At 63.3% G+C, this 57,671-nt stretch carries 45 protein-coding genes, 1 tRNA gene and 1 pseudogene (2 of these 47 cut by a window edge); 16 read left to right on the top strand and 31 right to left on the bottom strand.

Features of this window, described 5'->3' with window-relative positions; genetic code table 11:
* Positions 1-399, top strand: partial view of a nicotinate phosphoribosyltransferase gene (locus A9D12_RS07595; RefSeq protein WP_068350741.1) — the 3' portion only. 984 nt of this gene lie to the left of the window's left edge; only the last 399 of its 1,383 coding nucleotides appear in the window; its start codon lies off the left edge, out of view; the stop codon is at positions 397-399.
* 24 nt (positions 400-423) lie between these two features.
* Here the strand turns inward: A9D12_RS07595 and A9D12_RS07590 are convergent, their stop codons facing one another.
* Positions 424-1,701: a multidrug effflux MFS transporter gene (locus A9D12_RS07590; protein ID WP_068353990.1), complete on the bottom strand. Its 1,278-nt coding sequence runs from the start codon at positions 1,699-1,701 to the stop codon at positions 424-426.
* A 127-nt stretch (positions 1,702-1,828) separates the two neighbouring features.
* On the opposite strand from A9D12_RS07590, the gene dinB reads away from it, so the two are divergent.
* Positions 1,829-2,959, top strand: coding sequence for a DNA polymerase IV (gene dinB / locus A9D12_RS07585; protein WP_068350740.1), 1,131 nt, complete (start codon positions 1,829-1,831; stop codon positions 2,957-2,959).
* Positions 2,960-2,970: 11 nt separating this feature from the next.
* On the opposite strand, the gene A9D12_RS07580 is transcribed toward dinB, so the two are convergent.
* The 6 genes from A9D12_RS07580 to A9D12_RS07555 form a co-directional block, all read right to left on the bottom strand.
* Entirely contained in the window at positions 2,971-3,444 is a 474-nt protein-coding gene (locus A9D12_RS07580) for an NUDIX hydrolase (protein WP_068350739.1), read from the bottom strand.
* A gap of 4 nt (positions 3,445-3,448) precedes the next feature.
* A complete protein-coding gene (locus A9D12_RS07575; RefSeq protein WP_068350738.1) occupies positions 3,449-4,063 on the bottom strand; it encodes a 6-phosphogluconolactonase in 615 nt (204 codons plus the stop codon).
* Between the two features lie 75 nt (positions 4,064-4,138).
* On the bottom strand, positions 4,139-4,615 hold the full coding sequence (locus tag A9D12_RS07570; protein ID WP_068350737.1) for a Dps family protein: 477 nt from the start codon (positions 4,613-4,615) through the stop codon (positions 4,139-4,141).
* Between the two features lie 121 nt (positions 4,616-4,736).
* Positions 4,737-5,300, bottom strand: coding sequence for a hypothetical protein (locus tag A9D12_RS07565; RefSeq protein ID WP_068350736.1), 564 nt, complete (start codon positions 5,298-5,300; stop codon positions 4,737-4,739).
* 10 nt (positions 5,301-5,310) lie between these two features.
* Positions 5,311-6,699: an alkaline phosphatase PhoX gene (locus A9D12_RS07560; protein ID WP_068350735.1), complete on the bottom strand. Its 1,389-nt coding sequence runs from the start codon at positions 6,697-6,699 to the stop codon at positions 5,311-5,313.
* An 11-nt stretch (positions 6,700-6,710) separates the two neighbouring features.
* Positions 6,711-7,751: a phytase gene (locus A9D12_RS07555; protein WP_068350734.1), complete on the bottom strand. Its 1,041-nt coding sequence runs from the start codon at positions 7,749-7,751 to the stop codon at positions 6,711-6,713.
* A 149-nt stretch (positions 7,752-7,900) separates the two neighbouring features.
* Between A9D12_RS07555 and A9D12_RS07550 the strand changes: the two genes are divergently transcribed.
* From A9D12_RS07550 to A9D12_RS14665, 6 genes are all read left to right on the top strand, one after another.
* Positions 7,901-8,695, top strand: coding sequence for an SDR family oxidoreductase (locus A9D12_RS07550; protein ID WP_068350733.1), 795 nt, complete (start codon positions 7,901-7,903; stop codon positions 8,693-8,695).
* 117 nt (positions 8,696-8,812) lie between these two features.
* Positions 8,813-9,883, top strand: coding sequence for an NAD(P)-dependent alcohol dehydrogenase (locus A9D12_RS07545; RefSeq protein ID WP_068350732.1), 1,071 nt, complete (start codon positions 8,813-8,815; stop codon positions 9,881-9,883).
* Positions 9,884-10,095: 212 nt separating this feature from the next.
* Positions 10,096-11,049, top strand: a complete 954-nt coding sequence (locus A9D12_RS07540) for a TorF family putative porin (protein WP_068350731.1) — start codon at positions 10,096-10,098, stop codon at positions 11,047-11,049.
* Positions 11,050-11,182: 133 nt separating this feature from the next.
* Positions 11,183-13,483, top strand: a complete 2,301-nt coding sequence (locus tag A9D12_RS07535) for a penicillin acylase family protein (protein WP_068353984.1) — start codon at positions 11,183-11,185, stop codon at positions 13,481-13,483.
* Positions 13,483-14,208 carry a haloacid dehalogenase type II gene (locus A9D12_RS07530; RefSeq protein WP_068350730.1) on the top strand — a complete coding sequence of 242 codons (726 nt, stop codon included), beginning with the start codon at positions 13,483-13,485 and terminating at the stop codon, positions 14,206-14,208. The genes A9D12_RS07535 and A9D12_RS07530 overlap by 1 nt, the downstream gene beginning before the upstream one ends.
* An 809-nt stretch (positions 14,209-15,017) precedes the next feature.
* Positions 15,018-15,257, top strand: coding sequence for a hypothetical protein (locus A9D12_RS14665; RefSeq protein WP_156522828.1), 240 nt, complete (start codon positions 15,018-15,020; stop codon positions 15,255-15,257).
* A 636-nt stretch (positions 15,258-15,893) separates the two neighbouring features.
* On the opposite strand, the gene A9D12_RS07525 is transcribed toward A9D12_RS14665, so the two are convergent.
* The 3 genes from A9D12_RS07525 to A9D12_RS07515 all read right to left on the bottom strand — a co-directional run bounded on the left by A9D12_RS07525 (position 15,894) and on the right by A9D12_RS07515 (position 18,652).
* Complete coding sequence (locus A9D12_RS07525; RefSeq protein ID WP_068350729.1) at positions 15,894-16,829, bottom strand: hypothetical protein; 936 nt, start codon at positions 16,827-16,829, stop codon at positions 15,894-15,896.
* Entirely contained in the window at positions 16,820-18,184 is a 1,365-nt protein-coding gene (locus A9D12_RS07520) for a glycosyltransferase family 2 protein (RefSeq protein WP_197489790.1), read from the bottom strand. Before A9D12_RS07520 ends, A9D12_RS07525 begins: the two co-directional genes overlap by 10 nt.
* Positions 18,185-18,421: 237 nt before the next feature.
* Complete coding sequence (locus A9D12_RS07515; RefSeq protein ID WP_156522827.1) at positions 18,422-18,652, bottom strand: hypothetical protein; 231 nt, start codon at positions 18,650-18,652, stop codon at positions 18,422-18,424.
* Between the two features lie 654 nt (positions 18,653-19,306).
* Between A9D12_RS07515 and A9D12_RS14500 the strand changes: the two genes are divergently transcribed.
* Positions 19,307-19,939, top strand: coding sequence for a tyrosine-type recombinase/integrase (locus A9D12_RS14500; RefSeq protein WP_082925456.1), 633 nt, complete (start codon positions 19,307-19,309; stop codon positions 19,937-19,939).
* Here the strand turns inward: A9D12_RS14500 and A9D12_RS07505 are convergent.
* The 5 genes from A9D12_RS07505 to A9D12_RS07485 all read right to left on the bottom strand — a co-directional run bounded on the left by A9D12_RS07505 (position 19,886) and on the right by A9D12_RS07485 (position 27,625).
* A complete protein-coding gene (locus A9D12_RS07505) occupies positions 19,886-21,649 on the bottom strand; it encodes a PepSY domain-containing protein (RefSeq protein ID WP_068350726.1) in 1,764 nt (587 codons plus the stop codon). The two genes, A9D12_RS14500 and A9D12_RS07505, sit on opposite strands and share 54 nt — an antisense overlap.
* An 11-nt stretch (positions 21,650-21,660) precedes the next feature.
* Positions 21,661-23,592 carry a TonB-dependent receptor family protein gene (locus A9D12_RS07500; RefSeq protein WP_068350725.1) on the bottom strand — a complete coding sequence of 644 codons (1,932 nt, stop codon included), beginning with the start codon at positions 23,590-23,592 and terminating at the stop codon, positions 21,661-21,663.
* Positions 23,592-24,320, bottom strand: a complete 729-nt coding sequence (locus tag A9D12_RS14495) for a tyrosine-type recombinase/integrase (protein ID WP_231889568.1) — start codon at positions 24,318-24,320, stop codon at positions 23,592-23,594. Before A9D12_RS14495 ends, A9D12_RS07500 begins: the two co-directional genes overlap by 1 nt.
* Positions 24,321-24,422: 102 nt before the next feature.
* Entirely contained in the window at positions 24,423-24,707 is a 285-nt protein-coding gene (locus tag A9D12_RS15025; protein ID WP_231889567.1) for an Arm DNA-binding domain-containing protein, read from the bottom strand.
* Between the two features lie 716 nt (positions 24,708-25,423).
* Positions 25,424-27,625: a hypothetical protein gene (locus A9D12_RS07485; RefSeq protein WP_068350723.1), complete on the bottom strand. Its 2,202-nt coding sequence runs from the start codon at positions 27,623-27,625 to the stop codon at positions 25,424-25,426.
* A gap of 141 nt (positions 27,626-27,766) precedes the next feature.
* On the opposite strand from A9D12_RS07485, the gene A9D12_RS07480 reads away from it, so the two are divergent.
* Positions 27,767-28,852, top strand: a complete 1,086-nt coding sequence (locus A9D12_RS07480) for a DUF3800 domain-containing protein (protein ID WP_197489789.1) — start codon at positions 27,767-27,769, stop codon at positions 28,850-28,852.
* Positions 28,853-29,158: 306 nt separating this feature from the next.
* On the opposite strand, the gene rtcR is transcribed toward A9D12_RS07480, so the two are convergent.
* Positions 29,159-30,769, bottom strand: coding sequence for an RNA repair transcriptional activator RtcR (rtcR, locus tag A9D12_RS07475; protein ID WP_068350721.1), 1,611 nt, complete (start codon positions 30,767-30,769; stop codon positions 29,159-29,161).
* A gap of 255 nt (positions 30,770-31,024) precedes the next feature.
* Between rtcR and A9D12_RS07470 the strand changes: the two genes are divergently transcribed.
* Positions 31,025-32,245: an RtcB family protein gene (locus A9D12_RS07470; protein ID WP_068350720.1), complete on the top strand. Its 1,221-nt coding sequence runs from the start codon at positions 31,025-31,027 to the stop codon at positions 32,243-32,245.
* A gap of 37 nt (positions 32,246-32,282) precedes the next feature.
* Complete coding sequence (gene rtcA / locus A9D12_RS07465; RefSeq protein ID WP_068350719.1) at positions 32,283-33,299, top strand: RNA 3'-terminal phosphate cyclase; 1,017 nt, start codon at positions 32,283-32,285, stop codon at positions 33,297-33,299.
* A gap of 230 nt (positions 33,300-33,529) precedes the next feature.
* Here rtcA and A9D12_RS07460 read toward each other — a convergent pair whose 3' ends face one another.
* On the bottom strand, positions 33,530-35,284 hold the full coding sequence (locus tag A9D12_RS07460; protein WP_156522826.1) for a hypothetical protein: 1,755 nt from the start codon (positions 35,282-35,284) through the stop codon (positions 33,530-33,532).
* Positions 35,285-35,818: 534 nt separating this feature from the next.
* Between A9D12_RS07460 and A9D12_RS14875 the strand changes: the two genes are divergently transcribed.
* The 4 genes from A9D12_RS14875 (at position 35,819) to A9D12_RS07445 (ending at position 38,346) form a co-directional block, all read left to right on the top strand.
* Complete coding sequence (locus A9D12_RS14875; protein WP_197489788.1) at positions 35,819-35,974, top strand: hypothetical protein; 156 nt, start codon at positions 35,819-35,821, stop codon at positions 35,972-35,974.
* A 474-nt stretch (positions 35,975-36,448) separates the two neighbouring features.
* On the top strand, positions 36,449-36,847 hold the full coding sequence (locus A9D12_RS07455; protein ID WP_068350717.1) for a hypothetical protein: 399 nt from the start codon (positions 36,449-36,451) through the stop codon (positions 36,845-36,847).
* A 72-nt stretch (positions 36,848-36,919) separates the two neighbouring features.
* Positions 36,920-37,519 (top strand): hypothetical protein, encoded by a 600-nt coding sequence (locus A9D12_RS07450; RefSeq protein WP_068350716.1) that lies wholly within the window; start codon positions 36,920-36,922, stop codon positions 37,517-37,519.
* A gap of 86 nt (positions 37,520-37,605) precedes the next feature.
* Positions 37,606-38,346 carry a 3'-5' exonuclease family protein gene (locus tag A9D12_RS07445; RefSeq protein WP_197489787.1) on the top strand — a complete coding sequence of 247 codons (741 nt, stop codon included), beginning with the start codon at positions 37,606-37,608 and terminating at the stop codon, positions 38,344-38,346.
* A 403-nt stretch (positions 38,347-38,749) separates the two neighbouring features.
* On the opposite strand, the gene A9D12_RS07440 is transcribed toward A9D12_RS07445, so the two are convergent.
* The 14 genes and pseudogenes from A9D12_RS07440 to kdpB form a co-directional block, all read right to left on the bottom strand.
* Positions 38,750-41,752 carry a type III restriction-modification system endonuclease gene (locus A9D12_RS07440; protein WP_068350714.1) on the bottom strand — a complete coding sequence of 1,001 codons (3,003 nt, stop codon included), beginning with the start codon at positions 41,750-41,752 and terminating at the stop codon, positions 38,750-38,752.
* A gap of 15 nt (positions 41,753-41,767) precedes the next feature.
* Positions 41,768-42,373: a hypothetical protein gene (locus A9D12_RS14490; RefSeq protein ID WP_082925452.1), complete on the bottom strand. Its 606-nt coding sequence runs from the start codon at positions 42,371-42,373 to the stop codon at positions 41,768-41,770.
* Between the two features lie 108 nt (positions 42,374-42,481).
* Positions 42,482-43,717, bottom strand: coding sequence for a site-specific DNA-methyltransferase (locus A9D12_RS14485; protein ID WP_197489786.1), 1,236 nt, complete (start codon positions 43,715-43,717; stop codon positions 42,482-42,484).
* Between the two features lie 11 nt (positions 43,718-43,728).
* Positions 43,729-44,136 (bottom strand): hypothetical protein, encoded by a 408-nt coding sequence (locus A9D12_RS07430; protein WP_068350713.1) that lies wholly within the window; start codon positions 44,134-44,136, stop codon positions 43,729-43,731.
* Entirely contained in the window at positions 44,136-44,900 is a 765-nt protein-coding gene (locus A9D12_RS07425; RefSeq protein WP_068350712.1) for a DUF4391 domain-containing protein, read from the bottom strand. Before A9D12_RS07425 ends, A9D12_RS07430 begins: the two co-directional genes overlap by 1 nt.
* Before the next feature lie 5 nt (positions 44,901-44,905).
* Positions 44,906-48,049 carry a helicase-related protein gene (locus tag A9D12_RS07420; protein WP_068350711.1) on the bottom strand — a complete coding sequence of 1,048 codons (3,144 nt, stop codon included), beginning with the start codon at positions 48,047-48,049 and terminating at the stop codon, positions 44,906-44,908.
* A 133-nt stretch (positions 48,050-48,182) separates the two neighbouring features.
* The gene (locus tag A9D12_RS07415) at positions 48,183-50,105 is read right to left on the bottom strand and encodes a site-specific integrase (protein WP_156522823.1); all 1,923 of its coding nucleotides are present in this window, start codon (positions 50,103-50,105) and stop codon (positions 48,183-48,185) included.
* A gap of 45 nt (positions 50,106-50,150) precedes the next feature.
* Positions 50,151-50,255: pseudogene (locus tag A9D12_RS15195) on the bottom strand (hypothetical protein); the annotation flags it as partial.
* A gap of 141 nt (positions 50,256-50,396) precedes the next feature.
* Positions 50,397-50,470: transfer RNA gene (locus A9D12_RS07410), tRNA-Gly, on the bottom strand.
* Between the two features lie 184 nt (positions 50,471-50,654).
* Entirely contained in the window at positions 50,655-51,341 is a 687-nt protein-coding gene (locus A9D12_RS07405; RefSeq protein ID WP_068350709.1) for a response regulator transcription factor, read from the bottom strand.
* Entirely contained in the window at positions 51,334-53,973 is a 2,640-nt protein-coding gene (locus tag A9D12_RS07400) for a sensor histidine kinase (protein WP_068350708.1), read from the bottom strand. The genes A9D12_RS07405 and A9D12_RS07400 overlap by 8 nt, the downstream gene beginning before the upstream one ends.
* Before the next feature lie 8 nt (positions 53,974-53,981).
* Complete coding sequence (kdpC, locus tag A9D12_RS07395; RefSeq protein WP_068350707.1) at positions 53,982-54,539, bottom strand: potassium-transporting ATPase subunit KdpC; 558 nt, start codon at positions 54,537-54,539, stop codon at positions 53,982-53,984.
* A gap of 15 nt (positions 54,540-54,554) precedes the next feature.
* Positions 54,555-56,213 carry a potassium-transporting ATPase subunit KdpA gene (gene kdpA, locus A9D12_RS07390; RefSeq protein WP_197489785.1) on the bottom strand — a complete coding sequence of 553 codons (1,659 nt, stop codon included), beginning with the start codon at positions 56,211-56,213 and terminating at the stop codon, positions 54,555-54,557.
* Positions 56,214-56,234: 21 nt separating this feature from the next.
* Positions 56,235-57,671, bottom strand: the 3' portion of a protein-coding gene (gene kdpB / locus A9D12_RS07385; RefSeq protein ID WP_068350706.1) for a potassium-transporting ATPase subunit KdpB. The gene runs 573 nt beyond the window's last position; only the last 1,437 of its 2,010 coding nucleotides appear in the window; its start codon lies beyond the right edge, outside the window; its stop codon occupies positions 56,235-56,237.

Here is a 57,671-nt window from a genome sequence, read left to right as displayed (position 1 = left end):
CATGTCCGCGTGATCCAAGGCGACGGCATGACGCCGGCCACCATCGCACGGCTGGTCGAACGGATGATCGCGGAAGGCTTTGCGATCGACAACATCGCCTTCGGGATGGGCGGCGGGCTATTGCAGCAGGTCAACCGCGATACGTTGCGCTTCGCGATGAAAGCCAATGCGATGCGCGACGACAAAGGCGTGTGGCACGACGTGTCGAAAGCGCCGCTGACCGATCCCGGCAAGGCAAGCAAGGCCGGGCGCCAAGCGGTGGTGCGCGAAGCCGGGCGGCTGGTGGCACGGCGGCGCGATGCGGTCGCGGACGGCGAGGATCTGCTCGTGCCGGTGTGGCGAAACGGAGAATTGCTGGTGCGCCGCACCTTCGATGAGATCAGGGCACGAGCTGCCTAGGCAATCACCGGGGGCGGCTGGGGTTCAGTCGCTCCCGGTGCCGAGCCGTTCGTCCGCATCCGACGGGCCGAACAGCTTGCCCTTCTCGCTCCACAGCACCAGCGCCAGACAGACAAGCCCGCTGGCCAGCAGGGCAAGCGCCAGCGGACGCGCGGTGCCATCATAGGCATAGCCGATTGCTCCGCCCAGCAGCGCGGCGGTGGTCATCCGCACGAAGCCGTGCGCCGAACTTGCCGCACCCGCGATGGCGAAGAACGGGTTCATCGCGATTGCGCCGAAATTGCTGCCGATGAAGCCCAGGAGCGCCATGTTGATCGCCATCAGCGGGACGAAGTGCCACAGCTTTTCCTCGCCCTGAAACGCGAACATCACTTGCAATGCCGCGACCACGATGAAGGCGAACAGGGCGGTGTGGCTTACCCGGCGCGCGCCGAAGCGTTCGACGATGCGCGAATTCGACCAGCTGGCGATTGCCATCGATCCGGCACAGATCCCGAACACCAGCGGGAAGATATCGCCCGCGCCAAAGGTCTGCGTGATCAGCTGCTGCGAGGAATTGATGAAGCCGAACAGGGCGCCGAACACCAGTGCCGAGCCGATGACATAGCCCGATACGCTCGGCAGCGTCAGTGCGCGCAGCATGTTGCCCGCGATCGCACGGGGCACGATCGGCTGGCGGTTTTCTTCCGTGAGGCTTTCGGGCAGGCGGACGAAGACCCAGGCCCCCATCACCACGCCCAGCACCGCCATCACGCCGAAGATCGCGCGCCAGCTGCCGAAAGTTTGCAGGATGCCTTCCCCGATGGTGGGCGCAACCGCAGGCACCATCAGGAAGATCACGAAGATCAGGCTCATCATCCGCGCCATCTTGTCGCCGCCCACGCGGTCGCGGATGATCGCCGGCGGAAGCGCGACAATCCCTGCGGCGAAGAAGCCCTGCGCCGCGCGGACCGCGATCAGCGCGTTGTAGGTGGGTGCCAGCGCGGAAAGCACAGAGAGCACGATATAAACGGCCACCGCGCCCAGCAGGATCGGCCGTCGCCCGAACCGGTCGGCCAGCGCGCCGGGCGTCAATGATCCGAGGCCGCCGGCGAGCAGATAGACGCCGATCACGAATTGCCGGTCGTTGCCGGGAACAGAAAGGTCGGCGGCAAGCGCATCGAGCGCGGGCAGGATCGCGTCGATCCCGAAGGCGTTCAGCGCCATCAGCATCGCCATCATCCACATCAGCTCGCGCTCGCCCAGCGCCTTGCGGGCGGGCGATGCGGCGACGGGAGAAGATGATGCGGGAGAGGTAGCCATCGCGGGGCCCTTGCCTCCTGCCTCACCCGATGACCACTGTTCATTTCGCATGTGCACAAAATGGCAGCGGGCGTGAAATGTTCCAGCAACAGTTCCTTCGGGCGCTGCAAACAACTATTTGCCGGACATGACCCGAACGGATGCGCCAGACGATCATGCCCCGCCCGGCGCGGACGAGCCTGGCCTGCGCAAGATCATCCATGTCGACATGGACGCCTTCTTCGCCAGCGTCGAACAACGCGACAATCCCGATCTCAAGGGCAAGCCGGTTGCAGTCGGCGGATCGGGCGGGCGCGGCGTGGTCGCGGCGGCGAGCTACGAAGCGCGGGTGTTCGGGGTGCGCAGCGCAATGCCGTCGGTCACCGCCAGCAGGTTGTGCCCCGACCTTATCTTCGTGCGCCCGCGGTTCGATGCCTACAAGGAAGCCAGCCGCCAGATCCGGCGGGTGTTCGAACACTATACGCCTGTCATCGAACCCTTGAGCCTCGATGAAGCCTATCTCGATGTCACCGAGGACCGTCTGGGGATCGGCAGCGCGACCCGCATCGCCACGCTGATCCGGCAGGAAATCCGCGCCAAGACCCGGCTGACCGCGAGCGCGGGGGTCAGCTACAACAAGTTCTTGGCCAAGCTGGCAAGCGACCAGAACAAGCCCGACGGGCTGTGCGTGATCCGTCCGGGGCAAGGCGCGCAGTTCGTTGCAGGCCTGCCGATCCGGCGGTTCCACGGGGTCGGCCCCAAGGCGGAAAGCCGGATGCAGGCCCTCGGCATTGCCACCGGCGCGGACCTTGCGGCAAAGGACATCGCCTTTTTGCGCCAGCATTTCGGCAGCATGGCCGATTACCTGTTTCGTGCCGCGCGCGGGATCGACCTGCGCCCTGTCGCCGCGCATCGCGTGCGCAAGTCGGTCGGCGGCGAGAGAACGTTCTCCGAAGACATCGGCAGCGGCGCCGCCTTGCGCGAAACGCTGGGGAATATCGTCGATATCGTCTGGGACCGGATCGAGGCCGCGGGCGCACGCGGTCGGACGGTGACGCTGAAGCTGAAATTCACCGATTTCCAGATCATCACCCGCGCAGCGTCATCGCCCGACGTCGTTGCCTCGAAGGAGGCTTTCGCGAGGATCGCGCGCGCGCTGCTAGAAGCCGAATTGCCCTTGCGCGGCCCGATCAGGCTGATGGGATTGACGCTGTCCGCGCTTGAAGGGGCAGAAAGCGCGAAGCCCGCACGCGATACGGCGCAGTTGCGGCTGCTTTAGACCGCCCCGCCCTATTCCATCCCGCGCGCGCGCCAGGCAGCGATCCGCGCGCGCGTGGTGCGCCCGAGCGGTTCGGGCAGCGAATGCGAGGGAAAGAAGCGCGCCTCGATCACTTCGCGCCGGTCGGGTGCGGGCTGGCGGTCGCACACCGCGGCAAAGACATGCGCGGTGTGCGGCGATCCTGACAGGACCTCGTCCAGCCGCGCAACGGGGTCGATCCTCGCAAGCTCGACGCCAATCTCCTCGAACACCTCGCGGCGCGCCGCCGCGACCGGATCTTCGCCGCGCGCGAGCCCGCCGCCCGGCAGGCTCCAGACATCGGGGCCATAGGAATGCTTGAGCAGCAGAACGTCGCCCGTCAGGTTGGTGACGATCACGCTCACCCCCGCGATCGGGCGTTTGCGCCAGCGCCGCCAGCGATGGCGCAGCGCATGGGCCAGCGGCATCAGCGCGCGGTGAACGGGAGCGGGAATAAGCCCGAGCATCGCGTCAGGCAAAGACGGTCACGGGAACACCGCGTGCGCGCGCTGCGCGGAGCAGACGCGCCACGGGCAGATCGTTTTGCCCGGCCATCGCGGCCTCGAACACCGCGCGCTTGTCGTCTGCGCCGCCCATCGTGAAGACCAGTGCATCGGTGTTGACCAATGCAGGGATCGTCAGCGTGATGCGGTCGAACGGGGCGTGCGCGGGCAGCGGGTCGGGGGTCAGCCTGCGCACCGACTGCGGATCATTGGCCGAAGGATCGGTGTTGGGAAACAGCGAGGCGATATGGCCATCGGGCCCCATCCCGAGCCACGCTACCGCAAAATGCGGCACGTCCGCGTGCTCGGCCAGCGTCACGATCCGCGCGCCTGCCGGTTCGAGCAGCGCGCGGATCTTGCCGGTGTTCGAGGCGTCGTGGTCTTCGGGAACGATCCGGTCGTCGTTGGGCCAGATTTCGCGATCCCGCCAGTCGACAGCACCTTCGTCGATCAGCGCCGACAGGATCGGGAACGGGGTCGACCCGCCGGGTATCGTGATGGCGCCGGGTGCGGCAAGCAGACCGCGCAACGCGGCCACAATCGCACCGCGGTCGGCGCCTTCGATCATCGTGATTTGCGACATGCCCCCTTTATAGCGAGAGCGCCGCCCCCCGCAAAGGAGGGCGGCGCTCGATTGGGCGCAAATCGCTAGGATAAATCAGGCCTTGACCTGTTCGCCCAGGATCGAGGTCAGGAACCACACGCGCTCTTCGGCGGCATCGGTCCAGTCGTCGACGAGGCCGTCGGTGGCGTTGTCGCCGGCATTTTCGGTCAGTTCCTTCATCGCCTTCAGACGGTCGACCATCTTCTGGTTATCGTCGCGCAGTTCGGTGACCATCTCGTCGGGAGAGAGATCGGTCTTGTCCTGATCCTTGATCTGCGTGTGCTTGGCGATCGCGCCGGTCGAAGTGAGCGTCTTGCCGCCCTGCTTGCGCACGCGTTCGCCGATCACGTCGATCTGGGTGCGGATTTCGGTGGCCTGATCGTCGAACAAGAGGTGCAGATCGCGGAAACGCGGCCCGGTGATGTGCCAGTGGAAGCTCTTGGTCTTGGTGTAGAGCGCGAAGTGATCGGCCAGCAGACCGTTCAGTTCGTCGATCAGCGCGGCTTTGGCGTTGGCTTTCTTGTCGGCCATGAAACATCTCCTTGTGGGGGCGGCGCGGGGATACGCGCCTGCCTTGCGGTGTCGCCGATACAACTGGCGAGCGTCAGGTTTGTTTCATCGGATTTGCGCGCGCGGTGATCGGCGCAGGCGATCAGCCGATGGCGAAGCGTGCGCCAAGCCCGACGAACAGTGCAGCCGTGCCGAGACATACGGCAAGCCCGATCCGAACGGTTCGCAACGGCAGACGCGCCAGCCGCGCCGCGCCCGCACCCCATCCCATCCCCAACGCTGCCGCGCCGCCCAAGGCGCCGCCAAGCCCGGCCATCGCCGGCCACAGGCTCCATGCGGCGAGTGCGAACACCGCAAATCGCGCGCCGTCACTCAGCTGCCGCGCCAGCAGCACCGCGCCCAATGCGCCGATCGAACGGGTCGGCTCGTGCAAGGGCTTGGCCCGCACGGGCAGCGCCAATTCCACCGCGGCCACCGCCAGCGCAAAGGCGACCAGCATCTGGCCTGCGCGGCGCGGCAGCAGGGCGGCAAATTCCGCGCCGATCCACGCCATTGCCCCGGCGCTGAGCGCGGCGCACAGCACCGCGATCGCCAGCAATTGCGCGCTTGCGCCGAGAACGCTGGACCATTGCGCCACCAGCATCTGATCGCGCCCGCCCATCGCCAGCGCGAACACCAGCATCAATGCCAGAAGAAACCCGTCCACGCTTAACGCGTCACGCGGCCCACGGCCCGGTGATCGCCAGCGTCGCCGCCGGACTGTAGGCGTTGACGAACAGCGTTCTGCCATCGGGCGAGAAACACCCGCCCGCCAGTTCGGTCTGCGCTTTCAGCCGCGCCAGCGTATAGGCCTCGCCCGCAGGCGTGATCCCGCGAATATGGTTGTCGACCAGCAGCGTGTACTGGTCCTCGCAGACGATCAAATGGCCATTGGGCGCGACGGTGAGATTGTCGCCGTAATCGAACTGGTCCTTGCTTTCGCTCTCGAAGAACAGCGCAAGCGTGTCGGGCTGGCCGTTCTGGCCGATGGTCAGCCGCATGATCTGGCCCAGCTGCCTGGCTCCGCCGCTGGTGCAACAGGCAAAGACCTCGGATTGCCCGCGATCCCGGCCCATGTGCAGCCCCTCGCCGCGCGCGATCAGCGTCGCCCCCTTGGCCGCAGCGCGAAGTCGCAGATCGTCCTTGGGTGCCTCGGGCTGATCGAGGTCGATCCAGGTCACGGGATAGGTCTTGCGCAGCGACATCGCACTGCCGTTCCAGTTGCGCGAATCCGGCAGGCCTTCGATCATCAGCGCCTGCAACCGCCCGCCTTCGGCAAGTCTGCCCGGAACGCGCGGCACGAACCGGTAAAGCACGCCGTCGTCGCGGTCTTCGGTCATGTAGACGATCCCGGTCGCCGGATCGACCGCGGCGGCCTCGTGGTTGAACCGGCCCATCGCCGTCAAGGGCACGGGATCGATCAGCCCGCGCGCGGCGGCGGGCACTTCGAACACCCAGCCGTGATCGCGTTCGAGCCCGTCGCCATAGGGCTGCCCCGGGCCGGTGGGGGCCTCTTCGCAGGTCAGCCAGCTGCCCCACGGGGTTACCCCGCCCGAACAATTGCGGATCGTCCCGCCAAGGCTGCGGAACTGGCGCTTGACGCCAAGCGTGGCGGCATCGAGCACGATCGTGGTGGTCCCACCGGGGACGAATTGCCCGTCGCGCTTGCCGAAGCCCTTGGCGATCGGGCCGCCGGCATCGTGGCGCGGTTGCAGTTCGTGGTTGCGCACCAGCGCGATTTCACCGTTGCCGAGATCGAAGCAGCCCATCCCGTCCGCGCGGTCGGGCACGGTGCCGCCATCGTCCATCGCATCGCCGCGGCGCGAAATCACGCGGTAGGAAAAGCCCGTAGGCAGATCGAGCAGGCCCGCCGGATCGCTCTGCAGCGCGCCATACCCGGCAAAGCCGCCTGTTGCCGCCGTGCCGCCCGTGGGTGCCTGCGCTCTTCGGCTTGTGCGGCTGCTCATGCACCCGCTCGCTGCCAGCGCGGCAAAGGCGGTGGCAGTGGCGGCGGCGCCTGCGCCAAGGAAGCGGCGGCGGTCGGGGGTCAGGATCGGCTGGCTCATTGCTCAGCGGATTACTGGCCCTCCCCCAATGCGGCAAGGATTTCGTCCCAGCGGACGTATTTGAAATTCTGCGCGCGCGGCGCGTTCACGCCGTCCTGCGCGATGAACAGCCCGCCCGCGAAGTCGGGGCCGAAATTGCGGTGGTCGAGCGCGATCCCGTCGGTTTCCTCGACGCTGCCGAATGCGCCTTGAGCAATGCGGAAACGGCCCACCGGGGTCACGCCCGGCAGCCGGAACACGGCATAGGCATTGTCGCCTTGGCTGGAGGCGACAAGATAACCGCCGTCCTTGCCTTGCGGCGCGATGGCGAGGCCCTCGACATCGGCGACCAGCGCGCGGTTGTCGATCGTTGCCACAAGCCTCTTGGCCCCGGTCGCGATGTCGATCGCCCAGATCCCGGCGTCTTCCTCGCCGATATAGAGCGTGCCGGTGCGCGGGTCGGCGATGCAGCCTTCGGTCTGGGTCGGGATCTGTGCCAGCGTGGTCGTGCTGCCGGTGAACCTGCCGCCTGCCGCGGTGATGACAGTGCGGTAGATCGTGCCTTCCTTGGGCGCGCTGAAAGCAACGATCTCGCCCGCGCGCGGCCCCGCGATCATGCAGATGCCGTATCCTTCGCCCGGCCCCGCCACGATCTTACCCGCGGGCGTGAGCGTTCCGGTGTCGGTGTCGAGCAGCGCGAGGAACAGTTGCACCTTCGTCAGATCGCTGCGGTCGCTCGCCGCGACCAGCACGCGGCCATCCGGCAGATCGATCAGATCGACATTGTTAAGCCCCGGTGCGGCAAGGAAATGCCTTTGCGCACCTTTCAGATCATAGACGTAAAGCCCGCCCTTCTTGTCGGTGCCGACGACAAGGCTTGCGGCCGGATCGGCAGGATTGCGCCAGATTGCCGGATCGTCCGCCGCATCCTCGCGCGCGGTGCCCACCGGCGGGGTTTCGGCGCGTGCGCTGACAGTGACTGCGGGGTCACCTGTGATCGCAGGCACGGTGGCGCAGGCCGCGGCGAGCATCAGCGGCGCGATTGCGGCTGCGGTGCGGGAAAATCGGATCATGGCTCGGCCCCCTTGGGATGAATAGGCGCCGCCCCTAGGACCCGCGCATGACAATCGCGCGACCAAACATTGCTGCATTTTCGCCATCTGGCGCAGCGCTTCCGAAAGGCTTAGCCTCGGCCCGAAAACACGACAGGAGAGAGACGCGCATGAAACTGGAAAGCGGCATGGCCGTTGTGGTGACCGGCGGGGCCAGCGGACTGGGCAAGGCAAGCGCGCGGGCCTTTGCCGATGCGGGTCTGAAGGTTGCGATCTTCGATATCAACGACGAGGCTGGCGAAGCCCACGCAAAGGCGATCGGCGGCACCTTCCACCATGTCGACATCATGGACGAGGCATCCGTCGAGGCCGGCTTTGCCGCGGCGCGCGCCGCGCACGGGCAGGAACGCGTGACGCTGCACTGCGCGATGGCGAGCCGGCGCGGAAAGACGCTGGGCTGGGACAAGGAGAGCGGGCAATACAAGCGCCTCCCGACCGAGGATTATGCGTTCGGTGCAAACGGCATTCTCGTCGCTAGCTACCGCGTCGCCAGCATCTCCGCGCTGGGGATGGCCAATGCCGATCCGGTCAACGCCGATGGCGAGCGCGGCTGCATCATCCTCACCGCCAGTGTCGCCGCGCAGGACGGGCAGATCGGCCAAGTGATCTATGGCAGCTGCAAGGCCGGAGTGAACGGCCTCGTCCTGCCGATGGCGCGCGATCTGATGGATCTGGGCATTCGCGTCAATTCGGTGATGCCGGGCATTTTCGCGACCCCGCTGATGCTGGGGATGAAGGATCGCAACCCGCCGATGTGGGCGCAATTGAACGCCAGCGTGCCCTTCCCCAAACGCCTCGGTGAGCCGGAGGAATTCGCTTCGCTGGTGCTGGAGATCGCGCGCAATTCCTATATCAACGGCCACCAGTTCCGGCTGGACGGAGCCATTCGCATGCCGCCTAAATGATCGCTCGCGGCCAGTTGGCTGCGCCAACGCCCCCGCGGGGGCGGCCTACCGGCCGGCGCGCGGTCGCGCTTGCGAACCTTTCAGGTTCGATCAGCGCACCAAGGAAAGGAATGCCCGATGACCAGTTCCACCAACGAATACCCCACCAAAGCCTATGGTGCGACCGCGCCCGACAGCGGCGTCGGCCCGATGGAGATCACGCGGCGGGGGCTGCGCCACGATGATGTGCTGATCGAGATCAGCCATTGCGGCATCTGCCATTCTGACCTCCACTCGGCGAGGAACGACTGGGGCTTCACCACCTATCCGATCGTGCCGGGTCACGAGATCGTCGGCACCGTGGCAGCGGTGGGCGAGAGCGTTACCCGGCACAAGATCGGCGACCGCGTGGCGATCGGCTGCATGGTCGATTCCTGCCTCGAATGCGCGCATTGCGAGGCGGATCTCGAACAATATTGCCTCGAAGGAAACACCGGCACCTATAACGGCAAGGACCGCCGCGATGGCAGCCTGACCTTCGGCGGCTATTCGACACGGATCGTCTGCCGCGAGGAATTCGTGCTCAAGGTGCCCGAAGGGATGCCAATGGCCGAAGCCGCGCCGCTGCTCTGCGCCGGGATCACCACCTACAGCCCGCTGCGCACCTGGAAGGTCGGACCGGGCAGCAAGGTCGCAGTCGCAGGGCTCGGGGGCCTCGGTCACATGGGGGTGAAACTCGCCGCGGCGATGGGCGCCGAGGTTACCGTGCTGTCACGCAGCGAAAGCAAGCGCGGCGACGCCGAAAAACTGGGCGCGCACGCCTTTCTCAACACGTCGGACAAGGCGGCAATGAAAGCAAAGCGCGGCTATTTCGACCTGGTGCTGAACACGATCCCGGTGCGACACGACGTCGTGCCCTATCTCCATCTGCTCAGGATCGACGGGGTGCAGGTGCTGGTGGGCCTGATCGGGCCGATGCCCGAGATTCACACCGGGGTCTTGCTGGGCCGCAAGATCCTGACCGGCAGCGGGATCGGCGGGCTCGCCGAAACGCAGGAAATGCTCGACTTCTGCGCGGCGAACACCATCCTCCCCGAAATCGAGATGATCGCGATGCAGGACATCGAGACCGCCTATGAACGGATGGAGGCGAGCGACATCAAGTATCGTTTCGTGATCGACATGGAGAGCCTGCGCGCGGCGCCGTAATCGCGGGCAGCAGGCAATGCGCAATGTTACGTGGGTGTTGCCCGAAAGCAACGCAACAACCGAATACGAAAAAGGCGCATCACATAGTCTTTGTGCGCCGCAATATCTTTTGAGACTATGACAACGGCATGACGGGAACCCGATTCGTCGGATAAAACATCCTGCATGCCGCGCAGGTGGAACGATCCAAACCTCTTCATGGAGCGTTCCTTATGTTCATCCGTTTCGCATCAGCCGCCTCGGCTGTCGCCCTGTCCGCCTGTTTTGCCGCTCCCGCACTTGCCGGGGAAGCAGATGCCGCAATCGTCGGGCCGGCCGCTGAAACCGAAATCATGATTTCCGAAACCGCTGCCGATACCGCTGCGGGCACCCCGGCCCGCGCACCGATCAACCTCGACGAAGCCACCGGCCAGGATGATGCTGCACCGGCGCTGACCGTGTCGGGTTCGGCCACGCTTGCCTCCGATTACCGTTTCCGCGGCGTTTCGCAGACCGACGAAGGCATGGCCGTGCAGGGCGGCGTCACGCTGTCGCATTCAAGCGGCTTTTACTTCGGTGCATGGGGCTCCAACCTTGCCGGATGGGGCACCTTTGGCGGGGCCAACATGGAACTCGACCTGTTTGCCGGTTTCAAGGTCCCGGTGGGCGAAGGCACGCTCGATCTGGGCGGCACCTGGTACATGTATCCCAGCGGCGCGGACGAAACCGACTTCGCCGAACTGTACGCCAAGCTTTCGGGCACCGCCGGCCCGCTCGGGCTGACCGCCACGGTCGCCTATGCGCCCAAGCAGGAAGCGCTCGGCAATGCCTTCCCCGTCGGTCTTCCGGCCGATCCGGGCGACAAGGAAGACAACCTCTATCTCGCCGGTGATGCGGTCTATGCCGTGGGCGACAGCCCGGTCAGCCTGAAGGCGCATATCGGCTATTCGGACGGCAACCCCGGCCTTGGCCCCAACGGCACCAGCATCGCCCCCACGGGCACCTATTTCGACTGGCTGGTCGGGATCGATTTCGTCGCCACCCCCGGCCTCACCTTCTCGGCCGCCTATGTCGATACCGACATTTCGGAAGCCGAAGCCAACCGTATCCGCCCCAACTTCGCCACGCTCGACGGAAATTCGATTTCGGATGCCACCGTGGTGCTGTCGGTCACCGCATCGTTCTGATGCGCGCCTGACCCGAACAAGCGGGCGTCCTGCCAAACGGCGGGGCGCCCCTTTTGTTTTGCCGGTTTCCTTTTGGCAGGCAGACCGATAGGTTTCTCCTGAAAACCCGAAACGGGTTGCAGGGAGAGCGATGATGACCCGGATTTCGGTTCTGGCGGCGGCAGCTGCCATTCTGGCGACGACTGCGCCGATAAGCGCGGCGCAGGCCGCAAAGCGCCTGTCGGCAAGCATCACCCGCACCACCTACGGCATCCCGCATATCACCGCGCGCGACTGGCGCAGCGTGGGGTACGGGGTCGCCTATGCCTATGCGCAGGACAATCTGTGCCTGCTGGCCGAAGAGTTCGCCACCGTGGCGGGCGAACGCTCGCTCCATTTCGGCGCGGATGGCAAGGCGACGCTGGGCTTCGAGGATGTCGACAATCTCTCCTCGGACGTGTTTTTCCGCACGGTGATCGATGTGCCGATGCTGCGCGCCGGCGCGGCCACCGCGCTCTCGCCGCGCGCGCGCGATCTGATGACGGGCTATGTCGCGGGCTATAACCGCTTTCTGAAGGATGCGGGCCCCGATGGCATCCCCGCCGAATGCCGCGACAAGCCGTGGGTGCGCCCGATCACCGCCGACGATATGCTGCGGCTCAACGAAAAGCAGATGCTGCTGGCAAGCTCGCTCAACCTTGCCGCGGCGATTGCCAACGCCGCCCCGCCGGGCGTGCCCGCCTCCGCGCCCAAGGTCGCGATCTCCATGCCCGATCCGAAGAACCTCGGCATCGGCAGCAACGGCTGGGCGTTCGGCAGCGATGTGACCGCCGATGGATCGGGCATGGTGATCGGCAATCCGCACTTCCCGTGGAAAGGCCCCAATCGGTTCTGGCAGATGCATGTGAAGGGTCCGGGCGGCTACGAGGTGATGGGCGTGGGCCTTGCCGGAACGCCGATGCCGACGCTGGGCTTCAACAAGGATGTCGCCTGGACGCACACCGTCACCGAGGCGCGGCATTTCACGCTCTATCAACTCGCGCTCGATCCTGCCGATCCCACGCGCTATCTGGTCGACGGGCAGAGCGAGCCGATGACCAAGCGCACCGTCAGCGTGCCGATGCCCGGCGGCGCCGCGCCTGTCACGCGCACGATGTATTCCACCCGCTGGGGCCCGGTCTTCGTCATCCCCTCACGCGGCATCACGTGGACCGGCGCGAGCGCGTTTGCCGTCAAGGACGCGAACCGCGGCAACCAGCGCGGGATCGAGACCTGGTTGCGGATCGGCGAGGCAAAGACCGTGGCCGAAGTGCAGGCCGCGGTCAGCGAGACACTGGGCATTCCGTGGGTCAACACCATCGCTGCCGATCGCTATGGCAATGCACTCCACGCCGATGTCACCGCGGTGCCCAACGTGTCGGCGGACAAGGCGCGCAACTGCGCCACGCCGATCGCGCCGCTGTTTGCCGAACTGGCGATCCTGCTCGATGGCAGCAAGGCGGCGTGCGACTGGGATGTGGCTGCCGGCACGCCCGTTCCCGGCCTGATGCCCGCGCGCGATCAGGCCGCGACCACGGTAAAAACGTGGCTCACCAATTCGAACGATAGCTACTGGATCAGCAATCCGGCACTGCCGCACCGCGAATTGTCGCCGGTGCTGGGCAAATATGCGACCGCGCGGTCGCTGCGGACGCGTTCGAACTTTATCGAAACCGCCGCGCTGGTGGCCGGCGGCAAGGTCGACCATCCGCGCGCCATGGCACATGCCTTTGCCAACAAGAGCCTCGCCGCCGACATGGCGATGGACGAGATCGCGGTGCTGTGCGGCAGCAGCGCGGCGATGGCCGAGGGTGCCAAGCGCGGCTGCACGGCTCTTGGCCATTGGGATCGACGCTTCGAGGCGACGAGCCGCGGCGCAGCGCTGTTCCGCGCCTTCTGGCCCAGGGCCGCGCGCCTGCCGGGCCTGTGGGCAGTACCGTTCAATGCGAACGACCCGGTCGGCACCCCGCGCGATCTGGCGACCGAGGGGGCAAAGGGCGAAAAACTGCTCGCCGCTCTGGCCGAAGCCGTGGCGGAACTCGACAGCGCCGGCATCGCGCTCGATGCGCCGTGGGGCGATGTCCAGCAGGTGATCGCGGATGGCGGCGTGATCCCGATCCACGGCGGTCCGGGAACGCTGGGCATCCTCAACATGCAGGAATCCGTGCCCACCCCCACCGGCCTCACCCCGCGGCACGGGACGAGCTACATCCAGATCGTCAGCTTCGACAAAACCGGCCCGGTCGCCGATGCGATCCTGAGCTATTCGCAGTCGACCAACCCCGCATCCCCCCACGCCGCCGACCAGACCCGCGCCTACGCCGAAAAACGCTGGCACCGGCTGCCCTTCGGCAAGAAGGCCATCGCCGCAGAGACGATCGGCAAGACGATCCGCATTTCGGAAAGCACCCGCTGATGGGGTCGCCGGTTCTGCCCAAGGCGCTCGCCTTCGACGTGTTCGGCACCGTGGTCGACTGGCGCACCAGCATAGCGCGCGAATCGGCGGTATTTCTCGCCGAGATCGGCATGGGGGAGCGCGATCCCGCCGCCTTCGCCGATGCGTGGCGCGCGCAATATATCGCGGCGATGCAGGGGATGAAGGCATCGGGCCGCGATTTCGTGCCGCTCGACATTCTCCACCGCGAGATGCTCGAAAACACCCTGCGCGACTGGGGCGCGGACGTGGCGACGCTGGACGCAGCGATGCTCGCCGACTGGAACCATGCGTGGCACCGGCTCGATCCGTGGCCCGATGCGGTCGAGGGACTGACGCGGCTCAAGGCGCGGTTTCCGGTTGTCACCTTGTCCAACGGCAACGTCGCGCTGCTGCTCGACATGGCACGGGCTGCGGGCCTGCCGTGGGACGCGATCCTCGGCGCGGAGGTCAGCGGGTTCTACAAGCCCGACCGGCGCGCCTATCTGCGCACCGCCGAACTGCTCGCAATTGCACCGCACGACTTATGCCTCGTCGCCGCGCACCACGGCGATCTCGCCGCCGCGCGTGCTACCGGTCTGCAATGCGCCTATGTCGACCGCCCGCAGGAATACGGCGGCGCCCCCGCCCCCGACGCGCACCACGAACAGGCATGGGAATGGCGCGCGGACAGCATTATCGAACTGGCAGATCGGCTGGGCTGCTGATCACCACGACAAAAGCGCGGCGACTGGAGGGGGTTAAGGGAAGCCAAACATTGGCTTATTGAATTGAGATCAAAGCGTAATATTGGCTCTCCAGTTTTCTCTGGCCCCCAACCGACACCCCAAAATCGCTGAATGCATGTGGAAAACTTGGGACAGTCCGGATCGGATTCAAAGTTGGGAATCGTCGATCAGATTCGGATGGCTGAACTTGACAGAGTTGTTAAGCCTTTTCAGTGGTTTAGCGCCAAATTCGTCGAATCTTATTGGGCGGTCGGATTTGATTAAGAAGCTACCACACCCATTTTCGCCGTTTTCGGGTCTCAAATCAGAATGATATCATTGCGACCTGTCGCGTTCGGTGTGCCTATGTTTCGGACTTTTCAGCTAGAGCCCAGCCCCCAACTCGACGAGGAAATCGCAGCTTGGAAACTTGGACCCCGGAATCGCGCTGCGCAGTAGACCAGCAAGTCTGAATGGCAGGATATGAGACTAAGCTGTCGTTAACCGGCGCAAGGTGAGCGACTGCTGCTGACATTTGGTGTCGTTCGCGGAGCATGGCACACATGGCTCGAACAGGTCCGAGAGTTGGGGGAGACAGATTAGTCGTTTTTTGGCGGGGAATGCGCGATGACTGGCAGGCCAAAACATGTGCGCCCTTGCGTGAAGGATGACATCTACGCCCTTGACGACTGCCCATCACTCATCCGAACTCATCCCTTGCTGGGGATAGGTGATGTTGTTGCCCCTTTAATGGCAGCAGGGCATCGGAAGCGAGATTAAGCAGGAATGATCCGTCGAAAGAGACCGTCATGATAGGACTGCTTCCTGGCATTGTCAGTGGTTTCGTGGGCTTTGCTATAGGCCGCGGGTTAGGCTTCTTGTTGTCGTGCATATTTACCACGATTGCTGCAGCAATTCTGATATATGTTCCTTGGGGAATATGGATTGCAGAGTTCTGGCTTGAGGCAGCGCGCGAAGAAAAGGAAGTACCCGTGCTTGTGATGCTGGAGGACAGCTTAGACAACGTCTCAAAGGCGGAAAGAAGTTAAACTTCGCTACAGTTTCGCTGTTAATCTCGCCCGATTTGTAGGTGCCCATCGCCCCAAATACTGACTTATCCATCAGCGGCAGGTTTGGGGTAAAGCATGTATTCCAGTGCCATATGTGTGAAATCATCTGACTTCGTCGCCTGTTGCCGAAGTGAACGCCGCGTGGTGGGACCGAGCCGCCATTCCCCAAGTCCAATCCAAACGGCTGCTTTTAGCGAAATCGGCAAATCAAAAATTGCTCAGGCACGGAAGAATTGCGACCGAAAGCAAGGTGTTGGCGGATTGGTCGCCTCTTTCCAGCGTCGATAGCTTAAACGATCCAGGTCTGCTCGCCAAGTTCGCTCGTTATGGTTGCACAATTCGCCCTTCAGGCTGGCAACCATGGGCAATTCGATATCCCCGCAGAAGTCCACCTTTGCGGCGCGGCCCTTTGTGCACCAAAAACTCATCATGACGACTTCGAGCCTTTCCAGCGACCAGCGACCTGTCCGCTGGGCTGGACCCGCGCGCGCTCATCGTCTCTTTCCAAGTCTGCCTATCCGGCTCGATCAGCGGTGCCGCGCGTACGCTGGGCGTGTCAGCTCTCCGCTAGCTTTGCGTCTGCGTAAGCGGATCCTAAAAAGTTGAGTCCGCAAATCAGAAGGTTCGGCTTAAGGTGACGCGTCCCTGAATGTAAGTGTAGTCGGTGCTCTGCAAGGCGTTGTTGCCCGGGGTGTTGCTGTAGACCAGCTGTGCTCCGGCCCTCCAGGGGCCGCGCTGCGGGCTTCTTGCAGACAATTCGGCATAGTTCGCCTGCTGCCATGGCGATGCGGTGAAGCGCTGTGCACCGATTCCGCCGACCGCCAGCAGTTGCCATCCGCTCACGAAGCGGCGCACCTGAAGCACCGGCAGGGCCTGCACGAAGTCGCGCGGCGAGAAGTAGTCAAACTCCCGCGGCACGGTATTGTGGAAATATCGGCCTCGCAGTTGCGCGCTGACACCCGCTTCGGGGCTTACCACGTAGACGTAGTTGGCCCGCAGGTGGAGCCGTTCGTTGTCGCCTGAAAACTCCTGAAACCCGCCGAGCACGGTCAGGGTGTTGCGGTCGTTCAGGGGCAGGTCGATCGCGGCACCGCCGAAAGTCGAATAGAGGTGCCTCTGGAGACCAAGCGGAGTCTCGACGATGTCGCGCTCGACAAACAGCTCCTTGCGGAAGCGGGAGTCGTCGTAAACCGAAGCCGAACCGATCAGGTTGTCCCCGTCCGTCCCGACACGCGCCGCCCAAGTCCATTTCCCAGCGGTGTCGCCGGCTTGGAGAAACACGCGCTGGCGTTGCTCGGCGGACGCGCCGAGCAGTTCATACCAGACGTTCTCGAGCCGAACGCCGATACGCTTCGCGTCGCCATCGTTCCTGAGATCGAGATCGAGTGCCACGCGCGTGACTGTCGTCTCGTCGCTGTCGTTCGAGACCGTAATTTCCGTGCCGACAGCGGGCGTGCCCGCACCGGCCTGCTGGGCCTGAACAGCGGCAGGCAAGAAAAGTGCTCCGCCAAGGATCGTTGCTGCCATGCGGACGACGGGCTTCAGCCCCATTGCTTCTTCCTTCCGAAAAATTCCGACATGTAGCCCCAGACGGAAACAGGTTGCATGACCAGCGTGTAAGCGAACGCGTAGACGAGGAAACCGAGCGCGCTTTTGGCGTAGGTGATCCCCTCCTTCTTCAGCATGCGAGACTGAATGCGATAGATGATGATGTTCCAAAGCGCGGCGATCGGCAGCACGAGCAGCGTGATCGGGCCCGCAAGCCAGTAGATGCCGAGCGCCGCAAGCACCAGCCCCGGCAAGAAAGCAAAGGTGAAAGCAACGTCGATGGCGATGAACAGCAGGTTCCAGTGAATGAACATGGTGCCGATCCTGGGCTTGAGCAGCAGGCTCTTGTGCAGGTTGAGCGCCTCGATCATTCCGCGCGCCCAGCGGCGCCTTTGCTTGGCAAGTTGCGAAAACCCCTCGGGTGCATGAGTCCAAGCGACCGCGTCTTCTGCATGGCGGACCCGGTAACCTTCGCGCAGTAATGACCAGGTCAGGACAATGTCTTCGCCCACCATGTCGGGCCAGCCGCCGACCGCGGTAAGTGCCGCCTTGCGGTAGAGCGAGAAGGCCCCTTGCGCCACAAGGGTGGAATTGAACATGCCCTGCATCCGCTTCACCGCGGCGATGCCGTGGAAATAGTCCCACTGTTGCACCTTGGTCGTGAGGGTCGCCATGGCGTTGGCGACAAGCACCGAACCGGCGACGGCAGCAGTCTGAGGAGGGGCGGCGTAAAGGTGTTCCACCACCGATCTTAGGGCGTCCGGATCGAGCAGGGTATCGGCATCGATCGTGACGATAAGCTCGTGGCTGGCCCCTTTCAGCCCGTGATTGAGCGCTGCGGCCTTGCCGCCATTGCGCGCCATCCGCACCACTTTCAGGCCGAATTGCGTCTGGCCTGCAAAGAGACTTGCGCAGGATTCGGCGATTGCGAATGTCCGGTCGCGGGAGCCATCATCGATGACGATGACTTCGACCGGCCCGGCGTAGTCGAGTTGGCTGAGCGATTGCAGCGTTGCCGCAATCGTCGCCTCTTCGTTGTAAGCCGCGACGAGCACGCTCACGCCCGGCCATTCGATCGGCGTCTCTCTGAGCGAGCTCGGCCGCAGCACCAGACTGGACAGAAGAAACGCGTTCATGAAGCCGGGCAGGTACGCGATGAAAGTCAGAACTGCGAGGGCGAGCAACGGATGGGTCAGGTTTCCCAGATCCGTCAGCCACGGCAGCGACAGCCATACCGAAAACACCATCCAAGCGAGGCCGAAAAGCAGGCTTGCGACAAAGATCGCGTTCCGGCGGCGCGCGCGCTTGACCCAATACGGGCGGCCGCGGCGCAGGCCAAAATATCGCCGCTCGACCATGGGAGCGGCTCGGGGGGAGGCTGTGGTCGCTGTCAACGTCACTTCGGCGATTTCTCTCGATTGTCGCCGATCTATGGTGACCAACGCGTTAGGAGTGTCTGATAAAGGGTTTCTAAGAAAACTGTCGGAAAAGGCCTCCCGGTCAGGAGTGCAATCCCATGTTTTCAGATGGTTTGAGCAGAGCAATTGATTTCGCGTTGCTCGCCGGCGTGTTCGCTACCAAGGCAGCCTTGGGGCTCATGATCGTTTGACCAGTGACGCGTAGAATTCCGGGCCAGGGGGCGCATCGATCCAGCCCGACGCGATCGAATAGGTAAGCGCCGCCTCGATTCCAGCTAGCAGCAGCACAGCGCTCAATGCGCTCAATACCCCCATCGCTATCACAGAGATCTGGCTGTTTGCCGCGAACCTGTATTCCTCGTGCGGGTGCTGCACGGATGAAAATGCTACAAGTTCCTCGTCCTGCAAGTCATCTGCTGACGCGCTTTCCCTATGCATTTGAATGTCCTGATTTCAAGGACGGCGACAATTTTTCCCGCCGCCGGGTTACGCAGAAATTCGGGCATCCTGCCACTGGCCGCGCATCAGCACCAATCCGCCCGTTGTTTGAGCCATCCCATATAGGCACACCATATTGCGCACAAATGTGTCTTTTGCACCGTTACCTGTAACTGCTGCTGCCCACTTTTCGATATGCACCAACCTTGTGCTTGCGCCGCAGCGGGAAAACGGATTGCGCTTGCGGCGATCCCCTGATCGTTGCTGTGGTCAATGACCGGGTTACGCTGATACGGCGGCGGGCAAACGTGCTTGATGTTTAAAGGCAGGCACTGCGCGGCTCGATCGTGGATTGCGGCTTTTCCTTGCGCGTCGGTCAGCGGGTGACTTTGGTGCGGCGCCATCAGATCTTAGATAAGCCGGCATTCGCTTAGCCACCCATCTGCAGTCATTAGCAGAGCTTACTCGTGATCTCAAAACCGGAATTGCAGCCTCTAGGCAAAGCAGTCATTGATCATCGCGACCGAGAATGACCGGGTCTGGGTCGATCGATGCCGCAGCATTTTCAATCTTCAGGCCAGCAGACATCCTTCCGGCGGCCATTTTGGTCACTGGAGAACGATCATGGAAACACCTGAAAACGAAACAACCAAAAGTCAGCGCCCAGTCTGGAACGCAGGGAGGACCGTTGGCGCGAAGGGCGCGCTAAAGCCGAGGCAGATATGTCAAATCCGATTTTACCTCAACGAACGCGGCCTCTTGCGTGATCGTGCGCTGTTTGACCTTGCCATAGACAGCAAACTGCGCGGCTGCGACCTTGTGCGAATGAAGATCGGCGACATTGTCGACGGAAGGCCAACCCGAACGCGCGCAATCATGATGCAGCAAAAAACAACTCGTCCTGTCCAGTTCGAGATTTTGCCGGATGCCCGCGCCAGTTTGCTGGCCTGGCTTGAGCGCAGGGGCGGCAGCGTGGACGATTACGTCTTCCCAAGCCGTGTTGATCGCACCGGGCACCTCAGCACACGACAATACGCCCGGCTTGTCGATGAATGGGTGTCCGGGATTGGCTCGATGCGAAGCGAATATGGCACCCACTCCCTTAGGCGAACCAAGGCTTCGATCATCTACAGGGCTACCGGCAATCTGCGTGCCGTCCAAATTCTTCTCGGTCACAGTAAGATCGAGAACACGGTTCGCTATCTAAGAATCGACGTCGAAGACGCGCTGGCACTCGCCGAAAACACCGAGATATGATTGGCCTGCTCCTCGCTGACGACGAGGAGCAGACGACACCATAATCAGAATGGTCGGAGACCATTCTGTTTTACTTACGTTGTGCCAACGTCCTCGTCCTGCCTCTGGCCCTGAAGCCGCGCCCGAAGGCGACGGAGCAGATCCATTCCCAGGCCCAACACCGCCATGAAGCCGATGAGGGCTATGGCGAACACGCCCACGATCACGTTCTGCGCGAGGCGTCCGACGGGGAACAGGAAGTTCCACTTGTGGATGAAGCTGAACACGAGGCGTTCGGGCTTCTCCCCGTCCGCTACCCGGTCGACCAGCACGCCCGTGCCGGTAGCGACGAACAGGCTGGCCTTGACCGGCGCGCCGTAATCGACCCGCCAGACCGGCAGGCGCTTGTTGCGGAAGTCGTATTCGTGGCTGAAGCGGGTGACGAGCTGCACCCCCCGTCACCGTGCTGTCGGGCGCACCGGTGAAGCGGCGGGCGATGGCAAGGGCAAGGTCCTTGTCGCCGGAATTCACCACGTTACCGGTGGCGGCATCGAGGTAGATCGCCGGGCCATCAAGCTTGATCCCGGCAAAGCGCGCCTCGCGGATTTCGGCGTCGGTGGTGGGGGCCTTGGCCTGTGCCGCCATCATCGCCGCGTGGTCGTGGCCTGCCATGCCATGATCCGCCGCTGCCGTCTTGGCGGGGGTGTGGTCATGCTCGCCGCCACCCATCGGGCCTTTTGGCGCAAGGCCGACGCGGTAGAACGGCTGACCCTCGGCCCCCTCGACCAGCGCGACCGAGGCGATGTCCCGCCCCTTGGCGATCAGCGCCCAGTCGGCCTCGACGGGCCATTTGCCGCTCGCGACATTGACGGGCTTGCCCATCTTAAGCTGGCTGACGGGCGGTGCCAGCGCCGACTGGATCAGATGGTAGATGCCCGAGGCCGAGAACATGATCAGCGGCAGGGCCAGCGCATAGCCAGCCATCCGATGCCACCCCCGCGCTCCCGGCAGCTGCTTCTTGCGCCGCACCGTCACGAGCATCGCCGCGCCGGTCAGGCCAAGCGCCAGCAAGCTCCCCACCATTAGCGGGATCACCACGACACGCAGCCTGTCCATCCCCGGCGGCACCCATTCCCAGGTGTGCAGCGCTCTGAACATCGATGGCAGGCGGGTCTTGGTGGTATTGTTGACGCCCGCGAGACTGGAGGTTTCGGTGTGGACATAGGCGGTGAGGCCGTCGTCCCCCGCAAACTCCAGCTTCCACACCGGCAGCAAGCGGTTGACCCAAGGGTAGTCGGCATCGAATTTGGTCTGGAGCCGTGCCGCAGTGATCGGCCGGTCAGTTGCGAGGTAGTGGCGGGCGAGGAATTCGGCCTGCGCCCGGTCACCGCCGGTTACTTCGCTGCCGTCTGCGGGGCGGAAGTAGCGCCGCGCGCCGTCTGCTGCCGCGGTAACCTGCCACAGCACCCCGCCGCCGGGCGCGGGGACGGTCTTCACCGCTACCGCCCCGGCGATGCCCTGTTCTGCAAGGGTCTGCGCAATCGGCCGCGCCCCTTCGAGCGCGACCGTGGCCGCAGGCGGCATGAACGCCGCCTGCTGCGGGCCGAACAGCACCATGGCAATATGGGTGAGGCCGGAGAGGCCCCACACCAGCAGACTGACTCCGCCGATCAGCCCCAGCCATTGATGCTTGGAATAGGACCAGCGCGCGGTCTTGGTCTTCATGCTCATCGCTGCCTCCCTCAGAACCGCGCGCGCAGGCCGCCAAAGACAGCGCGGCCCTGCCCGGGGGTGTAGATCGCCTCGTTGGTGAGGCGCTGGTTGGCGTTGGTGGTGACGTTGGAGATGAACACCTCGTCGAACAGGTTCTCGACCGATCCGAACAGCTCGATCCCCTCGGTCAGCGTGACCCCGGCGGTGATCTGGACAGTTTCGTAGCCGGGAGCCCTCTCGGTGTTGGCATAGTCCGCCAACGGGCCATCAGGGATCCAGCGCAGGGTGGTGGAGAGGTAGAACCTGTCCACTTGATCGAACCGCGCCTCGGCGATCAGCACATGGCGCGGCACCCCGGCAAGCTGGTTATCGCCATAGACCGCGTCATCATCGAAGGCGAAGTCGTTGAAGGTATAGGCCGCGCTCAGCCGCAGGGCCTGACCGTTCTTCTCCAGCGTCGCCTTGAAGGGCCGCACATCGAGCCCGAATTCGAGCCCCTGATGCACGGTCTTGTCGGCATTGGCCGTCACCGTCACCAGTCCGCGCGCGCCCGGCACGGCGAGGTCGAGAAACTCGTTCTCCAGCTCCGCCCGGTAAAGCGCGACGTCCCACGAGACGATCCCCGCCTGCCCGCGCGTGCCCACTTCGAACACGGTCGCTCGCTGGGGGTCCAATGGCGCGAAGGGGAAGGCTCCGCCACTGGTGAGATCGGCAAGGCTGGGCGCTTCGAAGCTGCGGCTGATGTTGCCGAAGAACTGGATGTCCTCGGCTGCATCCACCAGCAGGCCGACGCGCGGGTTGAACTGGTCATACTCGCCCCGGCCCGTCACCGCATTGAGGATTGCGGTCACATCGCGGGTGGCGCGGGCATATTGTCCGCCTGCAATCAGAGTGACGGCGTCGGTCGGCCCGAGATCGGCCTGGCCATAGACCGTCAGCGTGTCCGAATCCTGATCCGAGCGCGTCCGTAGCGCGCCGCGCGCGCCCGAATTGTTGGCGGAGGTCTTCGCGTCATTGCTGGAGAAGGCATAGATCGCCCCCACCTGCCAACGAGTCTGGTCGGCGAGGAAAGGGAGACTGCCGGAGAGGCGCGTCGAGACACCAACCTCATCCTTGCCCTGCACGATGATCCCGGCAAAGCGGGTGATCGCGTGGTCGAGATTGCTGCGTGTATACCATGCGCCGAACTCAAGATCAGTGCTGCCCAAGTCGATAATGGTCAGATTCGACACGCAGTAGACATCGAGGTTGCGATCCCAGTCATCCACGACCGGGCCGGGGTCGAGCACGGTCACCAGCCCGCCGGGGAAGAACGGCCCCGCCGTCACCGGGCGGCCTGCCGCGTGTGGATTTGCGAGCGCGTCTGCAAGGCGCAAGCTGCCTGCCAGCTCGAAATTGTCCGACAGCGCGGTGACGTAGAAGCGGGTCTCGATATTGTCCGACACCCGCCATCCGAGGTTGCCGTGGCCATAGAGGCTGCGCACCTCGCTGTGCTCGCGGTAGCCATCGCTGGTCAGCCCGGTGAGCCCGCCCCAGTAATCGACATCGCCGCTCTTGCCCGAGAGCGAGGCATTGCCGCGGAAGGTGGAGAAGCTGCCACCCTCGGCACGCAGGGCAATCGGCGCGCGGGCGGTGCGCCCGGTCGGGCTGACGATATTGACCGCCCCGCCCAGCGATGCCGCCCCGTAGCGCAGCCCGTTGGCGCCCTTGAACACCTCCATGTAGCGCACCGTCAGCGGATCGACCTCCTGAAACTCGGTCGCGCCCGATGCGCGGCTGATCGGCACCCCGTCGCGCAGCACGGTGAGGCCGCGCCGTTCGAAGCTGGAATTGAGGCCCGACCCACGGATCGAGATACGGCTTTCACGCGGGGCACTGGTGTCGGCGAAGACACCGGGGGTTAGCTCCAGCGCATCCCCGATCGACTGAGCGAATATGTCGGCAAAGCCCTCGTCCTTCACTAGGCCGCGCGGACTCTGTCGCTGTCGCCGTGGGCCAATGCCCGCTGAATTGCGTCGGGGTGCCACTTGCCACTTTCGTTGAGGAGGGTTGAGGCCATGGCGCGGAAGCCGTGGGCGGTCATCTCGTCGGTGGAGTAGCCCAATCGGCGCAGGCCTGCGTTGATCGTGTTGTCGCTCATCGGGCGCTTGCGGGAGCGGATCGAGGGGAAGACGTAGCCGTCGGGACCGGTCAGGGCACGGAGGCCCTCCAGGATCGCAATCGACTGGCGTGAGAGCGGGACGAGGTGATCCTTGCGCATCTTGGTCTTGCCCGCCGGGATGGTCCACAGCGCCCCTTCGAGATCGAATTCGTTCCATTCTGCGTGGCGCAGCTCGCCGGGGCGAACGAAGACATGCGGGGCCAGTTGCATCGCCAGCTTGGTGATCGGCTGACCTTCGTAACCGTCGATGGCGCGCAGCAGTTCGCCCGCGCGCGCCGGATCGATGATCGCGCCGTAGTGGGTGACCGTCGGCGCGGTCAGCGCACCGCGCAGGTCGCGGGTTGGATCAGACTTGAGGCGGGCGGTTGCCACTGCATAGCGGAACACCGCTCCAGCCAGTTGCAGGGTGCGGCGGGCACTTTCTAACTGGCCCTTGCGCTCAATCTTGCGAACGGCAATCAAGACGTCAGCGGGTTCAATATCCGTGATGGGTAGCTTGCCGATCGATCCCTTGAGCAACGACAGCAAATACTCGCATCGCGTCGCCGTGCTGACCGCTCAGGCCTTTTGACCATCACGCCTGCGCTTTTGGCAGAATTCGGCGGCGATGGCGTCAAAGGTAGTTTCGGCCTAGATGCGCGACCGCACTTTCTCGCGCTGCTTCTCGCGGCCGGGATCCTTGCCGACAGCGACCAACTCGCGGGCGGCATCACGCTTGCGCCGCGCCTCCGCGAGACCAACCTGAGGATAGATGCTGATCGCCAGCTTCTTCTCTTTGCCGTCGATGCGATATTTGACCCGCCAAAGCTTGCCGCCGGACGGCTGCACCAGCAGGAACAGGCCGAGAGTGTCGCCCACCTTGTAGGGCCTATCGCGCGGTTTGGCGTTCCGGATCGCAACGTCTGTCAGCGGCATGGCCCTCGGTCCTTTCCCAGCTCGTGGTCCCCACGTGGGGGCCAGTCCAAATGCCCGAAATGCCTTGGCCCCGCGATGTGGCCCCCAAGGGCCCCGGATGCAGCAGGAAGAATAGGGACATTCTCGGACGACCGAGGGTCCAAATCCCTCGGATTTTCAAGGGTTTTATAGACTTTCTGGGGCTGTTTGGGAAGGGAGGGCTGGAGCGGGTGAAGGGATTCCAATCCTCATTTCAACCCACCTGAAAACCTCAGAAAACCAAGGGTTTTTGGTGCCTGTGAGAGGGAATGTATCCTGCTGTGTGAGAAGGTCAAGGACCAGCTTTTTACACCCGGTTCGATTCCGGATTTTCGTTTCGCAACGCGACCAAGCCGCCGTCAGCCTGGCCCCCGGCGCATCGAATATGAGCCCGTCTGCCAAGAAGACCCGGCCAACCGACAAGAGCCCTTCTGATGCGAGCTACTTCGGGGTGTTGCATGGGCGAATTGGCGGGTGGTGGGACAAAGCCGTCGTAAGTACGCAACCTCTCGAACGGCAGCTCCGGTCCGCAACGGACATTCGACGAACATCCGCTCTCGTTGAAAGAGCATCGGAACTGGGCCGGTAGCAGGACGGCAGTGTTCAGGCGGTCGAGTGAGGAAAGTGGCGGGGATTAGGCTTGGAGCCGTGATCACCCAGTAAGTAGTCCGATCACAATCCTTTTGGCTGGCCTCCTGTTAAACTTCTCTGACGACGCCACTGGCAGTCCTTTGTCTGCCCATCACGCCGATGAAGTCATATGCTTCACCCGACTTAGGAACGAACCAGTAGACTGCCAAAAGCGAGTTCTGTCCTCCCTGTTCGAATGCGCTTTTCGCTGCGTATTGGAGGTTAGCCTCGAACTGCTCAGGCGAGTCGGGCGCACCGACACTCACGGAGATAGTGTCGAGCCGGAACCTAGATCCGAACGACACTCCGGAAGTGAAGAACTTGCCAGGATCCCGAGAGACTGCCTGCATGCCCTTTTGGTATAGGCGCTCGACACGGCGCTGGACGTTCACATTGGCGTTGAGCAGTCGATGCCCAAGACGGATCCAGCCCACCTCCCGCTTCTGCTCGAGCGACACGAGCATACCTGTCCAGAAGCCGGTCCGCTGCATCTGAACAGAAAGTGTCCCCTCTGCCCTACGGGCCGAATATTCCGGGGTAAGCCTAAGCGAAGCCCCATACCATTCGAGGCGGGTGCCGTCGAATTCGGCCTCACCAATGTTAAATTGATGTTCTTGATAAACCGCGAGGAGGTCGAGCTCATCAGCCGTGTAAACGGCGTTGCGCTCCAATTCGGCGCGACGGGCGAGATAATGACAGCGCTCGATCTCGAGTGAAAGCGTCTCGAACACGGTTTCAAGGTCGAAGACGGTCATTGAGGGTGCGATGTCGAGCTCGGCCGGCACGAAACCCGCGCGGGCAAGCTGCGGCCAGTGCGAGGAGAGCGGCCCGACAGGATCCTGCAAGATGTTTACTCGGATGACCGCCCGTATGGCGCCTGCATCAATCGTGAAGGGGCCTTGGGCAGTGTCGAATTGGAGCGGATCGTCTGCGTTGTTGACCCGCGCTTTGAAGCGCAGCGACTGGCGTGACGGCTTGACTACAAGCTCCTTTAGGGCGTCTTTCAGGCTGTTGACGGCGCCTCGACGCGCCGCCGAGCTGATCTTCGCCGATTTGGCCTCGAACACTAGGACGGTCTTGTCGATCACTGCAACAAGGTCGGACTCCCAAGTTGTGATCCCGCCATCCTCGCTCCACTTCACCTTCTCGCGCACTTGGGCGCTTGGCAGGAAGCGTCGGACGACATCCGCGAGTTGCTCTTCGAGCAGGTCCGCTCTCGCCTTCTCGGCCTTTTCTTTAAGCGTTAAGTTAATGCCGCACAAATCCTCGAGAATCTCGCTCATCTGGACGCCAAGAATATGAGGCACTGGGCAAAAGAAGCTTTTGGCGTCGAGCTCGATGAACGGCCTCATGCGCACGGGATTGTCGAGATGGAGGCGTTCAAGCGCCGAGTTGTCAACCTCACCGAACCGCAGGGCGCATCGGCGTAGGAGGCAGATCAGAGCATCCCGTTCTTTCGTCGGTGTCTCGCCGACCAAGTCCTCATAGCGCAGCGTAAACGCGCCGCTAAGCCGTTGCTCGAACCGGTTTATCAGCAGCGCGGTGACGTGATCACGATCATAGCGATACGGCATAGCAGCCGTCGAGATCTCGGCAGCCATTGTGTCGTCTAGACCCTCAACGAAGGCGTGGATCATTGCGATGCCAGATTTCTTGCGAACCCAGCGGCGGAGGGATGCGCGCTCGGCTTGGAGACGTTCCTCTACAAGATCGTAGAATCGTCCGATCGCCTGAACCCAACTGGTAGCCGTGCAGCCATGATGATGGTGGAAGGAAGCATCCACGATCTTTGCAAGCGCAAAGGCGTAGCGACGTGTTTGGAATTCATGCCGAGCGCCGCGAACCGCTAGCGTCCAGCTCTGTATCAGTGCGAGCAGGCGTGTGCGCTCATCATGCGCTTGGTCGCCGTTCAGTTTCAGCTTGGTGCGATCACGATACGCAGCCACATTGCGCCCGATCAGGTTGAGCACCCTGGACGTGATCGCCGGATAGTCGGTGTCGGCCTCTCCTCCGCCCCGCGCCGTCGACAGTGCAAGCGCCTGGATCAGTTCGAGGTGGGAAAGTTCAACACCTTCCTTCCCGACCTGTTCGGGGCGGTCGGGACCGCGCATAAGCAGGTGAAAGCCGGCACGGGCTAAGACCTCTACGGCATCGGCGGCCACTATCGACTCGACGAGCTCCCGCAGGGTTTCATCAAATGTCTCGGCGGCGATTTTGCCATCGCGATGCGCGCGCGCGAGTTCTTCGGCGCTGGTGATGTTCGTAGCCATGCCAGGAAGCTAATAGATCGGGTTCCCCCTCGCCACATGCGAATGCAGCGATTCGGGCCATCGACACAAGCAGCGTATCTCTCAACGGATCTGGCGGAGCGAGACCTTCCGCAATGGCGGCTCGTTACCCACATCATGCGCATGACGACGATCTACATCGATGAGTCCGGCTACACGGGCGACGACCTATACAATCCCGACCAACCGTTCTTCACTATCGCATCGTCGCTGATCGACGACGAAGAAGCCGCAGCTATCCTGCGCCGGTGCTTCCCGCGCTACCAAGGGGCGGAGTTCAAGTTCGGCAACATCTGGAAGCGCGACACCCATCGGAACGGCCTGCGCTCACTGTCAGGCGAGATCCCGGCCATCGCCGACCGGCTGTTCCTCTACATCATCGACAAGCGCTTCTCGTTGATCGTCAAGATGTTCGACTATCTGCTGGAACCCATTTTCACCGCAGGTGGCTACGACTATTACGGCAACGGCTATGCCCGCCGATACATGAACACGATCCACCGCGATCTCCGCCGCTTCGGCGGGGAGTCGCTATACGACGAGACAGCCAGCCGCTGGGATGCGTTCGCTCGCGCGCCCAAGCGAGATACCATGAATGCACTGCGCACGCACCTCACGCAGACTGCGAACAGTACCAAGCACCCGATATCGACGGTCTTCACTATGCTCGCTGAGGCCGCTAGGACGTTCGAGATCTCCAATCCCGACCTGGAGACGTTCAAGGACAGCAGCGAAATCCAACTCACCGCAGTCGTGTCAACCGTCGTGCACTGGCGGCAGCAGAGGCCCGAAGACTTCCACGTCGTGCATGACGAATCCAGCAACTTCCTTCGGCAACGCGATGTGTGGGAGACGATCCTGCGCGACGAATGCGAACCCGGCCCCGTGATAATGGGCGACGGGACGAGTGTCGAATTCCCGCTCCGCGTGCGCTCCACCACCGCCGTGCGGTCGCATGACTCTGCGGCGGTTCAGCTGTGTGACGTAATCGCCGGTCTCGGCGCAAAGGCGGCGCTGTCTTTCGACGAGCGCGGCAAGGACCCGTTCGTGATGGAGCTGATCCAGCTCGGCGCCGGTGAACTTACGCACAACGGTGTGCGCCCGCACCAAGACTATGCCGACGAACCTATGCCACGCCGGACTGGACCAGACATGCTCGATCAAATGGTCAGCCTGCTGGAGCCCCTGCATCGGCGCCGCGGCAACTGATCACCGTTGCGCTTTTGACGATCAACGCCGTAGAGGTATATCGCTGATCTCGACTAGCTGATCCCAACGCCCAACGCCCTGACGCTTCAGCTCGCGCTCGAGGGCGTCCTTGATCGTCTCGGGTATCAACGCGGCTGCGATCAACGCCGATGCGGACTGACGTAGCGGGCATCAGCCTTGATGGTCGTGGCGAGTAATGAGCATTTGCGCAGCTGCCCATAGTCCGCTTGCGGCGTGAGCTGTCGTTCCGATTACGTCGTCGGAACGGCGTATGTTGGGTCGGGAGGCGCCGCTCCCTAAGTTGGCCTACACTTCAGAGGAACGCTGCAGAACCTGCACACTGTCGAAGCTGAGCCCGAACCGCGCGAGATACTTGCGCAGGCGATCGGCGTCGTTGGTCGAGCTGCGGCGCTGGCGCGAGGCGGCGAACAAAGTGCGTCCTGCCTCCGACAGGCTCGCGCTCCGGCGGCAAACGCGCACGACCGCCAGGAGCTGCGCGCGGTCGAATGGATCGAGGCTCGCCAGTTCCGCAGTGCCGAGGACGTCAGCAAGGACGTCGGGCTCGCCCGATGCGCCCTTCGACCACAGCAGCCTGAGCCGCGCGATTTCCTGATCGACGGTCGCCATGTCGATCCGTCCTGCAGGCGCGAGAGTCGCCATGCGCGTGACGCTCGCTGACAGGTCACGGAAATTGCCCCGCCAAAGGGCGGCAGGGCTGGTGGCGAAGGCGAGATAGGCTTCGCGCGCCTCCTTGTTGAAGGTAACCCGCAGGTCCTGCGCCGCGGCGAAGCGCTCCATCTCGTATTCGAGGTTGGGTTCGATATCCTCGGGCCGTTCGGCCAAGCTGGGCAGGCGGAAGGTCCAGAGGTTGAGGCGCGCGAAGAGGTCCTCGCGAAAACGCCCCGCCGTGACCTCGGCGAGCACCTCGCGGTTGGTCCCGGCGATAAGTTGGAAGCGGCTCGTCACCTCCTTGTCGGCGCCCAGGGGCAGGAAGCGCCCCTCCTCGACCGCGCGCAGGATCATCGCCTGTTCGTCGAGGCCGAGCTCGCCGATCTCGTCGAGGAACAGCATTCCGCCGTCCGCGCTGCGCAGCAGCCCTGGGCGATCGGCCATTGCGCCGGTGAAAGCGCCCTTGCGGTGCCCGAACAGCGCCGACATCGCGCTGTCGCCTTTGAGCGTTGCGCAGTTCACCTCCACGAACGGGCCGGACAGGCGATGGCGGCTGGCCTTCAATTCGTAGATGCGCCGCGCGAGCTGGCTCTTGCCCGCGCCGGTCGGCCCCATCAGCAGCATGGGCGCGGCGCTGCGCGAGGCGACCTGTTCGATCTCGGCAATCATACTGTTGAAGGCGGCGTTGCGCGTCGCGATCCCGCTCTTTAGCAGGGAGGCGCTGTCCTGCTGGGCTTCGGCAAAGCGGCGCGCGATGCTGTCGTAGCGCGACAGGTTTAGGTCGATAGCGTTCCAAGTCCCCACCGGATCGGGCATTCCGCGCGTCGGCTGGGTTTGGAGCAGCTTGCCGGGGATGAAGCGCGCTTCGGCCAGCAGGAACAGGCAGATCTGCGCGACGTGTGTGCCGGTGGTGATGTGAACGAGGTAATCCTCCGCCTCCGGGTCGAAGGCAAAGCCTTGCGCGAAATCGAGAAGCCCAGTGTAGACCTCCTCGAAGTCCCATGCGTCGTCGAAGTGGACGAGGTGCGGTTCGACCTTCGTCTCGGGCGAAACCGAGGCGATGTCGGCGGTGATAAAGCGGGCGAGGTCTGAGTGTTTCGCACCGTGCAGCAGCACGAGGCGATCGACCCTCAAATCCTGATGCATGCACAGGCCCACGGTGGGGCGCCACTTGTGCCAGCGCGAGGAATCGCGCTTGCTGGCGTCAAGCGTGCTGCCGAGGAAGCCGATCACTGTGGTGCGTGCCATTGCTATCCTATAGGATAAATGCTGATAGAATGCGATAGGAATTCGCGACAGGCCGGAAAGAAGTCCGCATCGGGAATTTCGCTAAAAAATGTTCTATGTCAGAGATATAGACGACAATTTGCAGCCACTCAGTGGTTTGGCACGCGCGCTGCTATGTCATGAGCGCCGGGTCGGTCGAACAGCCCGGCAGCGACGAGGCCGGGGTGGCCGGAATGGGCCGGCCACCCCAAGACCTCTGCCACAAGGATTGGAACAATGACCGGATACGAACTGCACGAAGTCGAAGGCGGCGCGCCGATCAAGGCGTGGACTCGCGGCGTTCCGGTTGACGACAAGGCGCGCGCCCAGCTCGCCCGGGCGGCGCAAATGCCCTTCATCTTCAAGCACGTCGCGGCCATGCCGGACGTGCATGTCGGGATCGGGGCGACCGTCGGATCGGTGATCCCCACCAAGGGCGCCGTGATCCCCGCCGCCGTCGGTGTCGACATCGGCTGCGGGATGATGGCCGCGCGCACCTCGCTTATGGCGAGCGACCTGCCGGACAACCTCGAAGGTATCCGCTCGGCGATCGAGCGCGCGGTGCCGCATGGGCGCTCCTCGGGGCGCGGTGGACGTGACAAGGGTGCCTGGGGCGATCCGCCGTCCGAGGTGATCGAAGCCTGGGCAACGCTGGTGCGCCGGTTCGACCGCATCGTGGCGAAATATCCGCGGCTCGAACGCACCAACCATCTGGTGCATTTGGGCACGCTCGGGACGGGCAACCACTTCATCGAACTGTGCCTCGACGAGGCGCAAGCTGTGTGGGTGATGCTCCATTCCGGCAGCCGCGGGGTGGGGAACGCCATCGGGACGTTCTTCATCGAGCTTGCCAAGCAGGACATGCGCAAGTGGCACATCAACCTGCCCGACGCGGACCTCGCCTACTTCCCGGAAGGGACCGACCACTTCGACGACTATGTTGAGGCGGTCGAGTGGGCGCAAGACTTCGCGCGGCTGAACCGCCAGGTGATGATGACCCACGTCATAGCCGCCCTGCGGTCGCAGATCGCCAAGCCCTTCGAGGCGGCGTGCGAGGCGGTGAACTGCCACCACAACTACGTGACGCGCGAGAACCACTTCGGAGAGAACGTGCTCGTTACCCGCAAAGGGGCGGTGCGTGCGGCCAAGGGCACGCTGGGGATCATCCCGGGCTCGATGGGGGCGAAAAGCTTCATCGTGCGCGGGCTGGGCAACCCCGACAGCTTCGACAGCTGCTCGCACGGGGCGGGACGCATCATGTCGCGCACCGAAGCCAAGAAGCTGGTCACGCTCGACGAGCACATCGCCGACACGGCGGGCATCGCCTGCCGCAAGGACGAAGGCGTGATCGACGAAACACCGCGCGCCTACAAGCCGATCGAGAAAGTGATGGCCGCACAGGCCGATCTGGTCGAAATCGTGCATATGCTGAAGCAGGTGGTGTGCGTGAAGGGGTGATCCCCTTGACGCATGCGCCAGACCAAGAAGAACGAAAATGATCATCATCGACGGCTCCGAGGGCGAAGGCGGCGGGCAGGTGCTGCGCTATGCCTGCGCGCTTTCGCTCCTCACCGGAGAGCCTTTCACCATCGAGAAGATCCGCGCGGGCCGCGATCAGCCGGGGCTGATGCGCCAGCACATGACCGCGATCGAGGCCGCGTGCGCGGTCGGCGGTGCGCAGTGCGAGGGGCTGGAGCTCGGCTCAAACCGGATCACCTTCCGTCCCGGCTCGGTGCAGCCCGGCGAATACCGCTTTGCCGTGGGCACGGCGGGATCGACCGCGCTCGTCCTTCAGACGCTGCTGGTGCCCTTGGCTCTCGCTGGCGCCCCCTCGCATCTCGTGATCGAGGGCGGCACTCATGCGGCCATGGCACCGCCGTTCGAGTTCATGGCGCGCTGCTTCCTGCCGGTGTTCGAGCGGATGGGGCCGCGCGTCTCCGCGACCATCAAGCGCCACGGCTTCTTCCCGCGCGGGGGCGGCCGCATCGAGATCGAGATCGAACCCGCACCGCTTCGTCGCATCGAATGCCATGAACGCGGGGCACCGCTCGCGCAGTCCGGCACCGTGCTGTTCGCCTCGCTCGACGAAGGTATCGCTCAGCGCATCCGCAAGGCGGCGATGAAGGCGCTGCCCGGCTGGGAGCCCGACAGCATCACGCTGCGCCAGCTTCCTGCCGATCAGGGGCCTGGGGTGGCGATGCTGCTCGAGGCTCCCTTCGAGCACGTCACCGAGGTGGTCTCGGGCTTCGGCAAGCTTGGCCTGTCCGCCGAGAAGATCGGGGCGACCGCAGGCAAGCGCATGGCGGGCTACGAGGCATCAGGGGCCTTCGCCGGCCCCTACCTCCAGGACCAGCTCCTGCTGCCCATGGCGATCGCCGGAGGGGGCGCGTTCACCAGCGTGAAGATCAGCGATCACACGCGCACTGCGGCGACGCTCATCGAGCGGTTCACCGGCCGCACGACGATCTTCGTGCAAGACGAGCGTGGACGACATGTTGTCCGGGTGGGGTGACCATCTGTCCAAGCGCTTGAGGAACAAGCGCGGGGCCGCATACGGCCGTGCGCCCCTACATCGTCCCGACCCTTCTGCGCTGGCACGCGACGAGGCCTTGGCAGCGCCCCTCTGGCAAGATTCGGAAGGCTTGATCGCTGGACGGATCCGAGCTTCCGCGTTCTTGATAGCTTTCCACCCAACTCCCGTCATAAGCGGCGCTATCGCTCGGACCAAAAGCGGACAATCATCTACACGATCGACGCGTCAATCGATCCCGTGTTCATCCGCAGCAATCGCAAATACCCGTGGTTGCCGAGACCGACATCATGTCCTTCCACACCATGGAAGAAACCGTCCGGCCACAACCGATCAAGTTGCGGGTTGCGCATCCGGCCTAGCACCAGGAACAGCCAGAACCGTGCCACGTGCTCCCGAGCCAAGGGCGATATCTGGGCCGCTTCGTCGTAGCCCAACACTTTCGACAGATGCACGTGTACCGCATGCTTCATGACCTCATAGGCCTGAACCGGATCACCGTTAGTCCCGTTCAGAACGGCAGGCCGCAAATGCGCAGGGCCCGTGCCCGCAGCATCCCATGCCGCCAAACTGCGCAGCTCCGCCTCGGTGGCTCCCACGATCTCGCCATACCGCGCCATCGACGCATAAGGCGGTAGCATCCCAGATATCGCGCCAGTGCCAGGCATTGCTAAGTCAAATGCATTATTCAACCGCGGCAAAATGCTGGAGGGGCCCCTCATCTGCACCAGCGCATAATCGCCGGCTACCGCCTCGTATCGCAGCCATGCCGCATCAGGAAGAACGCCATTGATCAGCGTGGCAATTGCCATGCTGTAACGGTCGCGCTCCTCGATGCGAGCCATGTATGAGTTATTAAGCGGAGAAGGCTCCCGCCGGTCGAACTGGCTGTACATTGCATCGAATCGAATCAAGTCTTCGAGACCGGCGATAACCGCGAGACAGTCCGGGCGGGCTTCATCAGGCTTGGGGTCGGTTGCCGTCTTTGCCCCAAAGTCACCAGCAAAGAATGCTTCGGCCATGCGTCCTGATGAAAGATCGCTCACGGCTGAGCCGCCGCTTGGAGACCACTCATCAGGCACAACGTCAGATGTGCCCTCGATCATCACCGCGGTTTCCGAATCCTCGTCAATCGGCACCTGCGAGTTCGCGTCTAGGTCACCGTCGTAGAACTCGCGGTCGATATTCGCTGCCAGCCTGTCACCTAGGCGGTCAAACATCTCGCTGGCGTTTTCGGGCGACTTTCCGTGCTGCTCGAGAACCTTTCTGATATCACGTACGATGTCCTTACCCTTCGATCTGATCGAAAGCCGATCGAAACCGGTGCTTTCAATCATTCGCGCTATTTCGAGCGTCCATTCAGGTGGCGATGCAATGGCCTTTTCCTCGAGCCGTCGAGCGGCTTCGAGGCGATCGACAATCTGCAGGTGAAGAGCCATTTGCTCGTCGATCTTGTCGATCATCCGCGTGATCATCTCACCTGAGAGCAACGCCATTTTCGCCAGCTCATCAGCATCGTTCGGTACGACGTCAAACAGCTCCGAAGTTATCTTCACACGCTGATTGATTTTGAGCCGGCTGCGAAACTCAGGGTAGGTGAAGCGGGGTAACGATCGAAGCTTGGCCTCAACCGTTTCCTTCATCCGCGTGAGGCGCTCTTCCGCAGTCGCACCCAGCAAAGCATGCTCGGATGGTATCTGCGACATTCGCATACGATGATAAAGCTCAATCGCCTCATCATCGTCCAGCCCGAGCCAAGCCATGAACCTCTCACGTTTCCTGGCATCCCTCGCATACTCGGACTTCGCCTTGGCCAAGCCAGAAAGCGAACCGTCATCGATGTCGTCAGCTGATGCAGCGGAGCCTGAAGCGTGATCGTCCCTCGTCGAATCTACCGGAGATGCGGAATTCGAGGCAGCATCGCGGTGCGAGCTATCCGGTGTCTCGGGAGTGGTCTCAGGTTCCATAGCTCGACTTTCCAAGGCTCAAATCCGAGTTCAGCTTATACCCTGAACCCCTACGTGAATGATGCGAGAAACGTGCAATCCGACCCATGTGCGGGGCAAAGGCGACCAATATCGGGGTCGGCTACGTTATCCAGCAACGGCATCAGCTCACAAATATGTGATGCTGAAAACGGATTTTGCCATAGCTTCTCATCACAAGTCCAACGATAAATGACGAATGATGCGAGAAACGTACATTTTGGGCTGTTTCGGCTTAAACGACCTTGAGGAATTACGCGTTAAACGTGCTGACCCGGTATTGGCCTACCGCTATTTTTGACAGAATGATGCAGGAAACGTGCGTGGAGTTATGGCGATTCTGAGCTCAAGCCGCGGTTTGAGAATGATGCCAATAACGTGCAAACTCGCCGTCTGAGGCATTTTCTGAAAATGATGCGGAAAACGTGTCTTCCGCTATTGATGGCTCGGATTCTTTATCAAGAACGATGCCGAAAGCGTGCATCCGGCGCAAATTTCGAACGCATCGAATTCAGAATGATCCAAGAAATCGACATTCTTAAGTCTGAAGCGGTCGCGCTCGGTCACGCCTACGGCTATAAAACCTCACATTTTGCATACGATGCGGAAAACGTGCAGGGCATTTTTTGCCCAAAACGTCCATTTTGTGGCTCCAATGCCCAAAATTTTTAGGCGCAATACCGCAAACACATCCGCAGGGGCAGATGTGTTTGCAGGCGCAATACCACAAAGGTGTATGCACTACTCGCATACACCTTTGTGGCGCCCCTTCGCAGGCTCCGGGGGTGTAGCCCCAGGCAGTGTCCGGCAGAGCCAGGACGTGGAGCGGCCTTCGCGAGGCCTTGGACGCTCCGCTAGGGTTGTCTGAAACTTCCGATAACGGCGCGACTGCCGAAGCAGCCAGCGTGGCAAGGCGCGCGACCGAGACCTCCGGCGCGCAAGGGTATGGTCGTCAGGGGAAGCAGGGCGGGTGATCCGCCCGGATGAGAGGAAAAGGTCCTTTCGCGTGGCGGGTCCACATCGAAAGGACAGAAGATGAATTTGAACCACCCTGAGGTCGCTCTGCATCGAGCCTTGGCTGCAGCCTTGGCAAAGTTGATGGGCCTACCGCCGGCTCCTGTCGGCACGCACTTTCGCATAGCGGCCATGCTGGTCGACGAAGGTGACGGAACCTTCAATAGCCTAGTGCGAGCTGCGGGCGCGGCCGGCGTCGACTATCTCGTTGCCGTGAGCGAGCGGCAGCGCAGTGGTGCGATCCGGCGCTATCTCTCTCTGATCACGACCGTCGGCAAGGTCACGATTGCACGGACGGTCGAGCCGGCCCGGTTTGGCCCCGGACAGGGGGTGGTCCTCGTATCAGCGGATCACCGTCACGGCTGGCGGCTCGAAAGCGGCAAGCTGATCACGGCGCCGCTGCCCGAGGAATGCGAGATCGAGCGTGGCATCGAAGCGGTGGTAGGCGAGGTTGATGACCTTCTCGCCGAGCTGGCACCATACTCCGCTGTGACACTGCCATCAGCAGTGCCGTCGTCCGCGGCGCACTGACCTCAACCACACCTTCGAAAATCTGCGGCGGTGCCCTCCGGGTGCCGCCGTTCTTGTATCTGGAGAATACCCATGAATACCTTTGACTTCCCACCAGCCGTCACCTGCGCGCTGTCCATCATCCGCGACTGCACAGAACTGGCGCCCGCCAGCCGAGCCGTTGCCGCCGGTGCCTTCGTCGTCACCGATGACGAGGAAGCCACCACCTTGGACGTCCGCACGGCCGTCGTCCTGCCCGCACTTTCGCGTCAGGCTGCGATCGAGCACATCGCGGCGATGATCCCGCCGGGCGCGCGGGTCATCATGCGGGCACCTCGACTGCCGCGCGGGCTTATTCGCCATCTGTCACGGGGGCGGCCCATGCCGGTACCCACCGATGCGCAGGTGCTGGCCGCCATCAGGCCAGATGCCGACGTACGTCCTGTCACGGTGCCCGAGGAAGCGATGGCAGCGGTGGCGAGGCAATATGGCATCCGGCGCGCGGGTAGGGACGACATCACGGCGGAGCAGGCCCGCTGCTGCGATGCGGAGGCGCAGGCCCTCTACCTCGTCCACCTTTTCTCGAGCCCAAACATGCACGAGCGAACCCGGATCGCCGCAGCTTATCAGGCATGGTCCGCATTGCAGCGCGCACGCCCTCTCGGCGCATTCGGCCCCACGGAGATGTTCTAATGACCGACCACACTTCCGATACTCTGCCTGCCGAGCACGATGCAAACCTTCGCCATCGGACAAATGCGCTTGGCGAAGAAGCCGCAATGTTCCTCGCCCATCGAGCCTGTGCCAGCCCATGGCAGCGCGTGATCATCTGCGATTTCGAGTATCTCTACGATACCGACGCGTTCAAGCGCTATCAGGTCGCGGAAAGCGATCCCACGCAAGGCTTCGTTCGGTGGCCGTTCCACCGCATCGTGGCAGGCGCATGGTGCATGCTGACGATCTCACCGGACATGGACCGGCCTGTCCTCACCCATGCCGAAGCAATCACGAACCGCCCCGAAGCGGACATCGTCAGCGCCTTCTTCACCATGTGTGCGACGTTCCAGGATGCCCGGCTCGTAAGCTGGGGCGGGGAAACCAAGGATTTCCTCTGCCTCAAGCGCGCCGCGATCGAGCGAGGGATGATCCTGCCTCCGCAGCTGCGCGATCCGGCACCGTTTGCACGCACGCGACTGGATCTGGCGAGCGCTGTGCGCTCGCTGGGTCACTACGTCCACCTGCCGGAGTTCTGCGAGGCGATCGGCGTGGTGTCGAAGCCCATGCCTTCCAAGGACATCTCACTCGCGATTCGGCACGGCGCATGGGACCATGTTGAGACCCAGGTGGTGGCCGACGTCTGCACAATCGCGCAGGTCGCATGGCGCTACTTCCTTGCGACCGGATCGGCGCCTGGCTTCCCGGATGCTGGTGACGAAGCGGTTGTCACCGCACTTGCCGAACGGTTTCCGACCAATGCTTGGCTCTCGAAGCTGACGAGACCGAAGCAATTGGCGGCATGACATGATGGACCCCGGCGAACGCGTCGGGGTCCACACCCCTCGGATAGAGCGGAGTGTTGTGTGTGCGACAGCTTGCGCCACTTCCGACGGATTATCACGGTATGCGTGCCTGCAGCTACGCCGCCGCCTCAAGTGCACCGCGCAATCAGTGTGCAAGCCGCTGTGCGTTGATGGGATAATTGATCCTGACCTGCTTCAGGATTTCGCGGCATAGCGTCTTTTCACGTGGCTATCCCAGCGGGTGCGTATCCGGGGCACAGGCGTCACGGCCTCGATAGGGGCAGCAAGCACGCCCGTGCTTCCATGCGCAAGGTGCTAATGCGTGAAATCCAGCGCATCTGGCCGAACGACGATGAACATTTCGGCCGAGATTGACCAAATCCCTCTCGTCTGGCGGACAACATCACACCTGGCTGAGAATGCCGTCCAGATTCGTCGCCGTTACAAATGGCACCTCAAGTGCGGCGAAATGCGCCTTGCCACAAGCGATTTGCGCCTTCTCAGCCTCTCGTAGCGTGTTCAAGTCACCCTTACTCTCACTCACCAGGTAGACGTCTTCCCGGTCCTCATACTCGCGCACGATCGCCCAGTCGGGGTTGTATGTGCCCAGAGGCGTCGTAACCTTGAAGCCCTGTGGAAGCTTGGCGAACACCTTGATCGCGCCGCTGATGTCGAGCGCCTGCGCAATCGCTGCTTCGATGTTCGAGTCAGTCACGATGTGGTCGAGCGGGGCATGGGCCACCTGCACCATGCGGTCGAGCGGAACCTCCTCCTCCTCGCGGAACAGGTCCTGTGCCCACCAGTCGTCCAACGGCTTGTAGACGATCCCGTCCGTCATCATCAGACGCTTTCCGGCCTGGATGATCGCAGCCGCGGCGTCGACGAAGGCCGACGGATTGATCGTCGCGTCTTCGAGCCGACCGGATTGAACAAGAATTTCCGCGATCACCTTGCGCGGCAGCTCTGTCCGGTTCTGCAGCTCGCCGAGCAGATCGGGCAGGTCGAGCTTGGCCGTGACAAGACGCTGCGGTGCCGACGTGCTCCGCTTCTCGCCGGTCACGCCCTCTCGGCCAATCAGCATGTCGGCCAATTCGAAGGTCACCCGGGCCTCACCCGGTCGAGGCATGTCCGCAAGCGCATTCGCACATCGCGCCACAAGGGCGGCATCGTCGAACTTGAGGCGGTAGGTCGTCTTCCGGCTGATCCGCTTCCACAGCTGCTGGAAGTCATGCCCCTCCAGCACGGCGAGATTGAATTTGACCTGCCCTTTCGCGCGCGCATCGCGGACGGGAAGCTTACGCGTGATCCGGGTCAGGCGTTCACGGACCAGCTTGCGAGCTTCTTCCGGCAGATCATCCGGCAGCGGGACGGTATTGGTTGCGAGCGCAGTTCGCAGCTCTTCCTTGGCCTTGCCGTTGTCCTCGATCAGCCCGGCCTTCAGCAGCCCCTCGAAGATGGCGCGGCTGTCGCGCACCTTGAGCGTGCCGACCTCGCCGCCCGGCATCGGGTAGGTCAGCCCGGCGAACAGGTCCTCGGTCACCAGCCCCAGCTTGACCTTCAGCTCCTTCTCCATCTCGCGCTGAAGCCCCTCGGCGTATTCGGAGAAGCTTTCCTGCGCCACCACGGTCAGGACATTCAGGCCCTCATCGCGCCGCCGTTGCCCGTGCTTGTCCACACAGAGCCGCAGCCCGCGGCCGATCGATTGCCGGCGCCGGGTCTCCGACGACATCTCCCGCAGGCTGCAGATCTGGAACACGTTCGGGTTGTCCCAGCCTTCCCGCAGGGCCGAGTGGGAGAACAGGAATCGCAGCGGCTCGGCCTCGTCGAGCAGCTTTTCCTTATCCTTCATGATCAGATCGAAGGTGCGCTCTGCCTCTTCCCGCGAGCGCGCGTTGGACAGCTCCCCGGCCTCATTCAACGACGGCTCGGTGAAGCGCCCGTTCTTGTCCTGTGAGAAGTAGCCCCCATGCGCGGTTGCGGCGTTCGCGGGCACCTTGGAGAACAGGGTCTGGTATTTCGGCAGGGCAGCGAGCTTCGCGTATTCTTCCTCGAATGCGATCGCCAGCGGGCCGGGCGAGGCATTGCCCTGCTCGTCATACAGGCGGTAGTCCTTCACCGCCTCCACGAAGAACAGGCTCAGCGTCTTGATGCCGAGCGGACCGTTCCGCAGCTCCTTGTCGAAATGATGCTCAATGGTCTGGCGGATCATCGCCCGTGCCAGGGACGCCTGGTCGACATCGCCCCAGCTTTCGCCGACCGCCAGCGTCTCCACGCCGTGGCCTGGCACCATCAGCTGCATCGTCCCTGCGCTGCGGCCCATCTTCTGGATGATGCCGATGCGGTAGTCGTTATAGATCGTGCGCCCGCCGGAGATGTGCGTGTCCGACAGCACGTCATTATCGCCGACCCATACCGACCTGCGCGAGACCGAACCCGCCTGCTGCCTGGCAATTTCGATTCGCGCGCGCGGGAGCTGGCCCTTGCGCACTTCGACCTCGAGCAGCCTCACATAGGGGCTGTTCTCCGCGTCCTGAATTCGGGCACCGTCGACCTCGATCGACTTCACCAGTCCCCGGTCGTGGGCGTCGAACGCGTCCAGGCGGTAGATGGGGTGGAAGGCGAATTCATGGGTCGCCGAATAACCGATGGTCGCCAGCGGCTCCATTGCCCGCATGATCTTGCGCCCGGCGCTGTCCGCTGTCCGCCCCGTCGATTGCGGTTCGTCCACGATCAGGATCGGGCGCGTGCTCTTCACCCATTCCACGCCCGGAATGTCGCGCGTCTGCTCGCGCGCCTGCTGGAATACCGCCGCCTTCGAACCCAGCGATTGCACCGTCGCGATCATCACCCGGATCGACGAGGACGAGGCGAAGTCGATGATGCGCGACAGGTCCGAGCTGTCATAGACGAAGCTTTCGAACGGCACCCCGTCATACAGCTGGCGGAAGTGGTCGCGGGTCTGCTGGATCGTCTTCTTCACCCCCTCGCGGATCGCGACCGAGGGCACCACGATCACGAACTTGGTGAAGCCATAGCGCCGGTTCAGCTCGAAGATCGTGCGCAGGTAGACATAGGTCTTGCCCGTCCCCGTCTCCATTTCGACGGTGAAGTCCATGCCATAGTCGCCCTCACCGCTGCGCTTGTCGCCCTTCACCTCGAGCTCGGGCGAGAGCGGCAGGGCGTTGCGCTCCTGCACCGCGTGGAGGTTCGCCAGCACCTGTTCGGGCAGCAGGTCGAAGCGGTTGGCGTAGCCGAGCAGCTTCTCGTTGTATTCGAGCTCGCCCGCGATCTGGCCGGGGGCGATGGTGAACAGCGACTGGCGCTCCTGCTGTCCGGCGAACAGGTCCACCACCGCGTCGATCGCGGCCTTCTGGTGCGCAAGGTCGGGTTCGAAGACGAACTTCATGGTGCTGGCCACGCCCTAGATGCTCGCGATCTTGGCGATGCGGTCGCCGTGACGCTGGCGCAGGATTGCGGCGAGATTGGCCTTGGTGGCCGAACGGTTGTTCTCCGTGCCGAGGCCCACATCCTTGAAATAGAGGGTGGTCTGGGTCGGATCGAGTTCGTCGAGCCAATCGGCCATGCCCTGTCCCAGCGCTTCGACATCATCGGGGCCGATATTGCCGAGGCACACCATCAGCGCCCCGCCGCCGAGCGCGTGGACGGTCTGCCCGGCGATCGTGCGCCGTTCTTCGGGCATGATGAGATCGATCCCGGTCTTGAGCAGCAGCTCGACCAGCAGGTCGTGTTCGGTGCGGTCGGGCAGGACATTGTCGACCGCATCGAGGATGCTGGCTTCGAGATTGTCCGGATCGGGCTGCCACGGCTTCAGGTTGGACGTGGCGAGCTTGTAGACGCGGAAGCCGGTATCGACCTTCGCATCGGGATGCTCGGCGAGGATTTTCTGCCCGGCGCGGCGGAGGCGTTCTTTGGTCAGCTCGGCGATGTTCCTCGGACGGCGAATAGCATCCGCAAAATCAGCGGCCAGCCTTTGCGATTTGTTCGCTGGGTCAAGGACTTCAGGCAACTGCACAATAATTGACCGAGCAGAGTTGCCGGTTTCTCTATTGAAATCCATCAGCGCATGAGCCGTGGTGCCCGACCCTGCGAAGAAATCTAGAATGATGTCATCGCCTTAAACATCAGCGGTTTGAAAAATACGCTTGAGCAATCTTATCGGCTTCGGAGTTTGGAATACGTCACTCTCAAGAAGTCTCTTAACTTCTTTTTTTGCTTCATCGTTATGTCCAGTCTCTGTATGCGGCCACCATCCTGAAATAACCACTCCCTGCTTGGTTTCCGATAGGAACCGTTTGACGCGCGGAACCCCTTTACCATCCGAGCCAAACCAAATGCGGTTCTCGGAAATCATACGCTCGATTTGTTCTTGAGGATGGCGCCAGCTTGTTCCTATTGGCGGCCGATGTGATTTGCCTGTGGGTCCAATTATTTCAAACTGATCCCGCTCTCTATATTCATTACGTAAAAGATCGCCCGAAGTCCAGGGCCCGCGCGGGTCATTGTCGGGATTGTTGTAAAGAGCTTCTTGCTTCTCGCTGCGGGGTAGAAGGCCAGGACAAAATTGATCTGATTTTTGAAGCGCTATGATGTAGTCCTGCATTAGGGGAATGCCCTTCGAGTCTGCGGAAACACCATATTTTTTCTGCCACGCTATCGTGGCAAGGAAATTTTCTTCACCAAATATTTCTTTACCGATGGAAGTCAAATTACTTACTTCTTCATCGCCAATATTAATGAATATTACACCGTCATTTCTAAGAAGTTCTTTTGCAATCAGCAGCCTGGTGAACATCATGTTCAACCAATCCGTGTGGTAGCGGCCTGAAGAGTCGGCATTTGATGTCGCAACTCCACCCTCAATGGCCACTTGTCCTGTTTTCTCAAGGTAGTTTTGAAGCGGCCTCTTGTAGGAGTCGCTGTAAACGAAATCATTGCCAGTATTATACGGCGGATCGATGTAGATCAGCTTTACCTTGCCAGCATAGGACCGGCGCAGCAGCTTCAGCACCTCGAGGTTGTCGCCCTCGATCATCAGGTTCTGGGTTGTGTCCCAGTCCACGCTGTCCTCGGGCGCCGGGCGCAGGGTGCCGAGGCTCGGGGTCATGGCGAAGGCCCGCGCCCGGCGCTTGCCCTTCCAGTTCAGCCCGTAACGCTCCTCGCCTTCCTCCACCTCGTCGCCGAGCAGCTGGCGCAGCACATCGAAATCGACCTTCCCGTCGGTCACGATCTGCGGGAACAGCGCCTTCAGCCGCTCCACATTCTCCCGCACCAGATCCCCGCTCCCCGCAGCCTCGTCATCGCGGGTAATCTTGGGGATGGCGCGCTCGCCATCGGAAGTGGTGTCGTTCATTATCGGTCCCGTCATTTCTGGCCGCTCCGCTCTAGCGGCAGGCCGTATTCTTTCAACACGCCGTTCAGCTCGGCGAGCGCGCTGTCGATCTGCTTCTGGTAGCCGTCACGCAATTGCTCCAGACCCTTGATGTGCAGCCGAAGCTTGCCGATGCGGCGTTCGTCGGCAGCGGACAGCTCCCGCTTGGGCTTTGCCAGCACAGGCTGCGGGGCGTATCGGCGCCGGTGCGTCCGCTTTCCGGCAGGCTTGGCGGCCGCTGCGCCGCTGTGATCATGCTTGGCGGCCTTCGCACTGGCCTTCATGGCCTCACCGACTTCCGGCTTGGGCTTCTTCTTCTTTTTGGGTCGCGGTTTCCCGAACCATCCGGGCGTATGCGGGCCGATGATCGTGCCGCCACCAATATAGCCCCCTTTGCCCATCAATCCTCCAGTTGCTGCAAGATTTCATCGACTTGGCTGCGCAATTGCCGCACCTCCGCGCCCAATGCAATCTGCTTGGCGAGGGCCTTTTCGCGTTTGGCCGCCGCCCGTGCCGCCAACCATGCCGCCTCCGCCTCACGATAGCGGGCGAGCGCCTCGCGGCGGGCGGCGGGATCATCAACAAGGCGGAAAGGCTGGCCGGTCAGCCGCGCAATCTCCAGCGCCTCGGCCCGCTCGACCAGTCCATCATAGAGGAGCCGCAGGTTGAGGCGGGGGAGCGCTGGCACGGCGAGGCTGGCAATGAAAGCGGCGGTCGCCGGTTCTGCCGCATCGGTGCAGTCAGGGGCGACGACCAGCCGCTCGACCACCATCTTGTCGCCAATCCGCTCGGCCCGGCGCAGGGGCGCGAATGAAACGCGCGTGCCTGCACCGCCCGGCAAAGCGGTCAGCAGGATGATCGGCACGGGAATGGCGCGGTGAATGATTGTGAGCAGCCGCTGGGTCGGCTCGGCCCGCGCAGTGAGGGCGAGCAGCTGGATGGCGGGAACGGGCCGGTCGTCATCAGCGGCCGCCGCAACGCCGATGGTGGTGGGCGAAAGCGTGGCCCACCAGTCCAGCCGCTCGATTGCCTTGTCGATCAGCTTGCGGTCGGCTGCGTGCGCGGCACCGTGCTCGGCCAGAACGTCCTTCGGCAGACGCCGGGCCGGATCGCCCCCGGGCGGCAGGGCCAGAGCCTCGCGGATGGTGTGCGGCGTGATGGTCATGGGGGCTATCGGGGGGGCAGGATGGCGAGCCAGGTGATGACTTCCCAATCATCAAGCCCGCTTTCCCCGCCCGCGCCCTCAACGCCGCCGGTGGTGAACAGGCTTTCGACGGCGCGTTCCTCGGCCTTGCCAGTCACGCCCCGGATCGCGGCGGCGAGCAGGCTCTGGTATTTGTCCATGCGGCTGCCCTCACGGGTCTCGGCATCGAATTGCTCCCACGCCTTGGCCTGAACCTCGGCGGGCGTGCTGGACGCGAGCCGCAGCAGGTCGAGCATCCGCTTGGGCTGACTGGGAGGCAGGATCACGCGCTCGTCCTCGCCGATGTAGATAAGCGCATGGGGGTAGAGCGGATCGCCCTTGGCCAGCGCACGTTCGGCGTTCGGTGTGGCGGCGCGGAGCAGGAACAGGGCGCCGGCCGGGAAATCGTCGGACGCCGGGATGGGCGAATAGGTGCCGATCATGCGGCGGGCGATGGCCTCCCGCTCCTCGGGCGACAGGCGGGCGAGATCGAGCCGGAGGTCGTTGAGCGTCAGATCGGTGATGGAAACGCCGGAGGACAGATCCTCCAGATCGATCACCCGCTCCTGCAGCGATTCGAGCTGGCGGCGGCGATACTCGAGGTCGTTCATGGCATCGCCTGCCTGCGCCTCGATCAGGTTCTCCTCCCCCGTAGCCGACACGTCGAGCAGCATCATCTTGCCGGATACGCTGCGTTGGAGGCCGATGTAGCTGTCGAGGTCCATGTTCGGCCAGAAATTGACGAGCTGGATGACGCTGTTCGGCGACCCGAGCCGATCGACGCGGCCGAACCGCTGGACGATGCGAACGGGGTTCCAGTGGATGTCGTAATTCACCACGCAGTCGCAGTCCTGAAGGTTCTGGCCCTCGGAGATGCAGTCGGTGGCGATGACGAGGTCGATTTCCGGCTCCTGCGCGAGCGCTTCTGGCCGCGAACGCGATCGCGGGGAGAACGCGGTGAGGATCGAGGCAAGATCGGCGCGCAGCTTCGGGTGGGTGGTCTTGTTCCGGCCGGACCCGGTGACCAGCGCCATCGGCCGGGGATAGGTCTCGGCCAGCTGCGCATAGAGGTATTTGGCTGTGTCCGCGAAGGCGGTGAACACGAGCAGTTTGACGTTGCTGTCATTGTAGGGGGCGGAGAGCTTCCGGGCGATCAGCTGCTTCAGGTCGGCAAGCTTGGCGTCCTGTGCCGGGCCAACCTGCTGGGCCTGACGCAGAAGCCGCTGCAGGCGTTCGCGGTCCTCGGCCAGATCCTGCCGCCAGCGCACTAGGTCGGCATCGGACAGCAGGACGCGGATGTTCTTGCCGACCCCCAATTGCTCGAGGGTGGGATCATCTTCTTCAAGGTCATCGATCGATGGCGCATCGACGCTCTCGTCATGCGCATCGATACGCCGGATCAATTCGTCAACCGCGGTGAGCTGCCGCTCGATCGTGAGCGCAAAGGCATGGACGGAACTCTCCATGCGCTTGAGCAAATTAATCCGCATGAGGGCGACCAGGCTCTCTTCACGGTCGAGCTGGCGGAATACGCTGGCGCCCGAACCGGTCTGCTGGCTGTATCGCCGGTCATAGGCCTCGCGCCGATCCTCCATGACGTATCGCAGGGGTGCGAAGGCGGCCAGCTTGAGGCGCCTGATCTCGTTGTTCACTTCGCCTATCGGAGGAAAGGCGCGAGCAAGGTCCACGTCCGAGTAGATGTTCTGCGGCTGGAGCCGCTCCGGGAAGGTGCCGGTTTCGGTGGTGCCGTAGTATTTCTCGATATGCTTCCGGCTCCGCGCGATGGTCAGCAGGTCGAGCAGACGGAAATAGTCGAAGCCCAGCATCTCGAGCAGCTTTGCCGGTGTGCGGTGTGCCTCCGGCAATTCCTGCCACCGGTTGAACTGGCCTTGCGCGATACGCACCGTGCCGGCGATGCTCGGCACTCCATGGCCGGCGAGAGCCTGGTCGTTGGCCTCGGTCGCGAAGGCGATCTGGTTCTTGAGGTCATTGAGCCGGTTGTTGACCGGCGTCGCCGACAGCATGAGAACCTTGGTTTTGACACCGGCTTTCACCACGGCGTTGAGCAGCTTGTCGTAGCGGCTCTCGCGCTCGCCTTTCCCGGCAGGGCGGTTCCGGAAATTGTGGCTCTCGTCGATGACCACGAGGTCGTAATTGCCCCAGTTGATGTGGCTGAGATCCATTTCACCGGACTGTCCCTGCTCGCGGGATAGGTCAGTGTGGTTCAGGACATCGAACGAGAACCGGTCGCCGACGAGCATGTTGCGCACGTCGTTCTGCGTCCAGAGCGTCCAATTCTCGCGAAGGCGCTTCGGAGCCAGAACGAGCACGCGGGCGTTCCGCAGCTCGAAATACTTGATGACCGCCAGCGCCTCGAATGTCTTCCCGAGACCGACACTGTCAGCGAGAATGCACCCCCCAAAGCGTTGCAGCTTGTCGATGGCACCTATTACGCCATCACGCTGGAAGCGGTAGAGCTTCGACCAGATCGTCGTGTCGCGAATCCCTGTTGCCGGATCAACGATCCGGTTTTCATCGGTTCCCTCTTCCATCTCGGCGAAGAGGTGGAACAGGGCCTGTAGATAGATGCCATTCGGCTCGTGCTGGCTAGCGCCGTCGCTCATAGCCGCGCGCAGGAAAGACACGCCGTCCCCATCGGGATCTGCCTGTCGCCACAGGTCCCGGAACCACTGTCTCAGACCCTCGATCTCGTCAGCGCCATCCGCGGCCTGAACCAGTCCGAGCGCATCTTGCGGTGCAATGCCCAGCCCGCCGGTGGTCAGGGGACAGTTCCCTAGCAGCGCAACATCGCCGCCAATGACGAGCGATTGGGTGAGCGGTAGACGTGTCTGCCGGACCTGAGCCTCAGCGATAACGCGCGCCAAGTTGTTGCAGAGCGCCCTTGCTTCAAGGCGATTACGCCGCCCGCGATCATTGGCGGTTCCAACCAGGTTCGCAACTGGGTGGGTTGCTCCGATCAGCAATCTATCCAGTTTCCTTTGCCCCTTTACGTCGAAGACGGCAGCAGCTCCGAAGATGGACAAATCACTGGTCATCGCGTCGAGAGGGGCAGAACCGCCGACGAGCCAGTCGATAGGTCGGTTGCGGCCTGTGGTATCGATTACCCGCAAGAAGGACTCCAGTCTCAAACAGCCTCGAGATGCCGATCTTACGGCTAACGTCGATTGATCAGCATGATCATCAGGAGCGCCGCAAGGTCAAACGATTATTGTACATGGCTTTCTTGGCACGCGCCCGCGCCCGTCATTCGCAGAATTTACGCTGCGCGTCGCGACCAGGCGCCGATCCGACGCGGGAACGATGCCGGATGTGCAGCAGCTGCACTTTCTTTTGTCGCGGGATGTGCGCAGTCACGATCGGCATTTCGCGCACCATGATAACGAGCCGCTCACGCAGCTCTTTGACTTCACCGAGTGCCAGCGCCCTACGGTCATATTTTTTGGGCCCAGTGCCCTCACGCGCGTGCCCCATGTGCATGGCTAGAAGCTTGTCCGCGACGTCTGGAGCAGCGAGAACGCTTTGATTATAGGTCCGCTGCGAATGAAAGTCGGCCTTTTTTCCGTCACGCGTTTCCGGCAGCGGCATCACGCCATGAGTGGCGTCGGCGATGTAACGCCACGCGATAGCATAGAAGCGCCTGCCGCCGAACGACGGAACCTTCTCACCACCACCATGATACTTGGCATCGTCGCACCAAAGCTCCGGGAAAACGGGAGTGCACAACCCGGGCACGTGTTTTTGCTCCCTGGCGATCGCCTCGACATACCTCTGCAGGCCCAGCTCGAGAAGCTCGGGATGGAGAGGCATCACCCGCGCGCGCGAATTGTTCTTCAATCGGCGTAGCTCGTTCTTTTTCACCACCAGGTAGGGCACCTCGCAGTCGAAATTGAAGTCATCGACTTCAAGCCCAGCCCCTTCCTCGCGACAGAGGCCCGTGTAGGTCGCGATAAGGGGGAGCCAGTAGGCGGCGTCCATATAGATTATCGGTCGCTTGCTAGGCTTGAGACGCGCGATGTTTCCCCCACCGCCCTGCCAGAGCGGCAGCGAATACAGGACTTTCAGGTGCTTCGGCGTCCACGGCATGCGATCGGGATCTTCCTGATCGTCTACAACCGTGATGGTGTATGCAAGGAAGTCGACCTCGATATCCTTGCTGTATTTCAGGCGCCAGTGGGTCTTGGCCAGCCGCCTAGATACGTTCTGGAGGATGCTCAGGTCGCGATTGATGGTGCGAGCGTTTCGCTCTTTACCCTCGTTCGAAGGGATGTCTTTCTCGTCGAACGGCACTGCCATTGCTCCGCTCACGCCGAGCTTCCCCCATTTGAAATCATTGGGGAACTTGGCAACGGTCTTGGCGAAATACTTCGCGTCGGCCGCACTCCAATCCCGCAGCGGCTTGTCACCACAAATCCAGGCCGCACGTTCACATACCGCCTCACGCTGGCCGTTGTCTTTTGCCCACCCCTTTTCTTCAGCCAGCTCAGCCAGAACCTTGTGCATCACCTCGCTGAAACGCAGATCGCTCGGGAACGCGTAGATGCTCTCTGGCATCGGGTGATTTCCAGGTGAAATCGTTGCCGCAGCGGTCTCCGGCACCGGCGGAGAAGGAGCTTGGGGCTTATTATGCGCTGCGCAAGCCCGGCCGATGATGGCGTCATCCAGAAGGGCCATAACGCCTCGCCCTGACGCATTAACCTCCTCGCTGTCGAGGAACGTGGAGCGGCGATGTGCCTCGGCATATCCGTGCAATATCTGCGAACGCGCCTCTCGGATGGCTCCCTCATTCAATGGGCCGCCGAGTTGCTCTATGGCCTCTTTCGCCTCGTTCTGACTGACGCTCATCGGCGTCACGAGCAGTTTGAGCGTCTTCCAGAGCAGAAGGGTTTCTTCACCCGTCCACGTCTCGTCGGTTTCCGCTTCGATCGTCTCGAACTGGATCGTGGCAGCATCATGTGGCACGCGGGCAACGATACGATAGGCCGCCTCCATGATCCGGTGCAGCCCGGCGTGCGGCTGTGCGGAACCCATCGGAGCCCTCACATGCGCAGTTGCCCGCGCGAGTTCATCCTCCAGCCCCTTGCGAAAGAGGGCCTCCTGTTCGTGGATGGTCAGATGACCTCGCTCAAAATTCGGCGCCATTAACACGTTCAAATCGTCCCATTTCACGGCCAACCGCCGAACGAGGCGACGTGCCTCGACAGGGTCGGATGTGCCCAGCGCAATGCTTATAGGACGACTACATTTGTAGACGGAAGGTGGTCTCCGCCGAAAGTGGTATCGGGCTCCGCGGCGCACGAGATAGCTGTGCTGGCCCATGTCAGCGCACCAGCGGACCGAACGCGTTCGGCCGGAGGGCTCCCTCGCCCGGCCTGTGAGAAGCCGTGTGAGAAGCTATGGGTGAAGGTGAACGCATTACCGCCTCCGGATTGGCGGTTTTCTGCGGCTATTTCACGATTGTGGAGCGGGTGAAGGGAATCGAACCCTCGTCGTAAGCTTGGGAAGCTTCTGCTCTACCATTGAGCTACACCCGCATCGCGCAGAAAGGGGCGGGATGGATTTTCCCGCGCCGCGACGGTTTTTACCGTGTCCGCAACAAGCGCTCGCCCATTGCCACGACGACATGGGATTGGTCAACACAGGTTTGGCGAATTCCCTGTGGGCCGCGCAGGCAAGGCGCATCGGTGTCTGCGATCCTGATTTCGCTCCCCAACCGACCTAGCGGCCAGCAGCAAGCCGGTAGCCCACGCCCGGCTCGTTGACGATCAGCCGGGGGGTGGCGGGATCGACTTCGAGCTTTCGCCTGAGCGCGCGCACGGCGACGCGCAGGTAGTTGAGATCGTGGCGGTGGGCCGGGCCCCAGACCGTCTCCAGCAGCCGTTCGTGCGTGACCACGCGCCCCGGCTTGTCGGCGAGCGTCCAGAGCAGGTCGAATTCGCGCGGGGTCAGTTCGGCAAGGCTCCCGCGCACCGTCACCGTGTGCGTTTCGCGGTCGATGTGCCCGTCCGCGAAATCCCGCGATGCACTGGCGGCGAGCGGCCCGGCCTTGCGCCGCAACGCCGAACGGATGCGCGCCAGCAGTTCCTCGCTGTCGAACGGCTTGGTAACGAAATCATCGGCACCAAGGTCGAGCGCGGTGACCTTTTCCTCCGTGGCATCGCGCGCAGTGAGAACGATCACCGACAGCCCCAGTGCGGCAAGTTGGGGCACGACTTCTAGCCCATCGCGATCGGGCAAACCGAGATCGAGCAGCACGACGAGCGGCGCGGGCACAGCCTGCGCGAGGCGCAAGGCATCGGCGGCGGTCGCCGCTTCGGCATGGGTGATGGCCGCACGGTCGAGCGCGCCGACTAGCAGGCGGCGGATCGCGGGCTCGTCATCGACGATGAGAACGTCCTTACGCATCTTCGGGCCTCCGTGCCGCGGAACCGAGCGGCAGGGCAATGGCAAAAGCCGCGCCGCCCCCTTCGCGGTTGCCCGCGTCGATCGTTCCGCCGAGCGCCTCGACGAGGTTCTTGGCAATCCAAAGGCCGAGGCCCGAACCGCCCACCCGGTCGCTGCCTTCGAGGCGTTTGAACCGCTCGAACAGCGCCCGGTGATCGGCCGGCAGACCCGGTCCGCGGTCGAGCACGCGGCAGATCGCGCGGTCTTCCTCGCAGGCGATCACCACTTCGACCCGGTCCCGTTCCGACGAGAACTTGAGCGCGTTGTCGATCACATTGATCAGCGCATGACGCAGCAGCACGGGATCGGTCGCAATCAGCGGGCAGTCAGGATCGACGCGGGTGACGACCCTGCTGCTGCTATCGGTCTGGCGCAGGTCGCGCAGCACCGCGGCGACGATGTCGGTGAGGTCGACGGTTTCGGGACGGGGTTCGATGCCACCATCCTCGATCCGCGAGGCTTCGAGCAGATCGCCGAGAAACCGCTGGAGCCGGCGGGCCTCGCTGCGCGCGATGCGCACTTCCTCGCCGTAATCGCCATGATCGGGGATGACCTCGGTCGCGGCGATCACCGCCGTCAGCGGCGTCTTCAGATCATGCGCGATGCTGCCGAGCAACGCCCCGCGCAGCCGGTCACGTTCGCGCAGCGTGCCGACCTGCCGCGCGTCCTCCTCCAGCACCAGCCGTTCGTGAGCGAGCGCGGTCTGATCGATCAGCGAGGCCAGCAGCGTCGCATCGTCGGCGCGGATCACCCTCCCCCGTGCGCTGCGAGCCAGACCCAGCGCGCCCATCAGGCCGAGCGAGGTCTGCAAAGGATGGAACTGCCAGTCGGAGGCATTGAGCGTGCCGGTGTCGCGCCCCGCGGGAACGGCCTGTTCGAGCGTCCAGCGCGCGGCGGCATCGCTGACCGTGTCCAGCACGGTGTAATTGTCGTTGCCGCGCAGGACGAGCCGATCGCCTTCGCGCGTGACGATCACCGCTTCGACATCGAGCAGCGCGCCGATCTCGCGGCAGGCAACGCGCGCGGTTTCATCGCGATCCGAAATCCCGCCGAGCAGGCCGGCATACCGCGCCAGCGAGCCATTGAGCCGCGCCACCCCGGCGCTGGTTTCCGCCTGCCGCCGGACGCGGCTGGCCAGCGCGCCGATGACCGTCGCCACCAGTGCCAGCAGGACAAAAGTCACAACGTTGGCGCTGTCGCTGATGAGAAGGCTGAAGCGGGGGGCGGTGAAGAAGTAATTGTAGGCAAGCGCAGCCCAAAGTGCCGCCCAAAGGCCCGCCGAAGTCCGCAGGAGGCCGGCCGCCGCGACCACGGGCACCAGCAACGCCATGTCGATCACGGGGGCGGGCACCAGACCTTCGAAGACCCACAGCAGCGCGACCGCTAGCGCGACCGGCAACAGCGCCAAGAGGGGCGCCTGCCACGGATTGGCCTCGCCGGTTTGGGCAGGCTTGTCGTCGGCCTCGTCGAGCGGGATCACATGCACCGCTGCACCGCGCGCCTTGCGGATCACGTCCTGCGCGACCGACCCGTGACGCCATTCGAACCAGCGGCTGCGGCGGCTCTTGCCGATCACGATCTGGCTGGCTCGCAGATTGCGCGCCTCGTCCACCAGCGCCTGCGCGACATCGGTCGCCGCCACGGTCAGCAGCGATGCCCCGAGCGAGGATGCCAGCGCCAAGTTCTCAGCCAGCTGCTCGCGCTGCCGCCCGGCGATGCTGCGCGCGCTGCCGCTTTCGACCACCACTGCGGTCCAGGGGGCATGGGCAAGATCGGCAAGCCGCTTGGCATGGCGCACCACCTGCGCCCCGCCCTTGCCCGTGCTGATCGCCACCAGCAGCCGTTCGCCTACGGCAAAGTCGCCGTCGGCCCCGCTCAGTTCGAGCTCGTCGCGCAGGTGGCGATCGACCGATCCGGCGGCAAAGCGCAGCGCCAGTTCGCGCAAGGCTGCAAGTTTGGGAAGCGTGAAGAAGTTCGCCAGCGCGCGGTCGGCGGTCTCGGGCAGGTAGACCTTGCCTGCCATCAGCCGCGCGATCAGCGCGTCGGGTGGAAGATCGACGAGAATGATCTCGGCAGCCGCGAGGATGCTGTCGGGCACCGTTTCATGCACCCGCACATGCGTAAAGCCGGCGATGACATCGTTGAGGCTTTCGATGTGCTGGATGTTGAGCGTGGTCGCCACGTCGATCCCGGAAACCAGCAGTTCGGCGACATCCTGCCAGCGTTTCGGATGGCGGCTGCCCGGCGCATTGCTGTGCGCAAGCTCGTCGACCAGAATGAGGCCGGGCCTTCGATCGAGCGCGGTGTCGATGTCGAATTCTTCGAGAACATGGCCTTCGTAGGCGATGCTCTTGCGCGCCATCACTTCGAACGGTTCGAGCAGCGCGGCGGTTTCGCTGCGCCCGTGGGTTTCGGCGATGCCGACCACCACGTCGGTGCCCTCGGCCCGCTTGCGCGCGGCTTCCTGTAGCATCCGGTAAGTCTTGCCGACCCCCGGTGCCATGCCGAGATAGACCGTCAGCTTCCCGCGCTCGCCGCGCTGGGCCAGCCGCAGGAAGCGATCGGCATTGGTGGCAGGGCGCGGGTCGATCATGCTGCCCTCTACCGTTCCAGCCGGTCCAGCGCCAGATTGAGCGCGAGGACATTGACGATCTTCTCAGGCGCGAGCGGGCCGGCGGTGCGGACGGCCTGTGTTTCAACCAGCCGGCTTACCGCACCCCGGGAAAGGCCGCGCGCGGCGGCCACCCGCTCGACCTGGTAACGCGCGCCGGCCAGCGTGATGTGGGGATCCAGCCCGCCGCCCGAGGCTGCCACCAGATCGGCGGGGATGGGATTGGCTGCGGTCGCACCGCCATAGGCTGCGATCGTTTCGCGTGCCCTTGCGGTCAGATCGGGGCTGGTCGGCGACTTGTTGCTGCCGGCCGCGCCCATCGCATTGTAATCGGGCGCGGACGGCCGTGGCCAGAAATAACCCGCGCTGGTAAACTTCTGCGCGACCAGCGCGCTGCCGACCGGGGTGGTGCCGGACATGATGATCGAACCATTGGCGCTGAAGGGCGCAAGGCTTTGCGCAAAGCCGAGGATCAGCGCCGTATAGAGCACGACGCAGACGAGGAAGGTGACCAGCCACAGCCGGATCGAAGGAAGGATGTATCGCATCGCAAGGGTGCTCCTTTAACGCATCAGCTGCACATGCTCGGCAATCGGGCCAAGCGCGGCGGCGGGGAAGAAAGTCAGCGCGCCGAAAATCAGGATGACGATGAACAGCATCACCCCAAAGGTCGGCCCTTCGACGCTGAGCGTGCCTGCACTTTCGGCGCTGCGACGCTTGGCCATCAGCGACCCGGCAATTGCGAGCGGCACGATGATCGGCAGGAAGCGCGCGATCAGCATGACGATGCCGGTGGCAATGTTCCAGGCCGGGGTGTTGTCACCCAACCCTTCGAACCCAGAACCGTTGTTGGCGGCCGCAGAGCTGAATTCGTAGAGAATCTCGGAAAAGCCGTGTGCGCCGGTGTTGTTGAGGGTGTCCGTCCCCCACGGGGTCGCGGCGAACAGCGCGGTGCCGCCAAGGATCAGCAGCGGGTGGCTGATCAGCGCGAGCACGACCAGCCGCATCTCGCGCCCCTCGATCCTGTGCCCGAGATATTCGGGCGTGCGGCCCACCATCATGCCCGCCACGAATACCGCAAGCGCGATGTAGAGGAACATGTTGATCATCCCGACGCCCGCGCCGCCGAACGTCTCGTTGAGCCACATCCCCGCCATCGGCACGAGCCCGGTGAGCGGGTTGAGACTGTCGTGCATCGCGCCGACCGAACCATTGCTGGTGGCGGTGGTCAGCACGGCCCAGAGCGGTCCGGTGATCGCGCCCAGACGCAGTTCCTTGCCTTCGAGATTGCCGATGTCCTGCTGGACCGGAAGGTCGGCAAAGGCCATGGTCGGCGCGCTTTCGAAGGTGACCGCGGCGGTCAGCTTGATCGCCAGCAGCCCGGCCATCACCGCGAAGATTACGGCCGCGTGGCGGGGACGGCCGATCATCCGGCCGAACATCCAGACACAGGCCATCGGCACGAGGATCAGCGAGGCCATCTCGACGAGGTTCGACCAGAAAGAGGGGTTTTCGAGCGGATGGGTGGAGTTCGGCCCGAAGAAGCCGCCGCCGTTGGTGCCAAGCTGCTTGATCGCGACGAAAGCGGCGACCGGCCCACGCGCGATGGTTTGCGCCGCGCCTTCCAGCGTCGTCACCTGCGCAGCGCCCTCGAGCGTCATCGGCACACCTGACAATGCCAGCCAGGCCGCCACGATGATCGCCAGCGGCAGCAGGATCAGGAAGCTCGCCCGCTGCACGTCGAGAAAGAAGTTCCCCATGCTGGCCTGTCCACCGATCCCCCGCGCCAGCGCGGCAAGCGCGGCAATCCCGGTCGCGGCAGAGACGAATTGCAGCCACATCAGCCCGCCAAGCTGGGCAAGGTAGCTAAATGTGCTCTCGCCCGAATAGTGCTGGAGGTTGGTGTTGGTGACGAAGCTCGCCGCCGTGTTGAAGATCAGGTGGAGGCTCGTTGCACCCTGCCCATCGGGATTGAGCGGCAGCAGGTGCTGGGTCGCCAGCAGTGCGAAGACGAAGGCGAACATCACCACGTTGAAGGCGGCCAGCGCGAGCGCATAGGACTTCCAGTCCTGCTCTCCCGCGCCTCCGGAGGCGGCGGTGAACAGCCGGTCGGCAGCAGCGAAGCGGCCCGAAAATAGCGCGGCCATGTATTTGCCGAGCGGCCAGGACAACAGCGCCGTGCCCCCGACGACGATGGTGATGGTGAGAATGCTGGAAAGCATGAAATTAAGTCCTTTCGCGGCTTACGCGAGGCCGAGGCCGGCGACGGCGAGATCGATGAGCTTGATGCCGATGAAGGGTGCGATCACGCCGCCAAGCCCGTAGATTGCAAGGTTGCGCAGCAACTGGCTGGCTGCGGGCATCGGGCGATAGGCGACGCCCTTCAGCGCCAGCGGCACCAGCACCGGGATGATCAGCGCGTTGAAGATGATCGCCGAAAGGATCGCGCTGTTCGGGCTTGCCAGCCCCATGACGTTGAGCGCGCCGAGCCCGGGATAGAGCACCACGAAGATCGCCGGCAGGATCGCGAAATACTTCGCGACATCGTTGGCGATCGAGAAGGTGGTCAACGCCCCGCGCGTCATCAGCAATTGCTTGCCGATGCCGACCACCTCGATAAGCTTGGTCGGATCGCTGTCGAGATCGACCATGTTGCCCGCCTCGCGCGCGGCCTGGGTGCCGGTGTTCATCGCAACGCCAACGTCCGACTGCGCGAGCGCGGGGGCATCGTTGGTGCCGTCGCCGCACATCGCGACGAGCTTGCCCTCGGCCTGTTCCTTGCGGATGTAGGCAAGCTTGTCTTCGGGCGTGGCTTCGGCGAGAAAATCGTCGACCCCGGCTTCGGCTGCGATCGCGGCGGCGGTCAATGGGTTGTCGCCGGTGATCATCACCGTGCGGATACCCATCCGGCGCAGCTCGACGAACCTTTCTCGGATGCCCGCCTTGACGATGTCTTTCAGATGCACCGCGCCGAGCAGCCGCCCGTTTTCGGTCACCGCCAGCGGCGTGCCGCCGGCCTGCGCGATGCGGTCGGTGATCTGGCGCAGTTCGCTTACCGCGCCATCGGGAAACGCCCCGAGCCGGAGCACGGCATCGACCGCACCCTTGCGGATGCTGCGACCCTGCTGGTCGATGCCGCTCACGCGGGTCTGGGCGGTGAAGCCCACCACCTCGGCATCCGCCGCAAGCGGATCGCCCGCGCCCGCCAGCATCACGATGGAGCGCCCCTCGGGCGTTTCGTCCGCAAGGCTGGCGAGGCGGGCGGCTGAAATCAGATCGCTTTCGGCAACCCCGGTCAGTGCCACAAACTCGCTCGCCTGCCGGTCGCCGATGGTAATCGTGCCGGTCTTGTCGAGCAGCAGCGTGCCAATGTCGCCCGCAGCCTCGACCGCGCGGCCCGATTTGGCGAGCACGTTGAAGCGGATCAACCGGTCCATCCCGGCAATGCCGATGGCAGACAGCAGCCCCGATATCGTGGTCGGGATCAGCGCCACGAACAGCGCGATCAGCACCGGCACGGCAATGCTGCCGCCCGCATAGACGGCAAAGGCGGGAAGCGTGCCGACCGCGATCAGGAACACCAGCGTCAGTCCCGTCAGCAGCACTGTCAGCGCGATCTCGTTGGGGGTCTTCTGGCGGCTCGCCCCCTCGACCAGCGCGATCATGCGGTCGAGGAAGCC

Source organism: Erythrobacter neustonensis (genome assembly GCF_001663175.1).
Classification (GTDB): domain Bacteria; phylum Pseudomonadota; class Alphaproteobacteria; order Sphingomonadales; family Sphingomonadaceae; genus Erythrobacter; species Erythrobacter neustonensis.
This window is presented reverse-complemented; position numbering and strand designations above follow the sequence as displayed.

Coding starts and splice junctions, on each gene's coding strand:
- A9D12_RS07590 (WP_068353990.1), bottom strand. CDS start 1,701: ATGGCTACCTCTCCCGCATCATCTTCTCCCGTCGCCGCATCGCCCGCC.
- dinB (WP_068350740.1), top strand. CDS start 1,829: ATGACCCGAACGGATGCGCCAGACGATCATGCCCCGCCCGGCGCGGAC.
- A9D12_RS07580 (WP_068350739.1), bottom strand. CDS start 3,444: ATGCTCGGGCTTATTCCCGCTCCCGTTCACCGCGCGCTGATGCCGCTG.
- A9D12_RS07575 (WP_068350738.1), bottom strand. CDS start 4,063: ATGTCGCAAATCACGATGATCGAAGGCGCCGACCGCGGTGCGATTGTG.
- A9D12_RS07570 (WP_068350737.1), bottom strand. CDS start 4,615: ATGGCCGACAAGAAAGCCAACGCCAAAGCCGCGCTGATCGACGAACTG.
- A9D12_RS07560 (WP_068350735.1), bottom strand. CDS start 6,699: ATGAGCCAGCCGATCCTGACCCCCGACCGCCGCCGCTTCCTTGGCGCA.
- A9D12_RS07555 (WP_068350734.1), bottom strand. CDS start 7,751: ATGATCCGATTTTCCCGCACCGCAGCCGCAATCGCGCCGCTGATGCTC.
- A9D12_RS07550 (WP_068350733.1), top strand. CDS start 7,901: ATGAAACTGGAAAGCGGCATGGCCGTTGTGGTGACCGGCGGGGCCAGC.
- A9D12_RS07545 (WP_068350732.1), top strand. CDS start 8,813: ATGACCAGTTCCACCAACGAATACCCCACCAAAGCCTATGGTGCGACC.
- A9D12_RS07540 (WP_068350731.1), top strand. CDS start 10,096: ATGTTCATCCGTTTCGCATCAGCCGCCTCGGCTGTCGCCCTGTCCGCC.
- A9D12_RS07535 (WP_068353984.1), top strand. CDS start 11,183: ATGACCCGGATTTCGGTTCTGGCGGCGGCAGCTGCCATTCTGGCGACG.
- A9D12_RS07530 (WP_068350730.1), top strand. CDS start 13,483: ATGGGGTCGCCGGTTCTGCCCAAGGCGCTCGCCTTCGACGTGTTCGGC.
- A9D12_RS14665 (WP_156522828.1), top strand. CDS start 15,018: ATGATAGGACTGCTTCCTGGCATTGTCAGTGGTTTCGTGGGCTTTGCT.
- A9D12_RS07525 (WP_068350729.1), bottom strand. CDS start 16,829: ATGGGGCTGAAGCCCGTCGTCCGCATGGCAGCAACGATCCTTGGCGGA.
- A9D12_RS07520 (WP_197489790.1), bottom strand. CDS start 18,184: ATGGTCGAGCGGCGATATTTTGGCCTGCGCCGCGGCCGCCCGTATTGG.
- A9D12_RS14500 (WP_082925456.1), top strand. CDS start 19,307: ATGGAAACACCTGAAAACGAAACAACCAAAAGTCAGCGCCCAGTCTGG.
- A9D12_RS07505 (WP_068350726.1), bottom strand. CDS start 21,649: ATGAGCATGAAGACCAAGACCGCGCGCTGGTCCTATTCCAAGCATCAA.
- A9D12_RS15025 (WP_231889567.1), bottom strand. CDS start 24,707: ATGCCGCTGACAGACGTTGCGATCCGGAACGCCAAACCGCGCGATAGG.
- A9D12_RS07485 (WP_068350723.1), bottom strand. CDS start 27,625: ATGGCTACGAACATCACCAGCGCCGAAGAACTCGCGCGCGCGCATCGC.
- A9D12_RS07480 (WP_197489789.1), top strand. CDS start 27,767: ATGACGACGATCTACATCGATGAGTCCGGCTACACGGGCGACGACCTA.
- rtcR (WP_068350721.1), bottom strand. CDS start 30,769: ATGGCACGCACCACAGTGATCGGCTTCCTCGGCAGCACGCTTGACGCC.
- A9D12_RS07470 (WP_068350720.1), top strand. CDS start 31,025: ATGACCGGATACGAACTGCACGAAGTCGAAGGCGGCGCGCCGATCAAG.
- rtcA (WP_068350719.1), top strand. CDS start 32,283: ATGATCATCATCGACGGCTCCGAGGGCGAAGGCGGCGGGCAGGTGCTG.
- A9D12_RS07460 (WP_156522826.1), bottom strand. CDS start 35,284: ATGGAACCTGAGACCACTCCCGAGACACCGGATAGCTCGCACCGCGAT.
- A9D12_RS14875 (WP_197489788.1), top strand. CDS start 35,819: ATGATCCAAGAAATCGACATTCTTAAGTCTGAAGCGGTCGCGCTCGGT.
- A9D12_RS07455 (WP_068350717.1), top strand. CDS start 36,449: ATGCTGGTCGACGAAGGTGACGGAACCTTCAATAGCCTAGTGCGAGCT.
- A9D12_RS07450 (WP_068350716.1), top strand. CDS start 36,920: ATGAATACCTTTGACTTCCCACCAGCCGTCACCTGCGCGCTGTCCATC.
- A9D12_RS07445 (WP_197489787.1), top strand. CDS start 37,606: ATGTTCCTCGCCCATCGAGCCTGTGCCAGCCCATGGCAGCGCGTGATC.
- A9D12_RS07440 (WP_068350714.1), bottom strand. CDS start 41,752: ATGAAGTTCGTCTTCGAACCCGACCTTGCGCACCAGAAGGCCGCGATC.
- A9D12_RS14485 (WP_197489786.1), bottom strand. CDS start 43,717: ATGAACGACACCACTTCCGATGGCGAGCGCGCCATCCCCAAGATTACC.
- A9D12_RS07430 (WP_068350713.1), bottom strand. CDS start 44,136: ATGGGCAAAGGGGGCTATATTGGTGGCGGCACGATCATCGGCCCGCAT.
- A9D12_RS07425 (WP_068350712.1), bottom strand. CDS start 44,900: ATGACCATCACGCCGCACACCATCCGCGAGGCTCTGGCCCTGCCGCCC.
- A9D12_RS07405 (WP_068350709.1), bottom strand. CDS start 51,341: ATGCGTAAGGACGTTCTCATCGTCGATGACGAGCCCGCGATCCGCCGC.
- A9D12_RS07400 (WP_068350708.1), bottom strand. CDS start 53,973: ATGATCGACCCGCGCCCTGCCACCAATGCCGATCGCTTCCTGCGGCTG.
- kdpC (WP_068350707.1), bottom strand. CDS start 54,539: ATGCGATACATCCTTCCTTCGATCCGGCTGTGGCTGGTCACCTTCCTC.
- kdpA (WP_197489785.1), bottom strand. CDS start 56,213: ATGCTTTCCAGCATTCTCACCATCACCATCGTCGTCGGGGGCACGGCG.